The organism is Nonomuraea longispora (assembly GCF_004348345.1).
GTDB lineage: Bacteria > Actinomycetota > Actinomycetes > Streptosporangiales > Streptosporangiaceae > Nonomuraea > Nonomuraea longispora.
Map to the genome: position 1 here is coordinate 1 of NZ_SMJZ01000058.1, position 44610 is coordinate 44610.

Genomic DNA, 44610 nt, shown 5'->3' on the forward strand with positions numbered 1-44610 from the left:
CGCGGTCATCCGCAGCCGGCTCAAGCAGATGCAGTACCGCCCCGACCTCCTGGACGCCTTCCTGGCACACACCGGCCTGATCACGGACCCGAGATCGACATGACACCCCGAACTTTCATCCTCTGTAGCGGCCTTCTTCGATGAACTGCAAGACGAGGATGGCCTGCACGATCGTGGTGGCGCGGTGCGGGCAGCAGCGCAACCGGTCAGGACCTTCCAGCTCTTCAAGGTGGCAACGGTGCATTCCCCGCACGCGCAGATGCGAGCGTGCGCGCGGTTGACCGAGCGTTGATGGCGAGACAGAGGCGGCCGCAGCCGATGGCCTTCGAACGGTGTGCGGATGCTGCCGCCGGCGCCTTGATATCCCTTGTCGGCGAAGGTCTTCACCCCTGCGGCGGTCACCGCGTCGATCAGGCCGGTGGTGCGTGCTGCGGTCAGGTCGTTCGTGGCGCCGGGTATCGCAAGTGAGGCCCAGACGAGTCGGCCGGCCGGACTTGGTCGACTGCTGTCCTACCGGGAGCCTCTTCTCATGCCAACCCGTCCCGGCGTCGCCTCTGCTGACCTGCGCGATCAGGTTGGAAAGCCTCAGTGATGGCTACCCCGCATACCGGCGACATACCACGCCTATACCGCTGCCCTCTAAGCTGCGGTACATGCTTCAGCCCCGGTGGCCATAAGCGTGGTGCCGGGTGCCGTGGACATCAATACTGCCCGCTATAAAGGATTCGCCGCGCAGGGTGTGGCAGCTAAATTTGCGTGGCCTCGGAGGAGATGTTTCGTGAGACGAACCTTGGCGGCAGCTACGCTGGTAGCAGCAACGTTCATGACACTGTTTGTCAGCTCAGCTCCGGCTAGCGCTGGTGGGGTACAGGGTTACTACGCCACCTTGAAGCAATGCGAGGCCGTTAAGAGGGTCTTCCAAGTTGCATTTCCCTTCAGGGACTACTACTGCGCATTGAATTCTACGCCCAAGGGGGCGTACCAGCTGCGCTGGGATTAGCGATTCGCCGGGCGCTCACTTGACTGTGTGAGCGCCCGACGCTGGTAGTGGCACCATCGGGCGGTGGCTTGGTGGCGGCGTCGTCACTGAACCCTTCTCGACGGCGGCACGGTGAAACAGCATGTGAAGCCCCTGGTTCGGCGGACGTGATTGTGTTGATCAACCCGTCTATCAGGGGTTTTCTATGCCAGCAGGCGAACGCGAGATCCGCGATCATGCTGTGATCGGCAGGCCCTAAAACCAGGGATGAAAAGGTTCAGTCATAGAGGGAAACTTATCTGCCGCCGGGCGGCTGTCGGCTCGGACACTCCCTGGTCTGGCTCGTACGCTGGTGGCGGCCCAGGAGGGGGTTGTGGCGCAGGCGCGAACCCTCTCTGCCGGAACGCTGTGACGTCCTGGGTAGGGCAGAGGACGTGAGCGAGCTGATCATTTGATCCACCGCTCGTCACAGGGCATCACCCGCTGCCCTTGACCTGTTGGCCACCGCTACCACAGGGTTCGCGTGGCGTCTGCATATTGACTATCGCAGTGTGGCATGGGGTTCGCGTGGCGCTGCACACCGTCTACCGCAGCGCGCACACGGCTTCCCCAATGTCTACACACGCCACCCACGAGCGAGGGGACTAACGATGGAGACGCAAGGCTTCTCTCATGGCTTTCAAGCGTTGCGGAGAGGCCAGGCCGGCGTGGTAGAGGTGAAACTCGGACGCTCCTGCCTTGGCGTACGTCCTGAGCTGGTCGGCCAGTGTTTCCGCGTCGGCTGGGCGGGGTGGCAGGGCGAGGACGTAGGCGCCCACGCGCTGACCCGGAGTGGAAAGCTCTTTGAGCCAAGTGAGCCGGGCGGCGTCCGTGGTGGGGTCGCCCCAGCAGTTGGCGACCAGCACGTCCGCTCCCGGCTCGCCCGAGGGCAGGGGGGCGAAGGCTCCGGCGGCCCAGGGGTCCGGGTTGGCATGCAGGGTGATGGGGATGTCGGGGGCGGCGCTCCTCGCGACGGCGATCAGGCGTTCGCGCAGGGCGGTGGACAGTTCGACGCGGACGGCGCGCACCTCGTCGGCCAGCCGGCCGAGAGCCTCGTCGGTGGTTCCGTGCCGGGCGTCGGCGGTTCCGTGCGGGGCGTCGATGGTGACGGTGACACGGGGCTGTGGGCTGGCGCCGGGTGGGTCGGTCTGAATGGTGCTGTGTGGGTTGGTTGGGTTGGTGTTGTGTGGGTCGGTCCGGCTGGTGGTGTCTGCGCTGATTGAGATGCCCGGGTTTGGTGCGTTCGAGGGAGACAGGCGTTGCCCGGGTGTGTGTGCGGTGGTCGTGGCAGGAAGGGCCCGGTCGATGGCGGCGCGGACCTGGTCCCGGGTGTTCGGGGGGTAGCGGTCGGCGCAGGCGGTGCAGAAGCACAGGGACAGCAGGTCGGTGTCCGTGGAGGTCCAGTCGGCCCCGGAGGTCTTCTCGTGGACACTCTGGTGGCCGAAGCCCATCGGGCCGCACGCTTCCAGGATCAGGCCGTCGGGTTCGCCGACGGTGAGGATCTCCTGGACCAGGCGCTCGCAGTACTCGATGACGTCCTCGTGCGCGGGACACAGGGCGTACGGGTAGGGGTCGCCGAAGGCGTTGCGGACGGTCAGGTCCGGGTGGGCGGTTCCCAGGTGTGAGTTGTGCGTCAGCACCGTCCAGGCGTACACGTGCAGGCCGGCGGCCTTCAGGGCGTCCCTGGCCTGGAGGTAGGCGTCCGCGGGAGTCCAGGTGGGGGAAGCGGGGACGAGGCGGGACCACGATGATGGCCGCATCGGGAGGTAGAAGGCGGGGTAGGGCACGTCCAGGACGCGGTGTGCGGGGTGGTACGGCGTGGCGGCCCTGGTGGAGTGGTAGACGGCCGCCAGCGCGACCGCTTCGACGCCCAGGCCGGCGAGGCGTTCGGGGGCCGACGGGTCGCCGACGACGTCCCATGGGTAGACGTAGGCGACGTTCACCATCGCGGCCTCCTCGCGGAGAAGGCGGGCTCGAAGCGCTGCATGTACGTCGTGTCGTCGCGGGCCCGGATCCCGCATTTCTCGTACTGCTCGCTCATGCGTGCCAGCGCGTCACGGTCGAGTTCGACGCCCAGGCCCGGGCCTGCGGGCAGGGGGACGGCGCCGGCGGTGAAGCGGAGGGCGCCGGGCGTGACCACGTCCTGGCCGTTCTGCCAGGGGGTGTGGGTGTCGCAGGCGAAGGTGAGGTTCGGGGTGGCGGCGGCCAGATGGGTCATGGCGGCCAGGCTGATTCCGAGGTGGGAGTTGGAGTGCATGGACAGTTCCAGTCCGAACGTGTCGCAGAGGGAGGCGATGTGAGAGGAACGGACCAGGCCGCCCCAGTAGTGGTGGTCGAGCAGGAGCACGCCGATGGCGCGGGAGGCGATGGCGGGTGGGAGGTGGTCGGGGGTGACCACGCACATGTTGGTGGCGAGCGGCATGGGGACGGCCGCGGCCACCTCGGCCATGCCGGGAATGCCGGGAGTGGGGTCTTCGAGGTACTGGAGGGCGCCCTCGAGTTCGCGGCCCACGCGGATCGAGGTCTCCACCGTCCAGGCGGCGTTGGGGTCCAGGCGGAGCGGCACTCCGGGGAACGCCTCGTGCAGAGCGTGGATGGCGGCGATCTCCTGGTCCGGGTGGTAGACGCCGCCTTTGAGCTTGATGGACGCGAAGCCGTACTCCTTGATGAGCAGCCGGGCCTGCTCGACGACGCCCGCCTCGTCCAGTGCCGGGCCGAATCTGTCCGGTTCCTCGCCCGGGTGGCCGGCCCACTTGTAGAAGAGGTACGCGCTGTAGGGGACGGCGTCTCTGACCCGGCCGCCGAGCAGATCCACGACCGGCACTCCGGCGGCCTTGCCGCGGATGTCCAGGCACGCCACCTCGAAGGGGGAGAAGATCCGGTCGACGCTCTTCTCCTTGGTGGCGACACCGGTCAGGCCGTGCAGGTCGCTGACGGTGTGCCCGGTGATCGCGCTGATCCGGGCGTACATCGTGTTGGTGTCGTGCACATCGAGGCCGATCAGGGCCTGCGCGCATTCGCGCATCTTGCCGAGGTGGCCGGAGTCGCCGTAGGTCTCACCCAACCCGGTCAGACCTTCATCGGTGACGACCTCGACAATGGTACGGAGGGCCCACGGCTCGTGGACTCCGGCGGCGTTCAGAAGGGGCGGATCGCGGAAGGCAACAGGTGTTATGCGGATCTGCCTGATGATCATTACGACCGCCGTCCAGATATGTGAACAATAGCCAGATTTGTGGACAAGTTGCCGCAACTGTAAGAATCAGGCTGAAGAAGTGTCAAGACTCCGAAGGGCCATTCGATGATCTACGGACACGACCCCAGGACAGGCCAGACCGTGGGTGCCGCACTGCCCGAGACCGACAGCGCCGGGGTCGACGTGGCCGTTTCCGCCGCGGCCACCGCCGGCGCCGCCTGGCGGGCGGCCTCCGCGGAGGAACGGGCGCGCGGGCTCGAAGCTGTCTCCGACGCGCTCACCGCGCACGTCGACGAGCTGTGGCAGCTCGCCGACCAGGAAACCGCACTCGGAGAGGTACGGCTGCGCGGCGAGGTGGCCCGCGCGGCCGGGCAGTTCCGGCTGTTCGCCCAGGTGATCAGGGACGGCGCCTACCTGGAGGCCATCATCGACCACGCCGACGGGTCCCTGACGCCGCCCAGGCCCGACGTACGCCGGATGAAGCACGCGCTTCGGGGCGTCGTCGCCGTCTTCTCGGCCAGCAACTTCCCGTTCGCGTTCTCGGTGGCCGGGGGCGACACCGCGTCCGCGCTGGCCGCCGGCTGCCCGGTGGTCGTCAAGGCGCACCCCGGTCACCCGAACACCTCCGAGAGGGTCGCGAAGATCGTCCGTGAGGCGCTGCCTGACCCCGACCTGCTGGGGCTGGTGCAGGGCATGCAGGCGGGCGTCGACCTGGTCAAGCACCCCGAGGTGGTCGCGGTCGGGTTCACCGGCTCGGTGGCCGGGGGCAAGGCGATCCAGAAGCTGATCGACGAGCGGGAGGTGCCGATCCCGTTCTACGGCGAGCTGGGAAGCGTGAACCCCGTGGTCGTGCTGCCGTCAGCGCCCGCCAAGGACGTGGCCACGGGGTTCGCCGGGTCGGTGACGCTGGGCGTCGGGCAGTTCTGCACGAACCCCGGGCTCATGTTCGTACCGGACGACGACGAGCTGCGGCAGGCGTTGGTGGAGGCCGTCGAGGGGACCAGCGGCGGCTCCATGCTGGCCGAGCGCATCAGGGACGGCTATCTCGGCGGGATCGGGCGGCTGGGCGAGCTGCGGCTGCTGGCCGAGGGCAAGCCCGGTGAGGGCAACTGGGCGGTCACGCCCAAGGTGTTCACCACCGATCTCGACACCTTCGCGGAGAAGCTCCCGCACATCGCCGAGGAGTGCTTCGGGCCGGCGTCGATCGTGGTCACCTACCGGGAGATCTCCGATCTGCCGGCGGTGCTCGAGCGGCTCGATGGGTCGCTCACCGCGACCGTGCACAGCACCGACCCCTCCGAGGCGGGCGACGTCGCCGAGGTGCTCGGCAAGAAGGCGGGCCGGCTCATCTGGAACGGGTGGCCGACCGGGGTGGCCGTGTGCTGGGCGATGCATCACGGGGGTCCGTGGCCCTCGTCGACCTCGACGTTCACCTCCGTCGGCGCGACGGCGATCGACCGGTGGCTGGCGCCCACGGCGTACCAGGACTGGCCCGAGGCCCTGCTTCCGGACGAGCTCAAGGACGCCAACCCGCTGTCCGTCCCACGCCGGGTGGACGGCCGACTCCAGGTGTGAGTGCCGGCAGGACGGCTGCCGGGGTGCGCGTCGGCAGGCGGCCGCGGGTGTGTGCGGCTGCAGGTGTGAGCATCGGAAGGTGAACGAGGACGTGGGGCGGGCCCGGTCGCCGTCGGGGGACCGCCTCACGTATGGGACCGCCTCACGTGGGGGAGGGAGTACGCCTGCCCCGAGCCCATCATGTGAGGGGGTGGGTCCGCCCTGAGCCGGCGCGGCGCCCGCGCACGACCTCGGGCGCCGGTTTTCGACCGGGGACGGGGTCAGGCGCCGGCGATCTCCAGGCCGGTGGTGATGAGGCGTTCCAGCGACCGCATGTGCTCGGGCGAGGGGTCCACCAGCGGCGGCCGTACGCCTCCGACCTTCAGCCCTCGGATCCGCACCCCTGCCTTGACCAGCGAGACCGCGTAGCCGGGCACGAGGTCGCGCAGTTCGACCAGCGGCAGGTAGAAGTGGGTGAGCAGCCGCTGCGCCAGCACCTCGTCCCCGCCCGTCACAGCCGTGTAGAAGGCGAGCGAGATCTCGGGCGCGAAGGCGAACACGGCGCTCGAGTACAGGTTCACCCCGAGCCCTCGATAGGCGGGCACGGTCAGTTCGGCGGTGGGAAGCCCGTTGAAGAACGTGAAGGGCCGGTCCGTGGAGTTCCGCACGGTCAGGATGATCCGCTGCAGGAGGTCGAAGTCGCCGAGGCCGTCCTTGAAGCCGATCACGTTCGGCACCTTGGCCAGTTCGGCGACGGCCTCGGGGGTGAAGCGCGCGGTGCCGCGCTGGTAGATGATCATGGGCAGGCCGCCGGCCGCCGCGACCTCGCGGACGTACTGGACGAGGCCGCTGGAGGGGCCGGTGACCAGGTAGGGAGGCATGAGCAGCAGTCCGTCGGCGCCTTGGGCGGCTGCCGCCCTGGCGATGGCCTTGGCGGCGGGCAGCGGGCCGCCCGCGCCGCCGAAGACGGGCGCGCGCCCGTCGGCGGCCTGGACGGAAACGGCCAGGACCCTGGTGTACTCGTCGAGGTCGAGGGCGCTGAACTCGCCGGTGCCGCACGCGGTGAACACTCCTCCCGCCCCGGCCGCGACCCCGTCGGCGATGTGCCCGGCCAGAGCGGGTTCGGCGAGGCCGCCGTCGGCGCCGAAGGGGGTCACGGGAAAGAAGAGAACACCATCTAGCCGCATCAACAGTCCTTTCTAGCGGATGCCCTCCCTGCGGAGAGTGGCAGCCAGCTTGCGGGTGTGCCGGATCACCGCTTCGGTGATCCGCTCGACGTCGGCGGGCCCAAGTTCGGCGGGCATGGAGCAGCTGATCGCGTCGGTGGCCGGGATGCGGTAGTCGACCGCCACGGCCACGCAGGCCACACCGGGTGTGCCCTGCTCGCGTTCGTACGACCAGCCCCGCGTGCGGACCTGGTCGAGCTCGCCGGTCAGTTTGGTCATGTCGGTGATCGTGTGGGGGGTCAGCCCGACCAGCGTCTCCGGCACGAGCGTCATGACCTCGTCGTCGGTGAGCTGGGCGAGCAGCACCTGACCGAGAGCCGTGACGTGCGCTGGCAGCCGCCGCCCCACCCGGGGGATCACGTGATCGGCGTCGCGCGACTCCCTGGTCGCCAGGTAGAGCACGTGCGCGCCGTCTCGCCGGGCGAAGTGCACGGTCTGCCCGATCTCGTCCCGGAGGTCCTCCAGCGTCTCCTGCGCGAAGGGGAGCGCGGGGTCCTTGTCGAGGTACGCGGTGCCGGTCAGCAGCGCGTGCGGCCCGATCCCGAAGGCCGACCTGGCCGTGTCGGTCTCCACCCAGTTGAGCTCGACCAAGGTCCGCATGAGAGCGTGCAGGCTGCTTCGGGGAAATCCGGTGCGCTGCTGGAGCTCCGACAGTGTCATGCTGTGGTGCGAGTCGGCCAGGGCTTCGAGGATGCGTACCGTCCGCTCGGCGGACTTGACCAGCTGGGGCTCCATACTCATCCCATCTCGTATCCTTCGGCGGCTGAAGACATCCAGGATATGGGATACCGTCCATATACGTGGACGCCTAACCCTTGACCGCGCCGCTTGTCAGGCCGCGCATGAACTGCCGCTGGAAGGCCAGGAACGCGATGATCGAGGGGAGCAGCGCCAGCAGCGAGGCGGCGAGCAGCACGCCGATCCCCACCTCCTCGTCGGAGCGGAGCGAGCGCAGCGCGATGGGCAGTGTCCACATGTCGGACGCCGGTGCGACGATCAGCGGCAGCAGATACTGGTCCCAGATCATGGTGAAGCCGAAGACGCCGATCACGCCGAGCGCGGGGCGGCACAGCGGCACGATGATCGTGGCGAAGATGCGCAGCTCGCCCGCACCGTCGATGCGCGCGGCCTCCTCCAGTTCGACCGGCACCTCCTTCATGAACTCCGTCATCACGAGAATGGAGAAGCCCCAGGCGCCGACGGGCAGGATCATGCCCGCGTAGGTGCCGATGAGGTTGAGGTTCAGCAGCGGCATGTCGGCCAGGACGAGCGAGAGGGGAATCGCGATGATCTCCTCGGGGAGCATCATCGTGGCGAGCATGAGCAGCATCACGAACGTCATGCCGCGAAACCTCTTGCGCGCCAGGGCGTAGGCGGCGAAGACGCTGACCAGCATCTGCAGCAGCAGCCCGAAGCCCACGACCACGAACGAGTTGAGCAGGTAGAGATAGACGTTCTTCTCCCCGGCCTGGACGAAGTTGTCCAGGGTGAACTCGTCTGGCCACAGGGAGAAGGACGTCGGGTCGAGGGTCTTGCTGAACGAGCTCATGAGCAGCGCGACCAGCGGCCCGGTGAAAACCACCACCATAAGGCCATAAATCAGGGTCTTTCCGGCGATGGCCAGCGGACCCTTGCGCGACTCCAGGCCCAGAGCGCTGTCGAACCTCATGTCGTCTGCCTCCTGCGCAACATCTGCACGACCACCGTGAGCGCCAACGTGGCGGCGAACAACACGATCCCGCCCGCCGAGGCGACGCCCAGCTCGTTCTTCTGGAAGCCGAGCTTGTAGATCAGGGTCATGAGCACCTCGGAGGAGCCGTTCGGGCCGCCGTTGGTGAGCACGTACACCTCGACGAAGACCCGCAGCCCGCGGATGGCCGCCAGCGTGAACAGGATCCAGAACACAGGCCGCAGCGCCGGCAGCGTGATGTGCCGCAGCCGCCGCCAGGTGGTGGCCCCGTCCACGGCCGCCGCCTCGTAGAGGGTGCGGTTAACGCCGACGAGCCCGGCCAGGAAGATCATCATGTCGTACGGCGTGCCGCGCCAGATGCTCATGATCATGATCGACCACAACGAGGAGTCCTCGCTGGCCAGCCAGGGCTGCGGGCCGATGCCCGCCCAGCCGATGATGATGTTGAGCATGCCGCTGTCGGCCGGGTGGAACATGATCCGCCAGACCTCGGCCACGGCCGCCATCGTGGTGACGACCGGCAGGAAGGCGGCCGTCCTGACGAACCACAGGTATCGCGCCGGCCCCTCGATGAGCAGCGCGAGACCGAGACCCAGCACGATGGAGCCGACCGTGGTGCCGAGCGCCAGCACGACGCTGTGCCAGATGGCCGAGGCGAACTCGTCGTCCGAGATGATCGTCTGGTAGTTCTGCAGGCCGACCCATTCGTCACCGAGGAACGTCTGGACCTTGAACAGGCTCTTCCACAGGCCCACGAACATCGGGATGAACTTGAAGTACAGGAAGAGCACCAGAGCGGGCGCCAGAAACAACCACGCGACGACGGGCCCCCGCCACCGCACCGATCTGGTGCGGCGGTGAGGGGGCGCCGCCGAGCTCCGCGCCGGCGTGAGTGTGGACGTCATGACGCTTGCTGGCTCTGCAGTTCCTGAGTGAGCTTGGTGTTCAGCTCCTCCATCTTGGCCCGGACGTCGGCGGAGCAGTCGGCCCAGACGGCGTTGATCGAGTCGGCGGAGTCCTGGCGGATCGGTGCCCAGTTGGTCACCGGCGGGGCGTAGACGGCGTGCTCGTACGACTCCTGGAACACCTTCCACCGCGGGTCCTGGCGCTCGCCGGCCATGTCGACCTGGGTGTTGACGGGGAGCCGGACGATGGGGCCGCTGTTGTCCTTGTCCATGCCGATCCGCTGGCCTTCGGCGGAGATGGCGAACTCGGCGAACTTCTTCTGCGCCTCCTGGTTCTCGGAGCCGGCCATGAGGTAGACGTTCTCGCCCTCGCCGAGGGTGCCGGGGCCGCCGGAGGGGCCCTTGGGCACCGGGACGACCTCGAGCTTGTCGGTGCCGATGCCGTTGACGAACCTGGACAGCACGTACGGGCCGGTCAGGTAGATGCCGCCCTGCCCCTTCTCGAAGACCTCGTGCGTGACGGTCGTGTCGTTGCTGACCGCGCCGGGGTTGACCGTCTTGGTCGTGCAGAACTGGTCCTGAAGGTACTGGACGGCTTCGACGGTCTTGGGGTCGTTCATCGTGGCGGTGAACGCGCCGGGGCCGTTGGCCTTGACGAAGTCGCCGCCGTTGGCGTAGATCAGCGAGGAGGCGTACCACGAGGCGTAGCCGCGCTTGGTGCCGGCGGGGATGACGAAGCCGCTGGTGTCCTTCTTGCCGTTGCCGTCGGGGTCCTTCTCGGTGAAGGCGGTGGCGAGTGTCGCCAGGTCCTCCCATGTCTCGGGCGGTTCCATGTCGACCTTCTCCCGCCAGTCCTTACGGATGAACAGGGCGAACGCCTGGGCGGAGAACGGAGCCGCGTAGGTCTTGCCGTCACTGGCCGTGGCGGCTTTCCACGCCAGCTCCGACACCTGGTCGCTGCCGGCCAGGGAGGCTTTGTCGACTTCCTGGAGCCAGCCCTGCGACTGCATGGCGCCGATCTGGGCGGTGTCGTTGATGACGATGTCGGGAAGCTGCTTCTGCGCCGCCTGCTGGTTGAGCTTGGTCTCGAAGTCGTCGAATATCGCGACGACTTTCGATGGAGTGCCGCTGGCCTTGGTAAATGCGTCGGCGAGCTTCTGTGCGGTCTTGGCAGCATCGGAATCAGCCGGCTGCCTGATCCAGATCTCCAAGCTGTTGTTGTCTTCTGGACTTGATCCCCCGGAACCGCAGCCTGTCAGCGTAACGGCCAGGGACGCGATGATCGCGGTCCCGAGCAGACGTCGTGACATCAGACCGCCTCCCGTTCACATACGTGGACATGAGTCGTGCACATGGATATGTGACTGTGACCGTAATCACTGATCCTGTTCACGGTCAATATTCAAGGATGTGAATTTCGGCCAGAATCGTGTACACCAAGGAACATGCGCATTCTGATGACAGGGGCCGCGGGAAAAGTCGGCACGTTGCTCCGCTCGCGACTCGCCCGCGAGGGACGCATCCTGCGCCTCTCTGACTTGCATGCCGTCGAGCCGGGCCCCGGTGAGGAATGGGTGGAGGCCGACCTCGCCGACCCGGCCGCCGTGGCCGAGGCCATGAAGGACGTGGACGCGGTGCTCCACCTGGGCGGTCAGAGCAGGGAGCGGCCCTGGGCCGACATCGTACGGGCCAACATCGAGGGCATGCACGTGCTGATGGAGGCGGCACGCCATGAGGGTGTCGAGCACCTCGTGCTCATGGGCAGCCACCACGCGGCGGGATTCCACACCAGGCCGCCCGGCGGTGCCGACCTGCCCGACTACGCCTTTCCCCGGCCCGACAGCTACTACGGCGTGAGCAAGGTCGTCATGGAGGCGCTGGGAAGCCTCTACCACGACCGGTTCGGCGTGAACGTCACCGTGATCAGGCTCGGCACCTGCAACGAGGCGTCGGCCGACACGCGGGGGCTGGCCACCTGGATCTCGCCCGACGACCTCGCCCGCCTCGTCGAGGCCGGGCTGACCGCGCCCGGCTACCACGTGGTCTGGGGCGTCTCGGACAACACCCGCCGCTGGTGGTCGCTGGAGGAGGCCAAAGCCATCGGGTACGTCTCCCGCGACGACTCCGAGGCCCAGGCCGCCGCGCTCATCGCGGAGCAGGGCGAGCCCGACCTGTCGGAGCCGCTGCACCACCGGGCCGGCGGCGTGTTCACGCTCAACGAACTCGGCGGCATCTGGTGAACCCCGCACCGCTCTAGCAACCGGTTGCAAGAACCTTGACGGTCAAGGGCGTGAAGGTCAAGGTTTAGTCTGGCAACCGTTTGCAAGGGAGGACGGCGATGGCGGCGACGATCAAGGACGTGGCCCGCACCTGCGGCGTCCACGTGTCCACCGTGTCGCGCACCTTCTCCGCGCCGCACCTGGTCAACCCCGCCACCCGGGCCCGCGTGCTGGCCGCCGCCGACGACCTCGGCTACCGGCCCAACCGGGCGGCCAGGGCACTGACGACCGGCCGTACGTTCAACATGGGCCTCATTGTCGCCGACATCGCCAACCCGTTCTTCCCGCCGCTCATCAAGGCCGCACAGGCGCAGGCCAGAGGGCGCGACTACCACGTTTTCGTGGCCGACACCGACGAGGACCCGCGGGTCGAGGAGGAGCTGATCAGGACGTTCACCAAGCAGGTGGACGGTGTCCTGCTGTGCAGCCCCCGGCTGTCGAACCGGATGATCGAACGCCTGGCGGAGGACGTGCCGTTCGTTGTGGTGAACCGGCGCATCAAGGGCATGCCCGCCGTGCTCATGAACGTCGCCCAGGGCGCCAGGCACGCGCTTGAGCACCTGACCGGGCTCGGCCACCGCAGGATCGCGCTCGTGTCCGGCCCGATCGGCTCGTGGACCAGCAACGAGATGCAGGGCGTGGCCGCCGAGACGCCCGGCCTCGACCTGGTCTTCTTCGGCCCCAACCAGCCGAAGGAGGCCGGCGGCCTGGCCGTGGCGGCCGACGTGGCCGCCTGCGGCGCGAGCGCGGTGCTCGCCTACAACGATCTCGTCGCGCTTGGCCTCATCGAGGGACTGTCGGCGATGGAGATAGGGGTACCAGACCAGATAAGTGTGATCGGGTTCGACGACATCCTGCCCGGACGGCTCAACAGGCCCAAGTTGACCACGGTGGCCATGCCGGCGGCGGCCGCCGGGAGGATGGCCGTCGACCTGCTGCTCCAGTCGGGGGGCGAGGGCGCGACCGTGACCCTCGACACCGCCCTCATAGTCCGCGAGTCCACGGGAAGGGCCCAAACATGAACTTCGGAACGCTGCCGTCAGGCGAGCAGGTCGAACGCGTGGAGTTGTCATCGGGGCGCCTGCGCGCCGAGGTGCTCACCTACGGCGCCATCGTGCGCACCCTGGAGGTGTCCGGGGTGAACGTCGTGCTCGGCCTGGACACGCTGGAGGACTACCTCACCCGCAGCCGCTATTTCGGCGCCGTCGTCGGCCGCTACGGCAACCGCATCGCGAACGGGCGCTTCACCCTCGACGGCGTCGAATACCACCTGCCGATCAACAACGGCGCCCACAGCCTGCACGGCGGCACCGAGGGCTTCGACCACAGGGTGTGGACCATCGCCGGCCTCACGGACGCGTCGGTGATGCTCGCGCTGACCAGCCCCGACGGCGACCAGGGCTATCCGGGCACGCTGACCACCACGGTCACGTACACGCTGGCCGAGGACGCCCTCCGGATCGACTACTCCGCCAAGACCGACGCGCCGACCGTGGTCAACCTGACCAACCACTCCTACTTCAACCTCAAGGGCGGCGGCGACGTGCTCGACCACGTCATCCGGATGGAGGCGGAACACTACCTGCCGGTCGACGAGGGCAAGATCCCGACGGGCGAGCTCGCGCCGGTCAAGGGCACGCCGTTCGACTTCACCGAGCCGCACGCCGTGGGGAAGCGTTGCGACGGCGCCTACGACCACTGCTTCGTGCTCGACGGGGACATCACGGTGAGCGCGGGCGGGCTCACCATGGAGGTCACCACCACCGAGCCCGGCGTGCAGTTCTACAGCGGCAGCATGCTGGACGGCGTCGAGACGCCGTACGGGCCGTTCGCCGGGTTGTGCCTGGAGACCCAGCACTTCCCCGACTCGCCCAACCAGCCGCAGTTCCCCTCCACCGTGCTCAGGCCGGGCGAGATCCGCACCTCGTCCACCACCTACCGGTTCATCTGACCGGGCGCAGGGCGGCGGCGGCCTTGATCACCAGCAGGGCCACGTCGTCCTGTGACGGCTCGGGGGCGAACGTCTCGACCGTGTGCCGCACCCGTTCGGCGACCGCGTGGGCGCTCAGCCCTCGGCACTGCGCCAGCAGCGCCGCCAGCCCGTTGCCGTCGTCCAGCAGCCGGGTGCCGTCCCGCCGCTCGGTCACGCCGTCGGTCACGCACAGGAGCACGTCGTCGGGGGCGAGCTCGAACGTCTCGACGTAGAACCTGGCGCCGGCCTCGATGCCCAGCAGCAACTGCGGCGTCGCCACCGCCTCGACCAGGCCGTCCGCCCGCAGCAGCAGCGGCGGGGGATGCCCGGCCGAGGCGATCGTGCACAGGGCGCCGCCCTGCGGTAGCGGGGTCAGCTCGCCGCACAGCAGGCTGAGGAACCTGCCCTCGTCGTCGTCATCCTCCAGCAGCGCCTGGTTGAGCCGGTCGAAGATGTCGGCCACCGTGTAGTGCTCCTTGGCCAGCAGGCGTACGGCGTGGCGGGCCAGCCCGGTCACCGCGGCCGCCTCAGGCCCGCTGCCGCACACGTCGCCCAGCGCGAAACACCAGTGGTCGCCCACCGTGAACAGGTCGTAGAAGTCGCCGCCGACGTCCGCGCCCTCCTCGGCGGGCTCGTAGACGACGGCGGACTCCAGGCCGGGCATGGGCGCCACGCGCATCGGCAGCAGGCTGCGCTGCAGCACCCGTGACGTGGTCGCCTGCCGGGCGTAGAGCATCGCGGTGTGCAGGTTGAGCGCCACCAGGCGGCACAGGTCGGCCAGCAGGTCGGCCACCTCCAGCGGCAGCGTCGGCTCGGTGCGGCCGATCACCAGCGCGCCGTGCGACCTTCCCTGGGTGAGCAGTGGGAACGACAGCACCGCCTCGGGGCCGGACGGCCAGCTCACTTCGTCGAGCGCAGCGCGGGAGACCGCGGGCAGCGACTTGCGCAGGTCGGCGTTGTGGTGTTCCTCACTGTGCCAGACGTGGGCGAGCCTGGTCATGCCCGCGAGGTCGGTCAGGTAGACGGCCGCCCACGTCGCGATCTTGGGCACGACGAGCTGCGCGGTCAGCGCCGCGATCAGCTCCTCGTCGTGCACGCCGGCCAGCAGCTCGCCCGCCTCGGCCAGGAACGACAGCCGGCCCCGGTGCGCCCGGTCCTGCTCGGCCAGCCGCTCGCGCTGCACCTGCACCGCCACCTGGTCGGCAATGTGCTGCAGGCTCACCGTGAGCTCCTGGTCGAAGCGGCCGGGCTGCTCCGCCGTCACCGCGAGGTAACCCGTCACCTCGCCCGCGAGGAGCAGCGGCGCGCACGCCAGCGAACGGGCGCGCAGCTGCTCGGCCAGCTCGACGTCACCGGCCAGCAGGTCCTCGATCACCGTGGGCGTCTTGCGCTCCGCGCCGAACACGCCGGTGGCCAGCATCCCCACCAGCCCCGCCGTCGCGCCCGCGCCCGCCGCCACGCCGAACCGGTTGCCGCCTTCCGCGGGGAGCAGCACGTACGCGGCGTCGCCGCCGCTGGACATCTGCACGATCCTGGCGATCGTGTCGAGCAGCTCCGGCAACGGCATGTCCTGGTCGAGCAGGTCCTTGATGCGCCGGCCCGCCTCCCTGCGCGGCGCGGGCGGCGGCGTCAGCACGTAGCGGTGGTCGCCGGCGACCACCATCCAGATCGACCTGTGCTCCCGGGCGCGCCCCTTGGTGCGCAGGTGGGAGACGTAGACGGGCACCAGTCTGCCGTCGGCGTGCCGCATGCGCGCCTCGCCGCGCCAGCGGCCCAGGCCGAGCGTGTCGGTCAGCGACAGCGCGTAGGGGCCGTGGCCCCGCCAGGCCACCAGGTCGGCCAGCGGGCGGCCGATCGCCTGTTCAGGAGGCCAGCCGAGCAGCTGCTGCGCCTCGGAGTTCCATGACCGCACGAGCCCGTCGTCGTCGGAGACCACCACGCCCACGTGCAGGGTGTCGACGGAGGCCGTGGCCGGCGGGCCCGCCACGGCCTCCTGCCCGTCGCCGCCGTCCGCGAGCTCCAGCCGCACCCAGACCCGCTTGGCCGTCCGCGTGTAGGTGACCCCCCAGGCGTCGGCGAGCATGCCCGCGAGCGCGAGGCCACGCCCCGACGGCCGTACCTCGGACCCGGGGGTGACGGCGGGCATGACGCCGCACTCGTCGATCGTCCGCGCGGGCAGATGGTCGTCGACCTCGATCTCCAGCTTCGCCGGGCCGTCGTCCACGTCGAGGCGGCAGGTCAGCTCGATCCCGGTGCCCGCGTGCACGACGGCGTTGGTGACGAGCTCGCTGGTCAGCAGCACGGCGTCCTCGGCGAGGTGGCTCAGTCGCCACTCGCCGAGGACCTGGCGGACGAACTTGCGCGCGTGGGCCGGAGCATGCGGTGTGCCCTCGAAGGCCGTGCTCGACACCCGGGTCGTGTCCACTATGCGTCCTAGAACATCACTCGATGTGGCACCTTGGTCACTCTCAGAGTGGCAGACCGGCGGCCTCGCCACCTCCGGTTGTCGATGATCCCCATGGGAGCGAGGGATTCCGCCGGCTCCAAGGTGCCGGAATACGACGACACCGGCGAGCCTCCGCGCGTTCCGCGGTGTCTCCGACGTACCTTTGGCATCATGGCCACCCGTACGCCGAAAAGCGCATCGAAGGGGCCGGCGAAGCGGTCGACCTCGTCTCGCTCGACCTCCGCGAAGCGCGGAGGCACGTCGCCGGGACGGTCCAGAGCCAAGGGAGCCGCCACCGGCCGCAAGCCTTCCGTGACCCACCAGGACCCGATCAGCTGGGTCTTCACGATGATCGGCAAACTGATCGTCGGATTGTGGATGCTGGTCGCCAACGGCGTCGGCAGCACAGCCCGCGCGCTGGGCAAGAACGCCCGCGAGCTCGACCCCGCGCACCGGCGCGACGGGGTGGGGCTGGCGGTGCTGGCGGCCGCCATCGTGGTCGCGAGCATGACGTGGCGCAACAGCGACGGCGCCGTCTCCAGCGTGGTGAACACGACCGCGCGCGGCGTGTTCGGGTCGCTGGCCTGGGCGCTGCCGCTGCTGCTCGGCCTGCTGGCCTGGCGCTACCTGCGCCACCCTGACCAGAACGCCGACACCGGGCGCATGGTGATCGGATGGACCGCCCTGTCGATCGGCGTGCTCGGCGTCATCCACGTGGCCAACGGCACCCCCTATCCGGCGGGCGAGGGCCAGGGCATGGACAAGGTGTCGCAGGCCGGGGGGATGATCGGGTTCATCGTGTCGGCGCCGCCGATGAGCATCCTGCCGCCGTGGATCACGATCCCGCTGTTGCTGATCCTGTCGGGATTCGGCGTGCTGGTGATCACCGCCACCCCCGTCCACCGGGTTCCCGAGCGGCTGGCCGAGCTCAAGCATCTGTTGTTCGAACGGCACGCCGAGGCCGAGCCCAAGGGCTCCACGCCGAAGGCGCCGTCCAAGAAGCGGGCCAGGTCGAAGAAGGCGGAGGACGGCGAGGGCGGCGACCTCGTCAAGCCGTACGACACGCCCGTGCTGGCCGAGAAGGACAAGCACACCGACCACTCCCCGGAGATCGTGCCGGGTCTGACGGACGAGGAGGCGGCGCCCGCTCCCGACCTGGAGCGCAAGCCCGAGCCTCCCGAGCCGACGCCGGCGCCGCGCAAGGTGGAGCAGCTCGTGCTGTCACCGCAGGCGGGGCCGTACAGCCTGCCCGACCTGCAGTACCTCAAGCCGGGCACGCCGCCGAAGCCGCAGACCAAGGCCAACACGACCGTGGTCAACGCGCTGACCAGCGTGCTGGAGCAGTTCGGCATCGACGCGCAGGTCATCGGGTTCACCCGGGGACCGACCGTGACCCGCTACGAGATCGAGCTGGGGCCCGCGGTCAAGGTGGAGAAGGTCACGGCGCTCACCAAGAACATCGCGTACGCCGTCAAGTCGGCAGACGTCCGGATTTTGTCTCCCATCCCCGGCAAGTCGGCGATCGGGGTTGAGATCCCGAACGCCGACAAGGACCTGGTGGCGCTGGGCGACGTGCTGCGCTCCCAGGTCGCGCAGGCCGACCACCATCCGATGATCGTCGGCCTGGGCAAGGACGTCGAGGGCCGCACCATCGTCGCCAACCTCGCCAAGATGCCCCACCTGCTCATCGCGGGCGCGACCGGCGCCGGTAAGTCGGTCTGCGTCAACGGGCTGATCACCAGCGTCCTGATGCGGGCCACGCCCGACGAGGTGCGCATGGTGCTGGTCGACCCCAAACGGGTCGAGCTCAGCGTCTACGAGGGCATCCCCCACCTGATCACGCCGATCATCACCAACCCGAAGAAGGCCGCAGAAGCCCTCGAATGGGTGGTCGGCGAGATGGACCGCCGCTACGACGACCTGGCCGCGTCGGGGTTCCGGCACGTCGACGAGTTCAACAAGGCCGTGCGGGCGGGCAAACTGCAGCCGCCGCCCGGCAGTGAGCGGGTCTACCAGCCGTACCCGTACCTGCTGGTGATCGTGGACGAGCTGGCCGACCTCATGATGGTGGCCCCGCGCGACGTCGAGGACTCGATCGTGCGCATCACCCAGCTCGCCCGCGCGGCGGGCATCCACCTGGTGATCGCCACCCAGCGGCCGTCGGTCGACGTGGTCACCGGCCTGATCAAGGCCAACGTGCCGTCCAGGCTGGCGTTCGCGGTGTCGAGCCTCACCGACTCGCGGGTCATCCTCGACCAGCCGGGCGCCGACAAGCTGGTCGGCCAGGGTGACGCGCTGTTCCTGCCGATGGGCGCGAGCAAGCCGATCCGCATCCAGAACGCGTTCGTCTCGGAGAAGGAGATCGCCGAGATCGTCGCGTACTGCAAGGCGCAGATGCAGGCCGAATACCGCGACGACGTCGCCGCCGCGCCGGTCAAGCGGGAGATCGACGAGGACATCGGCGACGACCTCGACCTGCTGATCCAGGCGGCCGAGCTGATCGTGACCACCCAGTTCGGCTCGACATCGATGTTGCAGCGCAAACTGCGCGTCGGGTTCGCCAAGGCCGGCCGGCTGATGGACCTGCTCGAAAGCCGCAACGTGGTCGGCCCCAGCGAAGGATCCAAGGCTCGCGAAGTGCTGGTGAAACCGGATGATCTGCCGGGATTGCTAGCTGACCTGCGTGGCGAATGACCCCAATGCGTGCATGCCCAGCGATAACTGGTTGAATATGAACCACTACGCAACGTCGTGGTGGTTAGTCCAGGCGCCATGGGGAGGCGTTCGCTGTGCAGGATCAGAGCATCGGGGCCGTGCTGACTGCGGCCAGGCAGTCGGCCGGTTTGACGGTCGCGCAGGTCAGCGCGGCCACCAATATTCGCGAGACGATCATCCATCGCATGGAGCAGGATGACTACGGCCAATGCGGCGGTGACTTCTACGCCAGAGGGCACATCAGGGCCGTGGCCCGCGCCGTGGGGCTCGATCCCGAGTCCACCGTGCACCTTTTCGACCAGCAGCACGGCGGCGCACCGGAGCCGGTGGCCGCCTCGGCCGTGTTCCAGGCCGACCGCAAGATCAACGTACCCGAGCGGCGGGGTCCCAACTGGACGGCGGCGCTGGGGGTGGCGCTGGCGATCGTGATGGTGTTCGGCATGATGCGGGTGCTGGGGGGCGCCAGCGACCAGGTCCGCACGGCGGACGTACGCGCGGCGTCGGCCAAGCCCAGCGTCCCGCCCAACACGCCCATCACCGAGACGCCGCGCCCCAGGGCCGCCAAGAAGGGCATGGTGACGCTCCGGATCAAGGCGAATCGGTCGTCGTACGTGAACGTGCGCGACGCCGAGGGCCGCAAGCTCTTCGCGGGGACGCTCAAAGCGGGAAAGACGTCGACCTGGCGGGCCGAGGGCAAGGTCAATGTGCTGATCGCCGACGCGGGAGCCGTGTCGGTGCAGGTCAACGGCAAGAAGGTGACGTCGCTCGGCGAGGCGGGGGAGTCGGTGCGGCGTTCGTTCGGCCCGCCGAAGACGCAGGCGCGGTAGTCGCGCGGCGGTCACTGAGGGAGCCAGTGCATCGGGTGGTGGCCAACTCCCGATACCGTAGTGTTCACCATGTCATCCCGCCGAACCGCATCACTGATCACTCTGGGCTGCGCGCGCAACGAGGTCGACTCCGAGGAGCTGGCCGCGCGACTCGAGGCTGCCGGTTGGCAGCTGGGCGACGACGACCCCGACGTCGTCGTCGTCAACACTTGTGGCTTCATCGAGTCGGCCAAGAAAGACTCCATCGACACGCTGCTGGCCGCCGCCGACTCCGGCGCGAAGGTGGTGGCGGCGGGCTGCATGGCCGAGCGCTACGGCAACGAGCTGGCCGACGCGCTGCCCGAGGCCAGTGCGGTGATCTCTTTCGACGACTACGCCGAGATCGGCGGCCGCCTCGACGACGTGGTCGCCGGCCGGCCGCTCAAGCCGCACACACCGCGTGACCGCCGCACCCTGCTGCCCATCTCGCCGGTGGACCGTGCCAGCGCGCCCAGGCCCAACATCCCCGGCCACGGCGACCTGCCCGAAGGGCTGGCGCCCGCGAGCGGCCCGCGCGTGCTGCGCAGGCGGCTCGACGAGAGCCCGGTCGCCTCGCTCAAGCTGGCCTCGGGCTGCGACCGGCGCTGCACGTTCTGCGCCATCCCCGCCTTCCGCGGCTCCTACGTCTCGCGCAGGCCGGAGGACCTGCTGGCCGAGGCCGACTGGCTGGCCCACCGGGGCGTGCGCGAGCTCGTCCTGGTCAGCGAGAACTCCACGTCCTACGGCAAGGATCTGGGCGACCTGCGGGCGCTGGAGAAGCTGCTGCCCGAGCTCGCGGCCGTCGAGGGCGTCGAGCGGGTGCGGGTCAGCTATCTGCAGCCGGCCGAGCTCCGTCCCGGCCTGATCGACGTGATCACCGGCACCGAGGGCGTCGCCGCCTACTTCGATCTGTCCTTCCAGCACGCCAGCGGCTCCGTCCTGCGCCGGATGCGCCGCTTCGGCGACCCTCAGCGTTTCCTCGGGCTGCTGGAGAGCATCCGCGAGCACGCCCCTGAGGCGGGCGTGCGCTCCAACTTCATCGTGGGCTTCCCCGGCGAGACCGAGGAGGAGTTCGGCGAGCTGGTCGCCTTCCTCGAGGCCGCGAGGCTCGACGTCATCGGCGTGTTCGGCTATTCCGACGAAGACGGCACCGAGGCGGCCGAGCTGCCGGGCAAGCTCCCTCAGGAGGTCGTCGACGAGCGGGTGCGAGCGCTCACCGAGCTGGCCGAGGAGCTGACCGCGCAACGCGCGGAGGAGCGCATCGGCACAGAGGTCGACGTGCTGATCGACGACGACCTGGGTGACGGCGGCTACGAGGGCCGGGCCGCCCACCAGGGCCCCGAGGTCGACGGCTCGGTCACGGTGCAGGGCATCGGCCTGGTCCGGGGAGAGATCGTGCGCGCGGTCGTGGTCGACGCCGAGGGGGTCGATCTGATCGCGCGCATCAAGGCCGGTCCATGAAAAGGGACGAGCGCCGTGTGGTAAGCCCGTGGAACATCGCCAACGTCCTCACGGTCCTCCGGTTGGTGCTCGTCCCCTTCTTTGTCGTCTGCCTGTTCGTGCCGGGCACGGGCTGGCGGATCGCCGCGCTGGCGGTCTTCGCGGTGGCCTCGATCACCGATCACCTCGACGGCGAGCTGGCCCGGCGCTACGGCCTCGTCACCGACTTCGGCAAGATCGCCGATCCGATCGCCGACAAGGCGCTCACCGGCGCGGCCCTGGTGTGCCTGTCGATCCTGGGCGAGCTGCCGTGGTGGGTCACGGTCGTGATCCTCGGCAGAGAGCTGGGCATCACGGCGCTCAGGTTCGTGCTGCTGCGGCACGCCGTCATCCCGGCCAGCTACGGTGGCAAGGTCAAGACCGTGCTCCAGATCGCCGCCATCGTGCTCTATCTGCTGCCGTTCGTGCCCGGTCCCGTCCGGTGGGTGGTGATGGGCGCGGCGGTGGCCGTCACGGTCGGCACGGGGGTCGACTATGTCGCCAGGGCGATCCGGCTGCGCATGGTCGCCAAGCGCGCGCGGGGGGAGTGATCGATCGATGGCGGACGTCGCCGGAGCGTTGCGGTTGCTGGTGGCCCAGGACGCGACGGTCGCGGTGGCCGAGTCGCTGACGGGCGGGCTCATCGGGGCGAGCATCACGTCCGTCTCCGGGGCCTCCCAGGCGTTCGTAGGCGGGGTGATCTCCTACGCGACCGACCTCAAGCGGGATTTGCTGGGCGTGCCCGGCGAGCTGCTGCGCCGCGAGGGCGCCGTGCATCCCGATGTGGCCGCGGCCATGGCGGCGGGGGTCGCCCGGGTGTGCGGGGCCACGTACGGGCTCGCGGTGACAGGGGTGGCGGGGCCGGAGCCCCAGGACGGACGGCCCGTCGGCACCGTCCACGCGGCCGTCTGCGGGCCGGGCGGGCAGATTTCGGCCCGGACGTTGAGCCTGCGAGGGTCACGCGAACGTATCAGGGTAGAGACGGTGGACGAGGCGGTTGATCTCCTGGCAGGTGTGCTGAAGGCGAACATAGGGGAACATTCCGGGTGATTACTGTGTTACGTCCCCAGCGAACATCCGACGCACGGTCTGACGCTGTGTCGGTGGATACGGGTACGGTGGAGCTGTGAGTGAGGTCCGTGAGCCAACTGCAAGCACCGAGCGCCCGGCAGGCGGGCCTGATGAGTCTAGCGACGCGCCACGAGCGGCGGTCCCTGGCCGGCCGCGCCCAGTGATGACGGCGAGGAGTATGTACGAAGCGAAGAAGTCCAATGTGCGGCACGAACCGATCGCGCGGGGCGTGGTGAAGACATCCGCGCCGGGGAGGGAGCGACAGATGATTCTGCTGCGTCAGCTGCTCGGCGACGTGCTGAGGCGATTGCGGGTGCGGCAGGGACGCACGCTGCGCGAGGTGTCCACCCTCGCACGTGTTTCGCTCGGCTACTTGTCCGAGGTGGAGCGCGGGCAGAAGGAAGCCTCGTCCGAGCTGCTCGCATCCATCTGCGGCGCACTCGGCGTGCCCCTTTCGCAGGTTTTGCGTGAAGTTTCCGATCAGTTCGCGCTGGCGGAGCTCCAGGCTGCCCCCGTGCTTGCCGACGTGCCCGAGCACGAGCGTCTGCCCCTGTCGGAGTCGGTCCCCGGGTCGATCCCCGAATCCGTGTTCCCCGAAGTCAAGGACATGGTGGCCGCCTAACGAGGCTGGCAGCCGGCACACCACAGGATCAGCCGTTCCTGTGGGCCAGCCCCCATTTCCCCGCGGCTGATGCGGGTGCCGCATCGGCGACAGGGCATCCCCGCCCTGCCGTAGACCCACGTCCGGCTCGCCGGGCGGCGATCACCTGTGGTGACCGTGCCCGCAGGCGCTTGATGATGTGCGTTGGCGGCCATGATGCGCTGCGCCAGTGACACGAGCCCCTCCAGATCTTCGACCTCTCCGACTGTCCGCCACGGCCAGATCCCGCGTAGAAACAGGGTTTCGGCTCGATAGATCGTGCCGATCCCGGCCACGTTGCGCTGATCGAGCAGCGCCTCCCCGATGGGCCGGCCGGGCGCCGCTCGCAGTCTCCGCGCGGCCTCCTCCGGATCCCAGTCCGGACCCAGCAGGTCCGGGCCGAGGTGCCCGACCAGCCGTGCCTCCTCATCCGTCCTGACGAGATCCACCATGCCGAGCCTGCGCCCCACCGCCTGCCAGCGCTCGTTGGCGAGGATCAGCCTGACCAGGTCGCCGGGCGGTGTACGCCGTCCGGCGGGCGTCACCAGCCAGCTCCCGTCCATCCGCAGGTGGGTGTGCACGGTCAGGTCGCCCTCCACACGGGTCAGCAGGTGCTTGCCCCGTGACACCGTGGTGACGACAGCGCGCCCGGTCAGGTCGGCGGTGGCGTGCCTGGGCACACGGAAGTCCGACCTGGTGAGCACGCGCCCGTCCAGGGCGCCGCGCAGGCGGCCGGCCGTACGGTGGACGGCGTCTCCTTCGGGCATGCTTCCAGTCTAGGAAGCGTCCGTTCCATCCCCTCCGCCCCATAATGAGATCGGGGTCCGGACGTGGCGGGAGGCAACTGCGGCATCTCAGAATCTCGGGTTTACGTGACCGGCCACCTCGACCCTGTCGAGGTGGCCGGTCACCGGGCGGCTGGGCTCCGGCGTCTACACAGGGCGCGCGCCCGGCGGCTGGGCCGTGGTCATCCGGCTTGCTGCCGCCGGAGCTGGATCCCGCACCCTTCCTGCACGCGATGGAGCCTTTGCGCGGGCTCTCCGCGGTCAGCACCGCTCAGGTCCTGACCACGGGATTGCTGGACGACCGGGCGTACGTCGTCAGCGAGTTCGTCGACGGCCCGACGTTGCGGGAGAGCGGCGGCGGCCCGCCGAGCTGGAGGAGGTCGTGCTCTGGTTCACCGGTATGTAGCGACCCACTCGTCCACCAGGGCGCAGAGCTGGTCCAGTGCCTCCTCGACGCGCTCGCGGTCACCGGTGGTGAGCAGGTCGAGCTGCAGCCCGGTGTAGGCCGAGTTGGCCAGCGTGGAGATGCGCAGCGCGTCGGCCCGGGGCACTCCCCGCTCGCGCAGCAGCCCCGCCACGAACTCCGACCGGTCCGCCAGCAGCCGGGGTACGTGGCCGCGCAGGCGCCCACCGGCCGCCAGGCCCTCGATCTCGTGCACGAGCCGGGCGGTGGGCAGGTTGTCCTCCGAGGACTGCCAGTCCCAGGTGTGCCGGATGATCGTGCCCACGCTGTCGGAGCCCGTCCATCCGGGCAGCGAGCGCAGCCAGGCGCGGTGCCGCTCGTCCAGGCGCTCCATGGTGGCCGACAGGAGCTCCTCCTTGTCGGCGAAGTGGTGCGTCAGCACGCGTGTGGACTTGCCCAGATGCTCGGCGAGCGGTCGCATCGACAGGGTCGAGAGGCCGTGCCCCGCCAGATAGTCGACGATCTGGTCGAGCAGTTCGGCGCGGCGGTTCGGGTCGGCGGTCCTGGCCATGGGAATCCCTTTGACGTCATCGAGGTGACGACTGTTACCCTATCTGGGAAACAACTGTTACCTTAATCAAGGGGATACCCATGTCCGTTGACGTGCGGCAGCGTGCCCGCATGCCCGCGTGGCTGCTCGCGCTGGCGTTCACCACGTTCGTCTTCGCCACCGACGACTACGTGATCGCGGGCGTGCTGCCGGCGATCTCCGCCGACCTCGGCGTCAGCGAGGCGGCGGGCGGGCAACTGGTCACCGTGTTCTCGCTGGCGTTCGCGCTGGGAGCGCCCGTCGCGTCCGTGGTGAGCGCCACCTGGCCCAGGCGGGGGCTGATCACCGGCGCCCTGACGCTGTTCGTGGCCGCCAACTGGGCCTCCGCGTTCGCCGGCTCGTACGCCGTGCTCATGGGCCTGCGGGTGCTGGCGGCGCTCGCCGCGGCGGCCGTCGTGCCCGCGGCGTACGCCATCGCGACCTCCATGGCGCCCGAAGGGCGGCAGGGACGCTACCTGGCACTCGTGATGGGCGGCCTGACCGGATCCCTCATGCTGGGCGTGCCCATCGGCACATGGGTGGGAGGCGCGTTCGGCTGGCCGGCCACGTTCGGGGTCGGCGGGTTGCTGGGGCTCGGCGCGCTGGTGGCCACCAGGCTCACGCTGCCGGAGCCGCCGCCGGCCGAGGCCATGCCCATCGGGCGCCGGCTGGCCCCGCTCGCCCGGCCTCGGGTGCTGGCCGGCCTGCTCGGGATCGTGGCGATCGTGCTGGGCAGCATGATGCTGATGACGTATCTCGCGCCGTTCCTGCGGGACCTGGCCGGGGCCGGGCCCACCGAGCTCGGCTGGATCTTCTTCCTGGCCGGGCTGGCCGGGCTCGTGGGCGGGCAGCTCGGCGGGCGCGCCGCCGACCGGTGGGGCGCCGACCGGGCGCTGATGATCGGGATCTCCGGGTTCACGGCGGTGATGGCGGCCTTCACCGCCTGCTGGCTCCTGCGGCCGATGGCGCTCCTCGCGCTCCTGCCGCTGCTCATGGTGTGGGCGGCCGTGTCGTGGTGGATCCCGCCGCCCGCGCAGACCCGGCTGCTCGCCATGGCGGGCCCGGCGGCGCCGCAGGCGCTCGCGCTCAACAGCAGCGCCGTCTATGTCGGGGTGTCGGGTGGCGGGGCGCTCGGCGGGCTCGTGCTCGACGCGCACGGCAGCGGCTGGCTGCCCGCCGCCGCGGCCGTGGCCGAACTCGTCGCGCTCGCCCTCTTCTGGACGGCGGCCAGGCTGCGCGCCTGACGGATGAGCAGGCGGGCGAGAAGGCGGTCAGCCCCAGGCGGCGGGGTCGGAGGCGAGCAGGCGGATGCGCTCGGGCAGCGCGCCGGAGGCGACCTGCTCCAGCGTGACCTCCTCCAGGATGGAGCGCTCGGTGGCCCGCAGCGCGATCCACACCTGCTGCAGCGACTCCGCGGGCCCGCGGTAGCCGACGTGCTCGGGCCGCTCGCCGCGGACGTTGGCGAGTGGCCCGTCCACCGCCCTGATCACATCGGCCAGGGAGATCTCGGCGGCGGAGCGGGCCAGCACATAGCCGCCCTCCGGCCCTCGCTGCCCGCGCACCAGCCCGGCGCGGCGCATCTGCAGCAGGATGTTCTCCAGATATTTGGGGGGCATGTCCTGCTCTTTGGCGAGCTCGCCCACAGTAGTCGGGCCGGCACCGGCTGCGGCGAGTTCGGCGGCGGCACGGAGGGCGTAGTCGACACGAGCGGAAAGGCGCATGTTCCTGATTATCCCTCCTGGTCAACACCGGTAGGTCGCAAGGCCGTCAGAACGGGTGCCCGGCGCTAAACTTCTAACAACCTTTTCGATTGACGGGTGGGATTTCCGCGTGGAGCGACGCCCTGGTGTGCCCAGGCTGCTGAGGGAGATCAACGACCGGGCCGCGCTGGAGTTGCTGCTGGCCACCGGTCCCATGACGCGTGGGCAGATCGGCGACCTGACCGGCCTGTCCAAGGTCACGGCCTCGCAGACGCTGGCCAGGTTGGAGGAGCGCGGTCTGGTCGAGGTGGTCGGCGCCCAGGCCGGCGGGCGCGGCCCCAACGCCGCCCTCTACTCCGTGATCCCCTCCAGCGCGTACGTCGCCGGCCTGGAGGTCGGGCCCGAGCTGATCTCGGCCGTGGTCGCCGACATCCACGGCCACACCGTCGCCGAGGTCACCGTCGATCCCCGAGGTCACGACGACCCGGTCTCCGTGGTGCACGACGCGATCGCCAAGGCCTGCCGCAGCGCCAAGGTCAGCCTGGCCAGGCTGCGCGGCGTCGTGATCGGCACCCCCGGCGTGGTCGACCCGCGCAGCGGCGACGTGCGCTTCGCGTTCGACCTGCCGGGCTGGCACGAGGGCATCCACGACGCGCTCGTCCGCGACCTGCGGCGCGAGGTGACCATCGAGAACGACGTCAACCTCGCCGCCATCGCCGAGCGCGCCGACGGCGCGGCCAAGGGGATCGACGACTTCGTGCTGCTGTGGGCGAGCCGCGGCCTGGGCCTGGCCGTCATGCTCGGCGGCAAGCTGCACAGGGGGCGTTCGGGCAGCGCGGGCGAGATCGGCTACCTGCCGGTGCCCGGCGTGCCGCTGCCCGAGGACATCCGCACCATGCCGGGGCGCCTGCCGTCGCTGGCGGGCGGCCTGCAGTCGCTGGTCAGCGCCGAGACGGTGACCGAGCTGGCCCGCGGCCACGGTTTCGCGGCCGGCAGCGCCGGCGAGTGCGTCCGGGTCGCCGTGGCGGCGGGCGCCGAGGGCGAGCCGCTGCTCTCCGAGATCGCCGACCGGCTCGCCCTGGGCGTGGCCGCCGTGTGCGTGATCCTCGACCCCGGCCTGGTGGTGCTGGCCGGGGAGGTCGGCGCGGGCGGCGCCGCGCTCACGTCCCGGGTGGAGGAGGCGGTGGCCCGCATCTGCCCCGTGCGCCCCCAGGTCGTCACCACGGCGGTGACCGGCCAGAACCCGGTGCTGCGCGGCGCCGTGCTGGCCGCACTCGACGAGGCCCGCGAGGCGCTGCTGGCGTCCTGAGGGCCGGCCTTCCGGCGCGGGCCGTCAGCGTGCGCCGAGCAGCTCGACGGCGGCCTGGGCGTTGGGCCTGCCGGCCCCGTACGTCGCGATGTAGGCGCCGCTGCCGGGCCGCCACACGGGCAGCCCCATCTCGATGACCGTCGTGTCGCGGCGGGCCGCCACCAGCGCGGAGACCAGGTCCTGGCTGGCCTGGTGGCGGTGCGCGTCCTTGACGACGACGACCAGCGACCGGTTCGCGGCCTTGGCCAGCAGCACGGGGACGTCCGCCGCCTCGGGGCCGACCCTGACGATCTCCGCGTCGGGCAGCCACGGGCCCAGGCCCCACGGCACGTCGCCCACGGCGATCGTCGGCGGAGTGTCGACCTCGATCACCAGGGGCTCGACCAGGGGTTCCGGGGCGCCGGTCAGGCGTACGGCGCGGCGGGCGGCGTGCAGGCCGACGCCGTTCTGCTCGGCCGTCGGCTCGTGCGGCGCGCCGAACCAGGCACGCAGCGCCGCCACCCGCTCCGCGGCCTCCTCCAGGCGCTCCAGCGGCAGGCGGCCCTCGCGTACGGCGGTGACGACCCCCTCGACGATCGTCTGGATGTCGTCGTATGTGGGCAGCGGGCCGAGGCACAGCAGGTCGGCGCCGGCCGCCAGCGTCAGCACGGCGCCCCCGGCCAGGCCCACGCTCTTGGTGATGGCGTGCATGTCGAGCGCGTCGGTGACGACCACGCCGTCGTACCCGAGCTCGCCCCTCAGGAGCCCGGTCAGCGCGGCCCCGGACAGCGTGGCGGGGGCGTCGCCCGTCACCGCGGGCACCGCCACGTGCGCGGTCATCACCGACTTCGCCCCCGCGCCGATCGCCGCGCGGAAGGGGGCGAGTTCCCGCGCCCGCAGCACGTCCAGACCGACGTCCACGACGGGCACCGCGAGGTGCGAGTCCACCCGGGTGGCGCCGTGGCCGGGGAAGTGCTTGACGCAGGCGGCCACGCCGCCCGCCTGCAGGCCGCGTACGGCCGCCACCGTGTGCCTGGCGACCAGCTCCGCGTCCGTGCCGAACGATCTGGTGCCGATCACCGGGTTGTCGGCCTCGGTGTTGACGTCGGCGCTCGGCGCCATGTTGAGGTTGACGCCGCAGGCGGCCAGCTCGGCGGCGATCGCCATGTGCACGCGGCGGGTCAGCTCGACGTCGTCCACCGCGCCGAGCGCCGCGTTCCCGGGGTACGGGCTGCCGACGTGGTACGCCAGCCGCGTCACGTCGCCGCCCTCCTCGTCGAGCGAGATGACGGGCTCACCGGCGGCGCGCAGAGCGGTGGTCAGCTCGCGCGCCTGGCCGGGCTCGGCGACGTTGAAGCCGAAGAGTGTGACACCGCCCAGACCGTGCTCCAGCTCGCGCAGCACCCACGCGGGCGCCGTGGTGCCCTGGAAGGCGGCGAGCAGTGTGCCGGCCGCGAGACGGCGCAGCCCCCGATCACTCTGACTCATGGCTCCTCATCAGTTCTCAGGCAGGGTGGAGTACGGCACGGTCGTGCCGTACGGATCGCGGATGTCAGCCCTTTACGGCCCCGGCGACCAGGCCGGTGACCATGCGGCGTTGCACGACAACGAAGAAGACGACGACGGGGATGGTCATCATCGTGGAGGTGGCCATGATGGCGCCCCAGTCGGTGCCCTTCTGCCCGAAGAAGTACTGCAGGGCGACGGGCATGGTGTACTTCGTCGGATCGCTGATCAGGTACAGCGACATGATGAGCTCGTTCCACGCGGTGATGAACGAGAAGATGCTGGTCGCGACGAGCCCGGGGGCCACCAGCGGGAAGAGCACCTTCCAGAAGGTGGTGAACCGGCCGGCCCCGTCGATCCAGGCGGCCTCCTCCAGCGACTTGGGCACCGCGGCGACGAACGTGCGCAACATCCAGATGCCGAACGGCAGGGTCAGCGCCACCTGGGTGACGATCAGGCCGAGCAACTGGTCGTAGAGGCCCAGCCGCTTGACGCTCAGGAACAGCGGGATGACCAGCGCCTCGGCGGGGATCATCTGCACGATGAGCAGCAGGGCGAGGAACGGCGTGCGCCCCTTGAACCTGAACCTGGCCACCGCCGTGGCCGAGAGCAGGGCGAAGACGGCGCCGATGACGATGGTGCCGAGCGCGACGATCGCGCTGTTGCGCAGGTAGAGCCAGATGGAGTGCCCGGCCACGCCCTCGCTCAGCACGCGCTGCACGTGCTCGAGGGTGAACTGCGTCGGGAACGGGATGAAGTCGGTGGTGAAGATCTGGTCGTTCGTCTTGAACGCGGTGGAGACCATCCAGTAGACGGGAAAGGTGGCCATCGCGAAGACCAGCACGCCGAGCGCGTTGAGGGTGGCCTTGCCCAGGCGTCTGCGGGCCAGCGGGGTCATCACGTGTCCTCCTGCTTGAACATCTGCCGGATGTAGGCAGCCGTGACGATGAGCAGGATCACGGTCAGCACCAGGGCGATGGCCGCGCCCGAGCCCATCTTCGGTGGGGCCTTGAACGCCTCGGTCACCGCGTACATCGACAGGTTGTAGGCCTCCCTGTTGTTGGTGCCGGCCAGCACGTACAGCTGGGAGAAGACCTTGAAGTCCCAGATGATGGAGAGCACGGTCAGTACCGCGAACACGGGCTTCAGCAGCGGGAACGTGATCCGCCAGAACGTCCGCCAGGGGGTGGCGCCGTCGACCTTGGCGGCCTCGTACAGCTCGGCGGGCACGCCCTTGAGGCCGGCCAGCACCGAGACGGCGATGAACGGGAAGCCCGCCCAGACCACGCAGATGACCAGCACCATGTAGATGGACCAGGGGTCGTTGAGCCAGGGTTCGCCGGTCCAGTCGGCCCGGCCGAACAGGGCGGTGGAGAACCAGCCGGGCAGCAGATTGAGCGCCCAGTTGACGATGCCCGCCTCGGCGTCGAACAACCAGCGCCAGATCACGCCCTGCGCCACGGGCGGCACCGCCCAGGCGAACATGATGCCGATGATGACGAACAACGACATCTTCTTGCCGAGCCGGTGCAGCAGCACGCCGACGGCGGTGCCGAGGACGAGCGTGAGTGGCACCGCGATCACGGCGAACATCACCGTGTTGCGGAGCGAGGACCAGAAGATGTCGTTGTCGACGAAGGCGGTGAAGTTGTCCAGCCCGACCCAGGTGGCCGGCTTCTTGCCGGAGATCTGGACCAGGCCCACCTTCTGGAAGGCGATGATCGCCATCTGGATCAGCGGGTAGAGCAGCAGCGCGCCGATGACCAGCAGGCCGGGGACGAGCAGGACGTAGGGGATGGACCACGCGGGCAGCCCGCTGGCCTTGCGCGGCGGGTTCGGGCGGCGCGATCCCCGGGCTGGGGAGCGGTCCCCGCCCCGGGGAAGCGTTGACGTGTTCGTCATAGGCTCAGGAGGCGTTGAGGATGTCTTCGAGTTCCTTGTTGGCCGCGGCCAGCGCCTCGTCGGCGGACGCCTTGCCCTCGATGACCTTGCGGGCGGCGTTCTGCAGCACCGCCTTGGTCTCGTTGGCCTCGGTCCAGTGCGGGTCGGCGGGGAAGGCCTTGGCCTTGGCGAAGGCGGCGGCGAACGGCGCCTGCACCGGGTCCTCGGCCAGCTTGGCGAGGGCCTCGGGATAGACGGGGAGCAGGCCGCCGTCGGTGGCGTACTTGACGCCCCATTCCTTGCCGGAGGCCAGCTTGACGAACTCCTTGGCCGCCTCCTTCTCCTCCGAGGTGCCCCAGACGGCGATGTCGTTGCCGCCGAGGAACGACTGCGCCTCGCCGCCCGACTGCGACGGGAGCGAGAAGAACGCGAGCTTGTCGCCCTTGAGCTTGCCCTTGCTGTCCTCCTCGATTCCGGCGAGGTCCCACGCGGCGGTGAGGTACATGCCAACCTTGTCGTTGGAGAAGCGGGTGCGGATCTCGGTGGTGTTCTGGTTGAGCCGCGACTTGCTGGACAGACCGTCCGTGACCAGGCCGGTGTATTGGGCGAAGCCGGTTTTGAAGCCGGGCTCGGTCAGCTTGCCGACCCACTTGTCGCCCTCCTTGACGGCGTACTCGCCGCCGGCGGTCCAGGCGAGGGCGCCGAGCAGATGGTTGGCGTCGGAGCCGCCGTTGAAGGCGAAGCCGTCGACGTCGGAGCCCTTCTCGGCCTGGATCTTCTTGGCCGCGGCGACGAGCTCGTCCCAGGTCTTGGGCACCTCGATCTTGAGCTCCTTGAACCAGTCGGCGCGGTAGAGCACCGCCCGGGTGCCGCCGCCCCACGGCACGGCGTACGTCTCACCGTCGATGGTCTCCAGGCCCATCAGGTTCTTGGGGATCTGGGCCTGGTCGCCCGAGGCCACGATGTCCGTGATGGGCTCCAGCGCCTCCTGGCTCTGCCAGAGCGGGACCTGGTCGTTGCCGATCTCGGTGACGTCGGGGCCGGTGCCGCCTGCCGCCGCGGCCGTGAACTTGTCGTTGACCTGGGCCCACGGAATCCACTCGACCTTCACCTTGGCGCCGGTCTGCTTCTCGAACTCGGCGACCAGCTCATCGGTGTACTTCTGGGCGTCGGGGTTGGTGTCGCCCAGGCGCCAGAAGGTCAGGGTCTTGCCGGCGTACTTGGGCCCGCTCGCGGCGGCCGCGCTCGGTGAGGATTCAGGCGACTCGCTTGAACCGCCGCAGGCCGCCAGGCCCAGGGCCAGGGCGGCCGTGGTGACCGTGGTGGCTGTGATCTTCGCGATCCTCACAGGGTTCTCCCTTCCCGGGTGCCGGCCTACGGTCCGCACCAGGCTGATCGTCAATGCCGAATGATGCTGATAAACTAACAAGAAACTTTCCTTAATAAAACGCCCGTTAGCCGATCGTGACGAGAGGGGAAACGCCGATGCGTCGAGACCCGGGAACCCCTCGGCTGTTGCGTCGGCTGAACGACCGGGCGGCGCTCGAACTGCTCATCGGAGACGGCCCTCTCACCCGCGCCGAGCTCGGCGAGCGGACCGGCCTGTCCAAGGTCACCGCAGGTCAGCTCCTCGTCAGGCTCGAAGAGCGGGGGCTCGTCGAGGTCACGGGGGAACGGGCCGGCGGCAGGGGGCCCCACGCCGCTCTGTACGCCGTGGTGCCCTCCTGCGCGTACGTCGCCGGGCTCGAGGTCCTGCCCGACAGCCTCAGGGTCGGTGTGGCGGACATCACAGGCCGGACCGTGGTCGAGATCACGCTCAACCCCTCCGACGGCCGCGATCCCGTCGAGGCGGTGCACGCGGCCGTGCGGCGGGCCTGCGAGGCGGCCGGCATCAGCCTGTCCCGGCTGCGTTCCTTCGTCATCGGCACCAGAGGTGTGGTCGACCCGGTCAGCGGGGACGTGCGCTGGTCGTACGACCTGCCGGACTGGCACGTCGGCGTGCTGGCCAGCCTGCGCGAGACCCTCGGCACCTCGGTGACGATCGAGAACGACGTCAACCTCGTCGCCCTCGCCGAGCACAAGTACGGAGAAGCCGCCGGGCACGACGACTTCGTGGTGATCTGGGCGGGCGTCGGACAGGGACTCGGCGTCATGCTGGGCGGCAGGCTGCACCGCGGCATCGCCGGGGGAGCGGGCGAGATCGGCTGGCTGCCGGTGCCGGGCGAGCCGCTGCCCAGCGACGTCTCCCAGCCGCAGTCGGGCTCGTACCAGCGCCTGGTGGGCCACGACGCCCTGCGCGGGCTGGCCGAGCGGCGCGGGCTGACCGGGAACACCGTGGCCGACCTGGTGCGCAGTGGCGACGAGGGCTATCTGGACGAGGTGGCGCTCCGGCTGGCCGTGGGTGCGGCCGCCGTGACCGTCGTGCTCGACCCCGGGCTGATCGTCCTGAGCGGTGACGTCGGCAGGGCCGGCGGCGCGCGGCTGGCCGCCAAGGTGCAGGAGGCGGTGGCGCGCGTGTGCCCGAGCCGGCCCACCGTGGTCACCACCGGGGTCGCCGGCAACCCCGTGTTGCGCGGGGCCCTGGTGGCGGCTCTGGATCAGGCCCGGGAACAGGTTTTCTCCGACACTGTGTGAGAATTTCTGCCCATGTGGCAGTCCCCGAACGATGTCGTGCTCATCTCGGACCCCCGTGTCGCCTCCGTCCCGGTGCGGGAATGCGGCGAACCGCTGGCTGACGTACGCGGGCGGCTGCGCGTGGACACGCGCATGGCCGACGACGACGGTGCGTACGCCCACCTGCGCTCCGGCCTGCTCGACCGCCTGGAGAAGGCGGAGACCCTGCTGCCCGACGGCTATCACCTGCTGATCGTCGAGGGTTACCGTCCGATCGCGACGCAGCGGCGGATCTTCGACGGGTACCGGGCGGAGCTGCAGGCGGCATTCCCCGACATGTCGCCCGACGAGTCCTATGTCGCGGCGAGTCGTTATGTCTCACCCGTCGAGGTCGCCCCCCACACCGCCGGCGCCGCCGTCGACCTGACCCTGTGCTCCCCCAAGGGCGCCGAACATGACATGGGCACGCAGGTCAACGACAACCCCGAGCAGAGCGAAGGCGCCTGCTACACCGCCGCCCCCAACATCTCCGACGACGCCCGCGCCCACCGCAAGCTCCTGGCCGCCGCACTGGAGCCGGTCGGCCTGGTCAACTACCCCACGGAGTGGTGGCACTGGTCCTACGGTGACCGCTACTGGGCCATGGCCACACACGCCCCTTACGCCCTCTACGGACCCATCTGACAAGCACCTGCCGGACGGGTTTCCCCCAGGGCACGGTACGGGCACAACTTCGTACGGAGACTTTTGGACTCCCCAACGAGGTGTGGGCATGGTTCCGTTGATCGGGATCGAAGAGGAATACCTCGTCGTCGATCCCCGCACCCGCCACGTGGCTCCCCGAGCGGCCGAAGTCCTGGCCGCGGCCACGGACGTGCTGGACGTGGTGCAAGAAATCACCCGATTCCAGGTGGAGGCGCGCACGCCGCCGTCCGCCGACCTGAGCGAGCTGGGCTCGCAACTGCGCACCGTGCGCAAGGAGGTGGCGGACGCGGCCCGCAGGTGCGGGCTGGCCGTCGTCGCGAGCGGCATCCCCGTCCTGGGCAACGTCATGCAGCCGCCGCTCACCGACGACGACCGATACCTCCAGGGCAGGGTGCTCTACCGCGCGCTACAGGACGAGATCAGCATCTGCGCCCTGCACGTCCACGTGGACGTGCCCGACGAGGAGCACGCCGTCTACGTCGGCAACCACCTGCGGCCATGGTTGCCGACGCTGATCGCGCTGGCCGCCAACTCGCCGTTCTTCGTGGGACGCGACACCGGCTACGCGTCGTGGCGGGTGATCAGCTGGGGCCGCTGGCCGGTCTCCGGCGCACCCCCCTACTTCCCGTCGTACCGCGACTACGAGCTGGCGCTGCGCTCGCTGGCGGAGTCGGGCGCGCTGCTCGACGCCAAGACCGTCTACTGGGACGCCCGCCCGTCGCCCCAGCTGCCGACCGTGGAGATCAGGGTGGCCGACGTGCCCCTCGACGTGGCCGACAGCCTCACCCTGATCGGGCTCATCCGCGCCCTGGTCGTGACCTCTCTGGAGGCCGTCCGGCGCGGTGACAGGGGGTTGCCGGTGCCCACCGAGGTGCTGCGCGCCGCCTACTGGCGGGCCGCCCGCGACGGGCTGCTGGGCGACAGCATGGACGTGCGGCACGGCACGCTCGTCCCCGCCCCGGTGATGGCCGGTCGCCTCCTGGAGCACGTACGCCCGGCGCTGACCGAGGCGGGTGACCTGACGTTCGTGCAGGAGGGCCTGGACCGGCTGCTGCGCCAGGGCTCGGGAGCCATGCGCCAGCGCCGGGTGCATTCCCGGGGCAACGACCTTGCCGAGGTGGTGGACGACCTGATCGAGGCGACGGTCGCGTAGTCATGGTCGCGTGGCCCAGTTCGAATAGACGTCGTACGTGGCGGTGTCGCACTGCGCCTGCGGGAGCGCCCGCCGCTGTGGCACCGGGCGCTGTATCGCCTGTTCCACAAGCGCCTTCCCCACACCTACCGCCGGTTGGCGCGCGACGACCTGCTCGGTTCGCGCTACCCGCCGCGGCAGTGTGCGACGTGGCTCCTCGCGACATCACCTCTGTGGGCCTTCAGCTCATGCCCGTCGAGCCGGCCCGCACGCCGTCAGCGACGAGGGCGCTTCCCGTCGGTCAGGCACCTCACCGGCCGACGGCGTAGCCCTGCGCGCCCCGAGGGTTGGCGGCGGCCCTGAGGAAGGCGCCGTCACGGGCGACCGCGCTGAGCCTGCCGAGCGACCACGGGCCCTGCTCCTCCACCTCGTGCCCGCGCCGCCGCAACTCGGCGACGACGCCCGGGTCCAGGCGGTCCTCCACGTGCAGGACGCCGGGGCGCGAGCCGCGCGGGAAGAACGAGCTGGGGAAGTGCTCGGTGTGGAACATGGGCGCGTCGATGGCCTCCTGAAGGTTCAGCCCGCCGTGAACGACGGACAGGAAGAAGTTCGGGCTCCACTGGTCCTGCTGGTCGCCGCCCGGCGTGCCGAAGGCGAGCCACGGCCGGCCGTCCCTGAGCGCGAACGACGGCGACAGCGTGGTACGCGGCCGCGTACCGGGACGCAGCGACGCCGGCAGGCCCTCCTGCAGCCAGAACATCTGCGCCCGCGTGCCCAGGCAGAAGCCCAGCGCGGGAATGGTGGGCGAGCTCTGCAGCCAGCCGCCGCTGGGCGTGGCCGAGACCATGTTGCCGTGCCGGTCGACCACGTCGACGTGGCAGGTGTCGCCCCTGACCGTGCCGTCGGCGGAGGTCACCTCCACGCCGCCCGCGCTCTTGGCGACCGTGGGCTCGCCGACCCCCTGCGGGGCGCGGGCGCCGGAGACGCCGGGCGCGCTGCTGGAGATGCCGGGTGCGGGGAGGTCGGGCAGCCTGGGCGTCCGCCCGCCGGGGGAACCGGGCCGCAGGTCCATGCTGGCCCCCGGACCGACGAGGGCGCGCCGCTCGGCGTTGTACGCCTCGCTCAGCAGGTCCGACATGGGTACGCCGGCGTCGCCGTACCAGGCCTCGCGGTCGGCGAAGGCCAGCTTGGCGACCTCGGTGACCGTGTGCACGTAGTCGGCGCTCAGGTAGCCCATCGCGTCCAGGTCGAACCCGGACAACAGGGCGAGCTGCTGCAGGAACACCGGGCCCTGTCCCCACGGCCCCGTCTTGCACACGGTGTGCCCGCGGTAGTCGAAGCTCACGGGATCCTCGACCGAGGGCTCCCAGCCCGCCAGGTCGTCGCCGGTCAGCAGCCCGCCGTGCACTTCGCCGGAGCTGTCGCGCCAGGCCGTCTTGGTGCTGAACTCGGCGATCGCCTCGGCGACGAAGCCCTCGTACCAGGCCTTCCTCGCAGCGGCGAGCTGCCCCTCGCGGGTGCTCGACGCCGCCTCGGCCTCCGCGACCAGCCGCCGGTACGTCGCGGCCAGCACCGGGTTGGCCAGCTTCGAGCCCGGCGCGGGCGCGGCGCCGCCGGGTAGCCAGGTCGCCGCCGACGTCGGCCAGTCGTCGGTGAACAGCCCCGCGACCGACTCGATCGTGGCGGAGATCCGGTCCAGCACCGGCACGCCGTGCTCGGCGTAGTGGATCGCGGGGGCCAGCACGTCGGCCAGCGACCAGGTGCCCCAGCGCTCCAGCATGAGCATCCAGCCGCCGAACGCCCCGGGCACGGTCGCCGCCAGCAGCCCCGTGCCGGGCACCACGTCCAGGCCGACCCCGGTGTAGTGCTCGATCGTGGCCGCGGCCGGCGCCACGCCCTGGCCGCACACCACCGACACCTTCTGGTCGGCCTCACTCCACAGAAGGATCGGCACCTCGCCGCCCGGGCCGTTCAGATGCGGCTCGGCGACCTGTAGCACGAACCCCGCGGCCACGGCCGCGTCGAAGGCGTTGCCGCCGCGTTCCAGCACGCTCATGCCGGCGGCGGAGGCCAGCCAGTGGGTGCTGGCGACCATGCCGAAGTCGCCGGACAGCTCAGGCCTGGTGGTGAACAAACCATTCTCCTTCAACGATGAGCGGCCGCGTCGGGGATGCGGTCCGCCGTGATGAGGTGACACGCGGCCGGATGCCCGTTGCTCCGCGTGTCGGTCAAGGGGGGCTCGTCGGTGCGGCAGGCGTCGTACGCCAGCGGGCACCGCGTGTGGAAGCGGCATCCCGAGGGCGGGTCGACCGGGCTCGGCACGTCGGCGCCGAGCACGATCCTGCGCCGCTCACGCTGCCGCACCGGATCGGCGACCGGGGCCGCCGACAACAGCGCCTGCGTGTACGGATGCCGCGGCGCCGCGAAGATCTCGGCCTTCGGACCCGACTCCACGATCTTGCCCAGGTACATGACGGCGATCCGGTCGGCCAGGAACTCCACGACCGACAGGTCATGTGTGATGAACAGGCACGAGAAGCCCATGTCCCGCTGCAGGTCGGTGATCAGGTTGAGCACGGAGGCCTGTACGGACACGTCCAGCGCCGACACCGGCTCGTCGGCCACCACCAGCTTCGGCTCCAGGATGAGCGCCCTGGCCAGCCCCACCCGCTGGCGCTGCCCGCCGGACAACTCGTGCGGGAACCGCGAGCGCATCTCCGGCCGCAGCCCCACCTTCTCCAGCATGGCCGAGACCCGCTCCGAGACGCCCCGGCGGTCGGCCACCTTGTGCCGCAGCAGCGGCTCGCCGACGATCTGCTCGATCGTGAAGCGCGGGTTGAGCGAGGAGAAGGGGTCCTGGAAGACCATGTGCATGTCCCTGCGCAGCGGGCGCATGGCCCGGCGCGACAGGCGGGTGATGTCGCGGCCGGCCAGCTCGATCGTGCCCGCGGTCGGGTCGGTCAGGCGCAGCACGCACTTGCCGACCGTGGACTTGCCGCTGCCGGACTCACCGACCAGGCCGAGCACCTCGCCGTGGGCGATCTCCAGTGACAGCCCGTCCACGGCGCGCACCTGGCCGTAGTGCTTGACCAGGTTGTCGATGCGCAGGATCACGACTGACCTCCAGGGTGGAAGCAGGCCGCCAGATGGCCTTCCGCCTGGCGTACGAGCTGGGGCCGTGACAGACGGCAGTCGGTCTGGACACGCGGGCAGCGGTCGTGGAAGGCGCACTCGTCGGGGTCGGACAGCGGCGAGGGGACCATGCCGGGGATCTCCGCCAGCCGGCCGCCGACCGCCGCCGTCGGCAGGGCCTTCATCAACCCCAGTGTGTACGGGTGCCGCGGGTTCGCGAACAGCTCGGTCACCGTGGCCTGCTCCACGGCACGGCCCGCGTACATGACGACGGCCCGGTCGGCGATGTCGGCCACCACGCCCAGGTCGTGCGTGATCAGGATGATCGCCGTGCCGAGCCGGTCCCGCAGGTCGCGGAACACGTCCAGCACGCCCGCCTGGATCGTCACGTCGAGCGCCGTGGTCGGCTCGTCGGCGATCAGCACGCGGGGCGAGCAGGCCACCGCGATCGCGATCATCACGCGCTGCCGCATGCCTCCTGACAGCTGGTGCGGATATTCCTTCATCCTGCGCGCCGGCGCCGGGATGCCGACCAGCTCCAGCAGCGCGAGCGCGCGCTCGCCGGCCGCCCGCCGCGACAGGCCCTCGTGCCGGCGCAGCACCTCGGTGATCTGGTAGCCGACGCTGAACGACGGATTGAGCGAGGTCATCGGCTCCTGGAAGACGACCGAGACGTCCTTGCCGCGTACGTGCCGCATGTCCGGCTCGGGCAGCGTGGTCAGTTCGCGGCCGTCCAGCGTCACCGAGCCGGACAAGCGGGTCGTGTCGGGCGGCAGCAGCCGGGGCACCGACATCGCGGTGACCGACTTGCCGCAGCCGGACTCGCCGCACAACGCCAGGATCTCGCCCTCGTCCAGGGTGAGAGAGATGTTCCTGACCGCCTGCACCAGGCCGTCCTCGGTGTCGAACCCGACGGTCAGGTCGGTGATCTCCAGCAGGCTCATCGGCCGCTCCTCGGGTCCAGTACGTCGCGCAGCCCGTCGCCGAGCAGGTTGAAGCCGAGCGTGGCCAGCGCGATCATCAGCCCTGGCCAGATGGCCAGCCACGGCGCGTCGCTGAGGTACTGCTGCGCGGTCGTCAGCATCACGCCCCACGAGGGGGTCGGCGGCTGCACGCCGAGCCCGAGGAACGACAGCGTGGACTCGCCGATGATGGCCGTCGGGATCGCCACCGTGGCCTGCACGATCAGCGGGCTGGCGCAGTTGGGCAGCACGTACCTGAGGATGATGTGCCCGTCGCCGGCGCCGTCGGCGACGGCCGCGGCCACGTAGTCCATCTCCCTGACCGCCAGCACCTCGCCCCGGGTGATGCGGATGACGGCGGGCAACTGGGCGAAGCCCAGCGCCAGCACCACGCCCTTCAGCGACGGCCCGATGATCGCCGCCAGGCCCACCGCGAAGACCAGGAAGGGGAAGGCCAGCGTCACGTCCACCAGCCGCATCACGACCGGGTCGAGCCAGCGCCGGTAGAAGCCGGCGACCAGCCCGATCGGGATGCCCACGGCCATCGCGAGCAGGGTGGACAGCACCCCGGCCTGGAGCGACACCTGTGCGCCGTGCGCGATCCTGGCGAACGCGTCCCTGCCCAGGTCGTCGGTGCCCATCAGGTGCGCGGGCGACGGAGGGGCCAGCGTGGCCAGGTAGTCCTGCGCGGCCGGGTCGCCGACGACCAGCGGCCCCGCCAGGGCCAGCAGGACGAAGCCCACGACCAGCACCAGCCCGGCCATCGGCATCGGCCGCCGCCGGAACCGCCGCCACAACCTGCGCCTGCGGGCGGCCCTGCCCGCGGCGACGGCATGCTCAGTCATGAGAGCCCCCCGACAGCCTGATGCGCGGGTTGAGGAAGGCGTAGGCGATGTCGACCAGCAGGTTGACGACGACGTAGCCGATCACGGTGATCAGGACGACGGCCTGGATGACCGGGTAGTTCCTGGTCAGCACCGCGTCCACCGTCAGCTTGCCGAACCCGGGGATCACGAAGATCTGCTCGGTCACCACGGCGCCGCTGATGAGGGCGCCGAGCTGCAGGCCGAGCACGGTGATGACGGTCGTCAGGCTGTTGCGCAGCGCGTGCGCGCCCACCACCTTCGCCTCCGACAGGCCCTTGGACCGCGCGGTCCTGACGTAGTCCGCCGACAGCGCGCCCAGCATGGCCGAGCGGGTCTGCCGCATCAGGATGGCCGCGAAGCCGGTGCCGAGCACGAGGGCGGGCAGGATCATGCGCTGCAGGTTCTCGCCCGGGTCCTGGGTGAACGGCACGTAGCCCGAGGCGGGCAGCACCTGCCAGGTGACCGCGAACAGCAGGATGGCGAGCAGGCCCAGCCAGAAGTGCGGCACCGACAACCCGGCCAGGCCGAACCCCGTGGCGACGTAGTCGGCGACCTTGCCTCGGCGCACCGCCGCCACGATGCCGGCGCCCACGCCGATGACGATCGCGACCAGCATCGCCAGGGCCGACAACTCCAGCGTCACCGGCAGCCGCTCGGCGATGATGTCGATCACCGGGAGCTGGTCCTGCGTGGAGCGGCCGAAATTGCCGGTCAGGGTCTGGCCGATGTAGTCGACGTACTGTGCGGGCAGCGGCTTGTCCAGGCCGAACTCCTGCCGGATGGCCTCGACCACCTCGGGCGAGGCCTCCTGCCCCGCCATGACGGTGGCCGGGTCGCCGGGCAGCGCCCTGATCCCCAGGAAGATCAGAACGCTGCCCAGGAACATGACGATCACCGCGGACCCGCAGCGCCGGAGGATGAACCAGAGCATCAGGAGGTGAACCCGGCGGTGGCGAAGCGCGGGAGGCCGTCCTTGAAGTACCGGACCCCGGCGACGTCCTTGTGTGTGCCCAGGTAGTACTTGTTGTGGTAGAGGTACACGATTCCGCGCAGTTCGGCCAGCTTCTTCGTGGCGCTGCTGTAGAGCTCGGTCCGCTTGGCGGTGTCCGATTCGGCGGCCGCCTCCTTGACCGGGTCGTCGATGCCCGGGTCGGACATGCCGCTGTAGTTGTTGGCGCCGCCGGTGGTGACCATGCCGGTGAGGTTGCCGTCCGGGTCCACCCGGCCCGACCAGCCGACCAGCATGGCGTCGAAGTCGCCGGCCTTGCCCTGTTCCAGGTTGCTGACGAACTCGCCCGTCTTCACGCTCACCTCGAAGCCCGCCTCCTTGGCCATCTGCTGGATGACCTGCGCCAGGCGGATGTTGGTGGCGTCGTTGGGCGTGTTGAGGCTCACGGGGACCGGCGTCGGCACGCCGGAGGCCTGCACGAGCTGCTTGGCCTTGGCGACGTCGCGCTTCGAGCACTGCGGGTCCTGCGTCCGGTAGGGGCTGTCCAGCGGCAAGGGGGAGCAGTCGGCCTCGTACAGGCCGTTGTAGACGGTCTTGTTGATCACCTCGCGGTCGAGGGACAGCTCGAACGCCTCCCGCAGTTGCGGGCTCTTGCCCAGTGCCGTGTCCACCGGGCCGGACTTCTCCGTGGCCCCGTTGGCGTTGCCGATGTTGATCGTGACGCCGTAGTAGCCGAGGCCGCCCCCCGCCACGACCTTCAGGTTGGGGTCGGCCTGCACACCCTTGACCGTGGTGGTGGCGAGCTGGTCGGCCACGTGCACGTCGCCGGACTTCAGGTTCGCCGCCCGTACGTTGGGGTCGATGATGATCTTGTAGACGAGCTTGTCGAGCTTGACCTTGGCGGCGTCGTAGTAGTCGGGCGCCTTCTCCAGCACGATCTCGCTGCCGGACGTACGGCCGGCGAACTGGAACGGCCCCACGCACACCGGGCTCGCGCCGAAGCTGTCGCCCGCCTCGTCCAGCGCCTTGGGCGACATGATCATGCCGGCGCGGTCGGCGAGCTGCGAGGTCAGCGGGGTGAACGCCTGCGACAGCGTGAGCTTGACCGTGGCGGGGTCGACCACGGTGACCTTGTCGACCGGGGCGAGGTCGGCCTTGCGAGCGGACTTCTTCCAGGTGCGGTGCCGGTCGAGCGACTTCTTGACCGCCTCGGCGTCGAACGGCGTACCGTCGTTGAACTTCACGCCTTCACGCAGCTTGATCGTCACCTCCTTGCCGTCGTCGGAGACCTCCGGCAGCGCTGCGGCCAACTGGGGCACGAGAGCGGAGGCGGCGTCGATGTCGTAGAGCTTCTCGCACATGTTCGCGAAGACCTCGCGTCCCACCAGGGTGGTCGCGGAGCTCGGGTCGAGTGCGTCGGGGTCGGCGTTGAGCGCGATGTTGAGCGTGCCGCCAGCCTTGACCGGCCGGTTGTCGGTGGTGGCGTCGGCGATGGAAGGAGGTGCGGCGGGTGTGCCGGTGGATCCGCCTCCGCCGCAGCCCGCCAGGGCCACGGGGAGGACGGCGAGCGCCGCGACGAGCCTGGGGGACGGTCTCATGGGGCCTCCGTAGGAACGTTTAGGAGACTGTATACAAGACCTGACATTTCATAAGTGTTTCATAACGCTGTGTTGTTATCTGACCGTTTTCCAATCGTTCGGGTGTTTCCTAGTACGGCCCACGGCCACCAGGAACGATCTTCGTGCCGCGGCGACGTGCGCGATCGCCCTGGCCTGCGCCTCGTCCTCGTCGCCGGCGGCGATGGCTTCGTACATGCTCAGGTGTTCCGACCACGAATGCGGGCCCCGGGCGGCGGCGGTCTGGCTGAAGACCCACTGCGCCCGCAGCAACATCGGCTTCATCATCAAGCTCAGGTAGGAGTTGCCCGCCGCCTCGCCCACGGCCAGATGAAAGGCGGTGTTGAGGTCGGCCACCTGCTCAAGGCGCCCGCCGTCCACCGCCTCCCTGGCCCGGTCGAGCACCTGCCGCAGCCGCTCGGCGGAGGACGGGCTGCGCTTGCGCGCCGCCAGCCGGGCCGCGAGCCCCTCGATCGCCATGCGCACGTCGAAGAGCTCCTCACCCTCCTCCGCGGACAGGCGCGCGACCGTGGCGCCGAGTCGGGGGACGACCTCGATGAAGCCCTCGGCGGCCAGCACCCGGATGGACTCGCGCACCGGGTTGCGCGAGACGCCGAGCGCGCCGGCCAGCCGGTCCTCGACCAGCCGTTCACCCTGGGCGAGCTCGCCGGAGAGGATACGGCGCCGCAGTTCCCTGGTGACCTCGTCGCGTAAGGTCCGGTGGGTCGCGCCCAGCGTCAATTCAGTCATATGACGACTTATCGTATACAGCCCGGTCTTTATGGCCCGGCGACCGCCGCGGCGCGGCGCTTCGCGCGCAGGTGAGCCACAGGCCCGTGCCGTACATCGCCGCCCCGATCAGCATCATCATCACCACGACGGTCGGCCGGCGCAGCCCGGACGGCATGTACGTCGCCGGGAACCACGAGTGCTCCAGCATCCCGTTGCCGACGAAGACACCACGGCCATTCAGATCCGCGAGAACCCATTTATCGCGCCCGGAGTACGGGCCACCCCACCCCGGAACGCGATCAGGCACGGCTTCCGAGCCGCGATCGCATCAGGCGCGCAGACGCAGCCCGCGAGGTGTCGGATGGAAACCGGCCGCCTCGAGCGCCGCCGCCAGCGGGGAGTCGACGATGGAGCCCCCGTCGGCCCGCTCCACGGTCAGCTTGCCCAGCGCGCCGTCGCGTACGGCCAGTGCCAGGGCGTCGACGGCCGGCTGCAGGCGTTCGTCGTCGGAGAACGACAGCAGCGTCTTGCCGCCTCGCTCGACGTACAGCACCAGATGGCCGTCCACCAGGACCACCAGGGACCCGGCCTTCCTGCCCGGTTTGTGCCCGACGTCGCCGGGATGCTGGGGCCAGGGGAGCGCGGCGCCGTACGGGTTGGCCGGGTCGGCGGCGGCCAGCACCACGGCCCGCCGCCCGGCGTCCCCGGATCGCCC

The 44610-nt window shown here is 70.0% G+C and carries 39 protein-coding genes and 1 pseudogene; 15 read left to right on the forward strand and 25 right to left on the reverse strand.

Going from position 1 to position 44610, the window contains the following annotated elements:
* Window positions 1-115 precede the first annotated feature (115 nt).
* The 3 genes and pseudogenes from E1267_RS17135 to E1267_RS17150 form a co-directional block, all read right to left on the reverse strand.
* Window positions 116-492: pseudogene (locus E1267_RS17135) on the reverse strand (transposase family protein); the annotation flags it as partial.
* 1131 nt (window positions 493-1623) lie between these two features.
* Window positions 1624-2964, reverse strand: coding sequence for a hypothetical protein (locus E1267_RS45330; RefSeq protein WP_181957813.1), 1341 nt, complete (start codon window positions 2962-2964; stop codon window positions 1624-1626).
* Window positions 2958-4214: a glucarate dehydratase family protein gene (locus tag E1267_RS17150; protein ID WP_132333575.1), complete on the reverse strand. Its 1257-nt coding sequence runs from the start codon at window positions 4212-4214 to the stop codon at window positions 2958-2960. The genes E1267_RS45330 and E1267_RS17150 overlap by 7 nt, the downstream gene beginning before the upstream one ends.
* A 105-nt stretch (window positions 4215-4319) precedes the next feature.
* On the opposite strand from E1267_RS17150, the gene E1267_RS17155 reads away from it, so the two are divergent.
* Window positions 4320-5789 (forward strand): aldehyde dehydrogenase (NADP(+)), encoded by a 1470-nt coding sequence (locus E1267_RS17155; RefSeq protein ID WP_132333576.1) that lies wholly within the window; start codon window positions 4320-4322, stop codon window positions 5787-5789.
* A 260-nt stretch (window positions 5790-6049) separates the two neighbouring features.
* On the opposite strand, the gene E1267_RS17160 is transcribed toward E1267_RS17155, so the two are convergent.
* From E1267_RS17160 to E1267_RS17180, 5 genes are all read right to left on the reverse strand, one after another.
* Complete coding sequence (locus E1267_RS17160; protein ID WP_132333577.1) at window positions 6050-6955, reverse strand: 5-dehydro-4-deoxyglucarate dehydratase; 906 nt, start codon at window positions 6953-6955, stop codon at window positions 6050-6052.
* Window positions 6956-6967: 12 nt separating this feature from the next.
* Window positions 6968-7735: an IclR family transcriptional regulator gene (locus E1267_RS17165; RefSeq protein ID WP_246063976.1), complete on the reverse strand. Its 768-nt coding sequence runs from the start codon at window positions 7733-7735 to the stop codon at window positions 6968-6970.
* Window positions 7736-7802: 67 nt separating this feature from the next.
* Window positions 7803-8663 carry a carbohydrate ABC transporter permease gene (locus E1267_RS17170; protein ID WP_132333578.1) on the reverse strand — a complete coding sequence of 287 codons (861 nt, stop codon included), beginning with the start codon at window positions 8661-8663 and terminating at the stop codon, window positions 7803-7805.
* Window positions 8660-9589, reverse strand: a complete 930-nt coding sequence (locus E1267_RS17175) for a carbohydrate ABC transporter permease (RefSeq protein WP_132333579.1) — start codon at window positions 9587-9589, stop codon at window positions 8660-8662. The genes E1267_RS17170 and E1267_RS17175 overlap by 4 nt, the downstream gene beginning before the upstream one ends.
* The gene (locus tag E1267_RS17180) at window positions 9586-10899 is read right to left on the reverse strand and encodes a sugar ABC transporter substrate-binding protein (protein ID WP_132333580.1); all 1314 of its coding nucleotides are present in this window, start codon (window positions 10897-10899) and stop codon (window positions 9586-9588) included. Before E1267_RS17180 ends, E1267_RS17175 begins: the two co-directional genes overlap by 4 nt.
* Before the next feature lie 135 nt (window positions 10900-11034).
* Between E1267_RS17180 and E1267_RS17185 the strand changes: the two genes are divergently transcribed.
* From E1267_RS17185 to E1267_RS17195, 3 genes are all read left to right on the forward strand, one after another.
* Window positions 11035-11829, forward strand: coding sequence for an NAD-dependent epimerase/dehydratase family protein (locus E1267_RS17185; RefSeq protein ID WP_165959652.1), 795 nt, complete (start codon window positions 11035-11037; stop codon window positions 11827-11829).
* A 98-nt stretch (window positions 11830-11927) separates the two neighbouring features.
* Window positions 11928-12890, forward strand: coding sequence for a LacI family DNA-binding transcriptional regulator (locus E1267_RS17190; protein WP_132333581.1), 963 nt, complete (start codon window positions 11928-11930; stop codon window positions 12888-12890).
* Window positions 12887-13819, forward strand: coding sequence for an aldose epimerase family protein (locus E1267_RS17195; protein ID WP_132333582.1), 933 nt, complete (start codon window positions 12887-12889; stop codon window positions 13817-13819). Before E1267_RS17190 ends, E1267_RS17195 begins: the two co-directional genes overlap by 4 nt.
* On the opposite strand, the gene E1267_RS17200 is transcribed toward E1267_RS17195, so the two are convergent.
* Window positions 13812-16265 (reverse strand): SpoIIE family protein phosphatase, encoded by a 2454-nt coding sequence (locus E1267_RS17200; RefSeq protein ID WP_165959653.1) that lies wholly within the window; start codon window positions 16263-16265, stop codon window positions 13812-13814. The genes E1267_RS17195 and E1267_RS17200 overlap by 8 nt on opposite strands.
* A gap of 192 nt (window positions 16266-16457) precedes the next feature.
* On the opposite strand from E1267_RS17200, the gene E1267_RS17205 reads away from it, so the two are divergent.
* The 6 genes from E1267_RS17205 (at window position 16458) to E1267_RS17230 (ending at window position 23018) form a co-directional block, all read left to right on the forward strand.
* Complete coding sequence (locus tag E1267_RS17205; protein WP_132333584.1) at window positions 16458-18980, forward strand: DNA translocase FtsK; 2523 nt, start codon at window positions 16458-16460, stop codon at window positions 18978-18980.
* Window positions 18981-19075: 95 nt separating this feature from the next.
* Window positions 19076-19828, forward strand: coding sequence for a helix-turn-helix domain-containing protein (locus E1267_RS17210; protein ID WP_132333585.1), 753 nt, complete (start codon window positions 19076-19078; stop codon window positions 19826-19828).
* 69 nt (window positions 19829-19897) lie between these two features.
* Window positions 19898-21307, forward strand: a complete 1410-nt coding sequence (rimO, locus tag E1267_RS17215) for a 30S ribosomal protein S12 methylthiotransferase RimO (protein ID WP_132333586.1) — start codon at window positions 19898-19900, stop codon at window positions 21305-21307.
* A complete protein-coding gene (gene pgsA, locus E1267_RS17220) occupies window positions 21304-21876 on the forward strand; it encodes a CDP-diacylglycerol--glycerol-3-phosphate 3-phosphatidyltransferase (RefSeq protein WP_132333587.1) in 573 nt (190 codons plus the stop codon). Before rimO ends, pgsA begins: the two co-directional genes overlap by 4 nt.
* Before the next feature lie 7 nt (window positions 21877-21883).
* Complete coding sequence (locus tag E1267_RS17225) at window positions 21884-22375, forward strand: CinA family protein (RefSeq protein WP_132333588.1); 492 nt, start codon at window positions 21884-21886, stop codon at window positions 22373-22375.
* A gap of 286 nt (window positions 22376-22661) precedes the next feature.
* Window positions 22662-23018: a helix-turn-helix domain-containing protein gene (locus E1267_RS17230; protein ID WP_132333609.1), complete on the forward strand. Its 357-nt coding sequence runs from the start codon at window positions 22662-22664 to the stop codon at window positions 23016-23018.
* On the opposite strand, the gene E1267_RS17235 is transcribed toward E1267_RS17230, so the two are convergent.
* Both E1267_RS17235 and E1267_RS17240 read right to left on the reverse strand, forming a co-directional pair.
* Entirely contained in the window at window positions 23015-23803 is a 789-nt protein-coding gene (locus E1267_RS17235; RefSeq protein ID WP_132333589.1) for a DNA-formamidopyrimidine glycosylase family protein, read from the reverse strand. The two genes, E1267_RS17230 and E1267_RS17235, sit on opposite strands and share 4 nt — an antisense overlap.
* Before the next feature lie 410 nt (window positions 23804-24213).
* Complete coding sequence (locus E1267_RS17240; RefSeq protein WP_132333590.1) at window positions 24214-24795, reverse strand: TetR/AcrR family transcriptional regulator; 582 nt, start codon at window positions 24793-24795, stop codon at window positions 24214-24216.
* Window positions 24796-24875: 80 nt separating this feature from the next.
* Here E1267_RS17240 and E1267_RS17245 point away from each other — a divergent pair, with 80 nt between their 5' ends.
* A complete protein-coding gene (locus E1267_RS17245) occupies window positions 24876-26057 on the forward strand; it encodes an MFS transporter (RefSeq protein ID WP_132333591.1) in 1182 nt (393 codons plus the stop codon).
* A gap of 27 nt (window positions 26058-26084) precedes the next feature.
* On the opposite strand, the gene E1267_RS17250 is transcribed toward E1267_RS17245, so the two are convergent.
* Complete coding sequence (locus tag E1267_RS17250) at window positions 26085-26534, reverse strand: RrF2 family transcriptional regulator (protein ID WP_132333592.1); 450 nt, start codon at window positions 26532-26534, stop codon at window positions 26085-26087.
* 109 nt (window positions 26535-26643) lie between these two features.
* On the opposite strand from E1267_RS17250, the gene E1267_RS17255 reads away from it, so the two are divergent.
* Entirely contained in the window at window positions 26644-27822 is a 1179-nt protein-coding gene (locus tag E1267_RS17255; RefSeq protein ID WP_132333593.1) for an ROK family transcriptional regulator, read from the forward strand.
* Between the two features lie 24 nt (window positions 27823-27846).
* On the opposite strand, the gene E1267_RS17260 is transcribed toward E1267_RS17255, so the two are convergent.
* The 4 genes from E1267_RS17260 to E1267_RS17275 all read right to left on the reverse strand — a co-directional run bounded on the left by E1267_RS17260 (window position 27847) and on the right by E1267_RS17275 (window position 32536).
* Window positions 27847-29289, reverse strand: coding sequence for a glycoside hydrolase family 3 protein (locus tag E1267_RS17260; RefSeq protein ID WP_132333594.1), 1443 nt, complete (start codon window positions 29287-29289; stop codon window positions 27847-27849).
* A gap of 64 nt (window positions 29290-29353) precedes the next feature.
* On the reverse strand, window positions 29354-30205 hold the full coding sequence (locus tag E1267_RS17265) for a carbohydrate ABC transporter permease (protein WP_132333610.1): 852 nt from the start codon (window positions 30203-30205) through the stop codon (window positions 29354-29356).
* Window positions 30205-31209, reverse strand: coding sequence for a carbohydrate ABC transporter permease (locus E1267_RS17270; protein WP_132333595.1), 1005 nt, complete (start codon window positions 31207-31209; stop codon window positions 30205-30207). Before E1267_RS17270 ends, E1267_RS17265 begins: the two co-directional genes overlap by 1 nt.
* A 4-nt stretch (window positions 31210-31213) precedes the next feature.
* Entirely contained in the window at window positions 31214-32536 is a 1323-nt protein-coding gene (locus tag E1267_RS17275) for an extracellular solute-binding protein (protein ID WP_132333596.1), read from the reverse strand.
* Between the two features lie 137 nt (window positions 32537-32673).
* Here E1267_RS17275 and E1267_RS17280 point away from each other — a divergent pair, with 137 nt between their 5' ends.
* From E1267_RS17280 to E1267_RS17290, 3 genes are all read left to right on the forward strand, one after another.
* Window positions 32674-33822, forward strand: a complete 1149-nt coding sequence (locus E1267_RS17280; protein WP_132333597.1) for an ROK family transcriptional regulator — start codon at window positions 32674-32676, stop codon at window positions 33820-33822.
* Window positions 33823-33834: 12 nt separating this feature from the next.
* On the forward strand, window positions 33835-34485 hold the full coding sequence (locus E1267_RS17285; RefSeq protein WP_132333598.1) for a M15 family metallopeptidase: 651 nt from the start codon (window positions 33835-33837) through the stop codon (window positions 34483-34485).
* Between the two features lie 88 nt (window positions 34486-34573).
* The gene (locus E1267_RS17290) at window positions 34574-35659 is read left to right on the forward strand and encodes a carboxylate-amine ligase (RefSeq protein WP_132333599.1); all 1086 of its coding nucleotides are present in this window, start codon (window positions 34574-34576) and stop codon (window positions 35657-35659) included.
* A gap of 289 nt (window positions 35660-35948) precedes the next feature.
* Here the strand turns inward: E1267_RS17290 and E1267_RS17295 are convergent, their stop codons facing one another.
* From E1267_RS17295 to E1267_RS17335, 9 genes are all read right to left on the reverse strand, one after another.
* Complete coding sequence (locus E1267_RS17295; protein ID WP_220449527.1) at window positions 35949-37733, reverse strand: gamma-glutamyltransferase family protein; 1785 nt, start codon at window positions 37731-37733, stop codon at window positions 35949-35951.
* Window positions 37734-37783: 50 nt separating this feature from the next.
* Complete coding sequence (locus E1267_RS46415) at window positions 37784-38752, reverse strand: ABC transporter ATP-binding protein (protein WP_246063977.1); 969 nt, start codon at window positions 38750-38752, stop codon at window positions 37784-37786.
* Window positions 38749-39714 carry an ABC transporter ATP-binding protein gene (locus E1267_RS46420; protein WP_132333601.1) on the reverse strand — a complete coding sequence of 322 codons (966 nt, stop codon included), beginning with the start codon at window positions 39712-39714 and terminating at the stop codon, window positions 38749-38751. Before E1267_RS46420 ends, E1267_RS46415 begins: the two co-directional genes overlap by 4 nt.
* Window positions 39711-40577, reverse strand: coding sequence for an ABC transporter permease (locus E1267_RS17310; protein WP_132333602.1), 867 nt, complete (start codon window positions 40575-40577; stop codon window positions 39711-39713). Before E1267_RS17310 ends, E1267_RS46420 begins: the two co-directional genes overlap by 4 nt.
* Window positions 40570-41529, reverse strand: coding sequence for an ABC transporter permease (locus E1267_RS17315; RefSeq protein ID WP_132333603.1), 960 nt, complete (start codon window positions 41527-41529; stop codon window positions 40570-40572). The genes E1267_RS17310 and E1267_RS17315 overlap by 8 nt, the downstream gene beginning before the upstream one ends.
* Window positions 41529-43145 (reverse strand): ABC transporter substrate-binding protein, encoded by a 1617-nt coding sequence (locus E1267_RS17320; protein ID WP_132333604.1) that lies wholly within the window; start codon window positions 43143-43145, stop codon window positions 41529-41531. Before E1267_RS17320 ends, E1267_RS17315 begins: the two co-directional genes overlap by 1 nt.
* 75 nt (window positions 43146-43220) lie before the next feature.
* Window positions 43221-43913 (reverse strand): GntR family transcriptional regulator, encoded by a 693-nt coding sequence (locus E1267_RS17325; RefSeq protein ID WP_132333605.1) that lies wholly within the window; start codon window positions 43911-43913, stop codon window positions 43221-43223.
* A complete protein-coding gene (locus tag E1267_RS17330; RefSeq protein ID WP_132333606.1) occupies window positions 43906-44202 on the reverse strand; it encodes a hypothetical protein in 297 nt (98 codons plus the stop codon). Before E1267_RS17330 ends, E1267_RS17325 begins: the two co-directional genes overlap by 8 nt.
* A gap of 21 nt (window positions 44203-44223) precedes the next feature.
* Window positions 44224-44610 (reverse strand): hypothetical protein (locus E1267_RS17335; protein ID WP_425465082.1); only part of this gene is annotated, 387 nt, incomplete at its 5' end.

Coding starts and splice junctions, on each gene's coding strand:
- E1267_RS17245 (WP_132333591.1), top strand. CDS start 24,876: ATGTCCGTTGACGTGCGGCAGCGTGCCCGCATGCCCGCGTGGCTGCTC.
- E1267_RS17325 (WP_132333605.1), bottom strand. CDS start 43,913: ATGACTGAATTGACGCTGGGCGCGACCCACCGGACCTTACGCGACGAG.
- E1267_RS17250 (WP_132333592.1), bottom strand. CDS start 26,534: ATGCGCCTTTCCGCTCGTGTCGACTACGCCCTCCGTGCCGCCGCCGAA.
- E1267_RS17180 (WP_132333580.1), bottom strand. CDS start 10,899: ATGTCACGACGTCTGCTCGGGACCGCGATCATCGCGTCCCTGGCCGTT.
- E1267_RS17175 (WP_132333579.1), bottom strand. CDS start 9,589: ATGACGTCCACACTCACGCCGGCGCGGAGCTCGGCGGCGCCCCCTCAC.
- E1267_RS17185 (WP_165959652.1), top strand. CDS start 11,035: ATGCGCATTCTGATGACAGGGGCCGCGGGAAAAGTCGGCACGTTGCTC.
- E1267_RS17230 (WP_132333609.1), top strand. CDS start 22,662: ATGATTCTGCTGCGTCAGCTGCTCGGCGACGTGCTGAGGCGATTGCGG.
- E1267_RS17235 (WP_132333589.1), bottom strand. CDS start 23,803: ATGCCCGAAGGAGACGCCGTCCACCGTACGGCCGGCCGCCTGCGCGGC.
- E1267_RS17280 (WP_132333597.1), top strand. CDS start 32,674: ATGCGTCGAGACCCGGGAACCCCTCGGCTGTTGCGTCGGCTGAACGAC.
- E1267_RS17225 (WP_132333588.1), top strand. CDS start 21,884: ATGGCGGACGTCGCCGGAGCGTTGCGGTTGCTGGTGGCCCAGGACGCG.
- E1267_RS17170 (WP_132333578.1), bottom strand. CDS start 8,663: ATGAGGTTCGACAGCGCTCTGGGCCTGGAGTCGCGCAAGGGTCCGCTG.
- E1267_RS17315 (WP_132333603.1), bottom strand. CDS start 41,529: ATGCTCTGGTTCATCCTCCGGCGCTGCGGGTCCGCGGTGATCGTCATG.
- pgsA (WP_132333587.1), top strand. CDS start 21,304: ATGAAAAGGGACGAGCGCCGTGTGGTAAGCCCGTGGAACATCGCCAAC.
- E1267_RS17155 (WP_132333576.1), top strand. CDS start 4,320: ATGATCTACGGACACGACCCCAGGACAGGCCAGACCGTGGGTGCCGCA.
- E1267_RS17295 (WP_220449527.1), bottom strand. CDS start 37,733: ATGGTCGCCAGCACCCACTGGCTGGCCTCCGCCGCCGGCATGAGCGTG.
- E1267_RS17190 (WP_132333581.1), top strand. CDS start 11,928: ATGGCGGCGACGATCAAGGACGTGGCCCGCACCTGCGGCGTCCACGTG.
- E1267_RS17320 (WP_132333604.1), bottom strand. CDS start 43,145: ATGAGACCGTCCCCCAGGCTCGTCGCGGCGCTCGCCGTCCTCCCCGTG.
- E1267_RS17270 (WP_132333595.1), bottom strand. CDS start 31,209: ATGACGAACACGTCAACGCTTCCCCGGGGCGGGGACCGCTCCCCAGCC.
- E1267_RS17240 (WP_132333590.1), bottom strand. CDS start 24,795: ATGGCCAGGACCGCCGACCCGAACCGCCGCGCCGAACTGCTCGACCAG.
- rimO (WP_132333586.1), top strand. CDS start 19,898: ATGTCATCCCGCCGAACCGCATCACTGATCACTCTGGGCTGCGCGCGC.
- E1267_RS46420 (WP_132333601.1), bottom strand. CDS start 39,714: ATGAGCCTGCTGGAGATCACCGACCTGACCGTCGGGTTCGACACCGAG.
- E1267_RS17205 (WP_132333584.1), top strand. CDS start 16,458: ATGGCCACCCGTACGCCGAAAAGCGCATCGAAGGGGCCGGCGAAGCGG.
- E1267_RS17265 (WP_132333610.1), bottom strand. CDS start 30,205: ATGACCCCGCTGGCCCGCAGACGCCTGGGCAAGGCCACCCTCAACGCG.
- E1267_RS17310 (WP_132333602.1), bottom strand. CDS start 40,577: ATGACTGAGCATGCCGTCGCCGCGGGCAGGGCCGCCCGCAGGCGCAGG.
- E1267_RS17165 (WP_246063976.1), bottom strand. CDS start 7,735: ATGAGTATGGAGCCCCAGCTGGTCAAGTCCGCCGAGCGGACGGTACGC.
- E1267_RS17260 (WP_132333594.1), bottom strand. CDS start 29,289: ATGAGTCAGAGTGATCGGGGGCTGCGCCGTCTCGCGGCCGGCACACTG.
- E1267_RS17150 (WP_132333575.1), bottom strand. CDS start 4,214: ATGATCATCAGGCAGATCCGCATAACACCTGTTGCCTTCCGCGATCCG.
- E1267_RS17290 (WP_132333599.1), top strand. CDS start 34,574: ATGGTTCCGTTGATCGGGATCGAAGAGGAATACCTCGTCGTCGATCCC.
- E1267_RS17160 (WP_132333577.1), bottom strand. CDS start 6,955: ATGCGGCTAGATGGTGTTCTCTTCTTTCCCGTGACCCCCTTCGGCGCC.
- E1267_RS17195 (WP_132333582.1), top strand. CDS start 12,887: ATGAACTTCGGAACGCTGCCGTCAGGCGAGCAGGTCGAACGCGTGGAG.
- E1267_RS17285 (WP_132333598.1), top strand. CDS start 33,835: ATGTGGCAGTCCCCGAACGATGTCGTGCTCATCTCGGACCCCCGTGTC.
- E1267_RS45330 (WP_181957813.1), bottom strand. CDS start 2,964: ATGGTGAACGTCGCCTACGTCTACCCATGGGACGTCGTCGGCGACCCG.